This window comes from Streptomyces sp. NPDC051310 (assembly GCF_044455245.1).
Lineage (GTDB): Bacteria > Actinomycetota > Actinomycetes > Streptomycetales > Streptomycetaceae > Streptomyces.
Genome location: NZ_JBITEO010000003.1, coordinates 1 through 57,188, shown reverse-complemented (window position 1 = coordinate 57,188; position 57,188 = coordinate 1). Strand labels below are relative to the sequence as shown.

The 57,188-nt window shown below is 73.0% G+C and carries 47 protein-coding genes, 1 tRNA gene and 2 pseudogenes (1 of these 50 running past the window's edge); 28 read left to right on the top strand and 22 right to left on the bottom strand.

Annotated elements, in window-relative coordinates:
* The 4 genes and pseudogenes from ACIA79_RS05225 to ACIA79_RS05210 form a co-directional block, all read left to right on the top strand.
* Nucleotides 1-525 carry the 3' portion of a ubiquitin-like domain-containing protein gene (locus ACIA79_RS05225; RefSeq protein ID WP_399426790.1) on the top strand. It extends 1,026 nt beyond the left edge of the window, so only the last 525 of its 1,551 coding nucleotides appear in the window; the start codon falls outside the window, past its left edge; the stop codon is at nt 523-525.
* Entirely contained in the window at nt 522-1,385 is an 864-nt protein-coding gene (gene rsmA / locus ACIA79_RS05220; RefSeq protein ID WP_399426789.1) for a 16S rRNA (adenine(1518)-N(6)/adenine(1519)-N(6))-dimethyltransferase RsmA, read from the top strand. Before ACIA79_RS05225 ends, rsmA begins: the two co-directional genes overlap by 4 nt.
* Nucleotides 1,382-2,287 (top strand): 4-(cytidine 5'-diphospho)-2-C-methyl-D-erythritol kinase, encoded by a 906-nt coding sequence (locus ACIA79_RS05215; RefSeq protein WP_399426788.1) that lies wholly within the window; start codon nt 1,382-1,384, stop codon nt 2,285-2,287. The genes rsmA and ACIA79_RS05215 overlap by 4 nt, the downstream gene beginning before the upstream one ends.
* Nucleotides 2,288-2,352: 65 nt before the next feature.
* Nucleotides 2,353-2,508, top strand: a pseudogene (locus tag ACIA79_RS05210) (acyltransferase); the annotation flags it as partial.
* Nucleotides 2,509-2,516: 8 nt separating this feature from the next.
* Here the strand turns inward: ACIA79_RS05210 and ACIA79_RS05205 are convergent.
* Nucleotides 2,517-3,170: a lipoprotein gene (locus tag ACIA79_RS05205; RefSeq protein ID WP_399426787.1), complete on the bottom strand. Its 654-nt coding sequence runs from the start codon at nt 3,168-3,170 to the stop codon at nt 2,517-2,519.
* A gap of 99 nt (nt 3,171-3,269) precedes the next feature.
* Between ACIA79_RS05205 and ACIA79_RS05200 the strand changes: the two genes are divergently transcribed.
* From ACIA79_RS05200 to ACIA79_RS05160, 9 genes are all read left to right on the top strand, one after another.
* Nucleotides 3,270-5,072 (top strand): ABC-F family ATP-binding cassette domain-containing protein, encoded by a 1,803-nt coding sequence (locus ACIA79_RS05200; protein WP_399426786.1) that lies wholly within the window; start codon nt 3,270-3,272, stop codon nt 5,070-5,072.
* A 249-nt stretch (nt 5,073-5,321) separates the two neighbouring features.
* Nucleotides 5,322-7,178, top strand: coding sequence for a PQQ-binding-like beta-propeller repeat protein (locus tag ACIA79_RS05195; RefSeq protein ID WP_399426785.1), 1,857 nt, complete (start codon nt 5,322-5,324; stop codon nt 7,176-7,178).
* Nucleotides 7,175-8,785 (top strand): PQQ-binding-like beta-propeller repeat protein, encoded by a 1,611-nt coding sequence (locus ACIA79_RS05190; RefSeq protein WP_399426784.1) that lies wholly within the window; start codon nt 7,175-7,177, stop codon nt 8,783-8,785. Before ACIA79_RS05195 ends, ACIA79_RS05190 begins: the two co-directional genes overlap by 4 nt.
* Nucleotides 8,782-10,596: a PQQ-binding-like beta-propeller repeat protein gene (locus ACIA79_RS05185; RefSeq protein WP_399426783.1), complete on the top strand. Its 1,815-nt coding sequence runs from the start codon at nt 8,782-8,784 to the stop codon at nt 10,594-10,596. The genes ACIA79_RS05190 and ACIA79_RS05185 overlap by 4 nt, the downstream gene beginning before the upstream one ends.
* A 230-nt stretch (nt 10,597-10,826) precedes the next feature.
* The gene (locus ACIA79_RS05180; RefSeq protein ID WP_399426782.1) at nt 10,827-11,513 is read left to right on the top strand and encodes a LuxR C-terminal-related transcriptional regulator; all 687 of its coding nucleotides are present in this window, start codon (nt 10,827-10,829) and stop codon (nt 11,511-11,513) included.
* Nucleotides 11,514-11,733: 220 nt separating this feature from the next.
* The gene (gene galT / locus ACIA79_RS05175; protein ID WP_399427123.1) at nt 11,734-12,798 is read left to right on the top strand and encodes a galactose-1-phosphate uridylyltransferase; all 1,065 of its coding nucleotides are present in this window, start codon (nt 11,734-11,736) and stop codon (nt 12,796-12,798) included.
* Nucleotides 12,795-13,763, top strand: coding sequence for a UDP-glucose 4-epimerase GalE (gene galE / locus ACIA79_RS05170; protein ID WP_399426781.1), 969 nt, complete (start codon nt 12,795-12,797; stop codon nt 13,761-13,763). The genes galT and galE overlap by 4 nt, the downstream gene beginning before the upstream one ends.
* Complete coding sequence (galK, locus tag ACIA79_RS05165) at nt 13,760-14,908, top strand: galactokinase (protein WP_399426780.1); 1,149 nt, start codon at nt 13,760-13,762, stop codon at nt 14,906-14,908. The genes galE and galK overlap by 4 nt, the downstream gene beginning before the upstream one ends.
* A gap of 278 nt (nt 14,909-15,186) precedes the next feature.
* Entirely contained in the window at nt 15,187-15,954 is a 768-nt protein-coding gene (locus tag ACIA79_RS05160; RefSeq protein WP_399427122.1) for a LuxR C-terminal-related transcriptional regulator, read from the top strand.
* Here ACIA79_RS05160 and tamR read toward each other — a convergent pair.
* A complete protein-coding gene (gene tamR, locus ACIA79_RS05155) occupies nt 15,913-16,410 on the bottom strand; it encodes a MarR family transcriptional regulator TamR (protein ID WP_031068777.1) in 498 nt (165 codons plus the stop codon). The genes ACIA79_RS05160 and tamR overlap by 42 nt on opposite strands.
* A 131-nt stretch (nt 16,411-16,541) precedes the next feature.
* Between tamR and ACIA79_RS05150 the strand changes: the two genes are divergently transcribed.
* Complete coding sequence (locus tag ACIA79_RS05150) at nt 16,542-17,399, top strand: trans-aconitate 2-methyltransferase (RefSeq protein ID WP_399426779.1); 858 nt, start codon at nt 16,542-16,544, stop codon at nt 17,397-17,399.
* An 80-nt stretch (nt 17,400-17,479) separates the two neighbouring features.
* Here the strand turns inward: ACIA79_RS05150 and ACIA79_RS05145 are convergent, their stop codons facing one another.
* Both ACIA79_RS05145 and ACIA79_RS05140 read right to left on the bottom strand, forming a co-directional pair.
* Complete coding sequence (locus ACIA79_RS05145; RefSeq protein ID WP_399427121.1) at nt 17,480-18,154, bottom strand: TetR family transcriptional regulator; 675 nt, start codon at nt 18,152-18,154, stop codon at nt 17,480-17,482.
* On the bottom strand, nt 18,154-19,140 hold the full coding sequence (locus ACIA79_RS05140) for an acyl-CoA desaturase (RefSeq protein WP_399426778.1): 987 nt from the start codon (nt 19,138-19,140) through the stop codon (nt 18,154-18,156). The genes ACIA79_RS05145 and ACIA79_RS05140 overlap by 1 nt, the downstream gene beginning before the upstream one ends.
* Before the next feature lie 220 nt (nt 19,141-19,360).
* Here ACIA79_RS05140 and ppc point away from each other — a divergent pair, with 220 nt between their 5' ends.
* Nucleotides 19,361-22,090: a phosphoenolpyruvate carboxylase gene (gene ppc, locus ACIA79_RS05135; RefSeq protein ID WP_399426777.1), complete on the top strand. Its 2,730-nt coding sequence runs from the start codon at nt 19,361-19,363 to the stop codon at nt 22,088-22,090.
* Nucleotides 22,091-22,175: 85 nt separating this feature from the next.
* Here the strand turns inward: ppc and ACIA79_RS05130 are convergent, their stop codons facing one another.
* From ACIA79_RS05130 to ACIA79_RS05095, 8 genes are all read right to left on the bottom strand, one after another.
* On the bottom strand, nt 22,176-22,892 hold the full coding sequence (locus tag ACIA79_RS05130; protein WP_399426776.1) for a hypothetical protein: 717 nt from the start codon (nt 22,890-22,892) through the stop codon (nt 22,176-22,178).
* 315 nt (nt 22,893-23,207) lie between these two features.
* Nucleotides 23,208-23,675, bottom strand: coding sequence for a hypothetical protein (locus ACIA79_RS05125; protein WP_399426775.1), 468 nt, complete (start codon nt 23,673-23,675; stop codon nt 23,208-23,210).
* Nucleotides 23,676-23,729: 54 nt separating this feature from the next.
* Nucleotides 23,730-24,326 carry an aminoacyl-tRNA hydrolase gene (gene pth / locus ACIA79_RS05120; RefSeq protein ID WP_399426774.1) on the bottom strand — a complete coding sequence of 199 codons (597 nt, stop codon included), beginning with the start codon at nt 24,324-24,326 and terminating at the stop codon, nt 23,730-23,732.
* Nucleotides 24,327-24,421: 95 nt separating this feature from the next.
* Nucleotides 24,422-25,015, bottom strand: coding sequence for a 50S ribosomal protein L25/general stress protein Ctc (locus tag ACIA79_RS05115; RefSeq protein ID WP_399426773.1), 594 nt, complete (start codon nt 25,013-25,015; stop codon nt 24,422-24,424).
* 217 nt (nt 25,016-25,232) lie between these two features.
* Nucleotides 25,233-26,210 carry a ribose-phosphate diphosphokinase gene (locus ACIA79_RS05110; protein ID WP_355361860.1) on the bottom strand — a complete coding sequence of 326 codons (978 nt, stop codon included), beginning with the start codon at nt 26,208-26,210 and terminating at the stop codon, nt 25,233-25,235.
* 109 nt (nt 26,211-26,319) lie between these two features.
* Nucleotides 26,320-27,771 carry a bifunctional UDP-N-acetylglucosamine diphosphorylase/glucosamine-1-phosphate N-acetyltransferase GlmU gene (gene glmU, locus ACIA79_RS05105; protein ID WP_399426772.1) on the bottom strand — a complete coding sequence of 484 codons (1,452 nt, stop codon included), beginning with the start codon at nt 27,769-27,771 and terminating at the stop codon, nt 26,320-26,322.
* 107 nt (nt 27,772-27,878) lie between these two features.
* Nucleotides 27,879-27,949: transfer RNA gene (locus tag ACIA79_RS05100), tRNA-Gln, on the bottom strand.
* An 11-nt stretch (nt 27,950-27,960) separates the two neighbouring features.
* Nucleotides 27,961-28,833, bottom strand: a complete 873-nt coding sequence (locus ACIA79_RS05095; RefSeq protein WP_399426771.1) for a hypothetical protein — start codon at nt 28,831-28,833, stop codon at nt 27,961-27,963.
* A gap of 155 nt (nt 28,834-28,988) precedes the next feature.
* Here ACIA79_RS05095 and ACIA79_RS05090 point away from each other — a divergent pair, with 155 nt between their 5' ends.
* A complete protein-coding gene (locus ACIA79_RS05090; protein WP_399426770.1) occupies nt 28,989-30,356 on the top strand; it encodes a sensor histidine kinase in 1,368 nt (455 codons plus the stop codon).
* 3 nt (nt 30,357-30,359) lie between these two features.
* On the opposite strand, the gene ACIA79_RS05085 is transcribed toward ACIA79_RS05090, so the two are convergent.
* Nucleotides 30,360-30,848, bottom strand: coding sequence for an SUKH-3 domain-containing protein (locus ACIA79_RS05085; RefSeq protein WP_399426769.1), 489 nt, complete (start codon nt 30,846-30,848; stop codon nt 30,360-30,362).
* Nucleotides 30,849-30,858: 10 nt separating this feature from the next.
* Complete coding sequence (locus tag ACIA79_RS05080) at nt 30,859-31,371, bottom strand: YwqJ-related putative deaminase (RefSeq protein WP_399426768.1); 513 nt, start codon at nt 31,369-31,371, stop codon at nt 30,859-30,861.
* A gap of 228 nt (nt 31,372-31,599) precedes the next feature.
* Between ACIA79_RS05080 and ACIA79_RS05075 the strand changes: the two genes are divergently transcribed.
* From ACIA79_RS05075 to ACIA79_RS05065, 3 genes are all read left to right on the top strand, one after another.
* Nucleotides 31,600-32,586, top strand: coding sequence for an SMI1/KNR4 family protein (locus ACIA79_RS05075; protein WP_399426767.1), 987 nt, complete (start codon nt 31,600-31,602; stop codon nt 32,584-32,586).
* A 7-nt stretch (nt 32,587-32,593) separates the two neighbouring features.
* Nucleotides 32,594-35,404 (top strand): SUKH-4 family immunity protein, encoded by a 2,811-nt coding sequence (locus tag ACIA79_RS05070; RefSeq protein ID WP_399426766.1) that lies wholly within the window; start codon nt 32,594-32,596, stop codon nt 35,402-35,404.
* Between the two features lie 83 nt (nt 35,405-35,487).
* Nucleotides 35,488-36,399 carry a cellulose-binding protein gene (locus ACIA79_RS05065; protein WP_399426765.1) on the top strand — a complete coding sequence of 304 codons (912 nt, stop codon included), beginning with the start codon at nt 35,488-35,490 and terminating at the stop codon, nt 36,397-36,399.
* A 417-nt stretch (nt 36,400-36,816) separates the two neighbouring features.
* Here the strand turns inward: ACIA79_RS05065 and ACIA79_RS05060 are convergent, their stop codons facing one another.
* Nucleotides 36,817-38,307, bottom strand: a complete 1,491-nt coding sequence (locus ACIA79_RS05060) for an MFS transporter (RefSeq protein WP_399426764.1) — start codon at nt 38,305-38,307, stop codon at nt 36,817-36,819.
* Between the two features lie 296 nt (nt 38,308-38,603).
* On the opposite strand from ACIA79_RS05060, the gene ACIA79_RS05055 reads away from it, so the two are divergent.
* The 4 genes from ACIA79_RS05055 (at nt 38,604) to ACIA79_RS05040 (ending at nt 44,020) form a co-directional block, all read left to right on the top strand.
* Complete coding sequence (locus ACIA79_RS05055) at nt 38,604-39,392, top strand: ABC transporter ATP-binding protein (RefSeq protein WP_031068907.1); 789 nt, start codon at nt 38,604-38,606, stop codon at nt 39,390-39,392.
* Nucleotides 39,389-41,968: an ABC transporter permease gene (locus tag ACIA79_RS05050; RefSeq protein WP_399426763.1), complete on the top strand. Its 2,580-nt coding sequence runs from the start codon at nt 39,389-39,391 to the stop codon at nt 41,966-41,968. The genes ACIA79_RS05055 and ACIA79_RS05050 overlap by 4 nt, the downstream gene beginning before the upstream one ends.
* Nucleotides 41,969-42,191: 223 nt before the next feature.
* A complete protein-coding gene (locus tag ACIA79_RS05045; protein ID WP_399426762.1) occupies nt 42,192-43,145 on the top strand; it encodes an AraC family transcriptional regulator in 954 nt (317 codons plus the stop codon).
* Between the two features lie 44 nt (nt 43,146-43,189).
* Nucleotides 43,190-44,020: a carbohydrate-binding protein gene (locus tag ACIA79_RS05040; protein WP_399426761.1), complete on the top strand. Its 831-nt coding sequence runs from the start codon at nt 43,190-43,192 to the stop codon at nt 44,018-44,020.
* Between the two features lie 56 nt (nt 44,021-44,076).
* On the opposite strand, the gene ACIA79_RS05035 is transcribed toward ACIA79_RS05040, so the two are convergent.
* The 3 genes from ACIA79_RS05035 to ACIA79_RS05025 all read right to left on the bottom strand — a co-directional run bounded on the left by ACIA79_RS05035 (nt 44,077) and on the right by ACIA79_RS05025 (nt 48,001).
* Entirely contained in the window at nt 44,077-44,448 is a 372-nt protein-coding gene (locus ACIA79_RS05035) for a HEAT repeat domain-containing protein (protein WP_399427120.1), read from the bottom strand.
* 114 nt (nt 44,449-44,562) lie between these two features.
* Nucleotides 44,563-45,798 (bottom strand): fumarylacetoacetase, encoded by a 1,236-nt coding sequence (fahA, locus tag ACIA79_RS05030; protein ID WP_399426760.1) that lies wholly within the window; start codon nt 45,796-45,798, stop codon nt 44,563-44,565.
* A gap of 58 nt (nt 45,799-45,856) precedes the next feature.
* Complete coding sequence (locus tag ACIA79_RS05025) at nt 45,857-48,001, bottom strand: CocE/NonD family hydrolase (protein WP_399426759.1); 2,145 nt, start codon at nt 47,999-48,001, stop codon at nt 45,857-45,859.
* Between the two features lie 184 nt (nt 48,002-48,185).
* On the opposite strand from ACIA79_RS05025, the gene ACIA79_RS05020 reads away from it, so the two are divergent.
* Together ACIA79_RS05020 and ACIA79_RS05015 are read left to right on the top strand one after the other, a co-directional pair.
* Nucleotides 48,186-49,196, top strand: coding sequence for a polyprenyl synthetase family protein (locus tag ACIA79_RS05020; protein ID WP_399426758.1), 1,011 nt, complete (start codon nt 48,186-48,188; stop codon nt 49,194-49,196).
* Nucleotides 49,197-49,528: 332 nt separating this feature from the next.
* Nucleotides 49,529-50,743, top strand: a complete 1,215-nt coding sequence (locus tag ACIA79_RS05015) for an outer membrane lipoprotein carrier protein LolA (protein WP_399426757.1) — start codon at nt 49,529-49,531, stop codon at nt 50,741-50,743.
* Nucleotides 50,744-51,023: 280 nt separating this feature from the next.
* On the opposite strand, the gene ACIA79_RS05010 is transcribed toward ACIA79_RS05015, so the two are convergent.
* Nucleotides 51,024-52,346 carry a M28 family metallopeptidase gene (locus ACIA79_RS05010; protein ID WP_399426756.1) on the bottom strand — a complete coding sequence of 441 codons (1,323 nt, stop codon included), beginning with the start codon at nt 52,344-52,346 and terminating at the stop codon, nt 51,024-51,026.
* Between the two features lie 203 nt (nt 52,347-52,549).
* A complete protein-coding gene (locus tag ACIA79_RS05005) occupies nt 52,550-53,005 on the bottom strand; it encodes a VOC family protein (protein WP_399426755.1) in 456 nt (151 codons plus the stop codon).
* A 204-nt stretch (nt 53,006-53,209) separates the two neighbouring features.
* On the opposite strand from ACIA79_RS05005, the pseudogene ACIA79_RS05000 reads away from it, so the two are divergent.
* Both ACIA79_RS05000 and ACIA79_RS04995 read left to right on the top strand, forming a co-directional pair.
* Nucleotides 53,210-53,782, top strand: a pseudogene (locus ACIA79_RS05000) (CGNR zinc finger domain-containing protein); the annotation flags it as partial.
* A gap of 12 nt (nt 53,783-53,794) precedes the next feature.
* Nucleotides 53,795-54,235, top strand: coding sequence for an SRPBCC domain-containing protein (locus ACIA79_RS04995; protein WP_399427119.1), 441 nt, complete (start codon nt 53,795-53,797; stop codon nt 54,233-54,235).
* A gap of 6 nt (nt 54,236-54,241) precedes the next feature.
* Here ACIA79_RS04995 and rarD read toward each other — a convergent pair whose 3' ends face one another.
* Both rarD and ACIA79_RS04985 read right to left on the bottom strand, forming a co-directional pair.
* Nucleotides 54,242-55,327: an EamA family transporter RarD gene (gene rarD, locus ACIA79_RS04990; protein ID WP_399426754.1), complete on the bottom strand. Its 1,086-nt coding sequence runs from the start codon at nt 55,325-55,327 to the stop codon at nt 54,242-54,244.
* A 190-nt stretch (nt 55,328-55,517) separates the two neighbouring features.
* Nucleotides 55,518-56,381, bottom strand: a complete 864-nt coding sequence (locus tag ACIA79_RS04985) for an SDR family oxidoreductase (RefSeq protein WP_399426753.1) — start codon at nt 56,379-56,381, stop codon at nt 55,518-55,520.
* 94 nt (nt 56,382-56,475) lie between these two features.
* Here ACIA79_RS04985 and ACIA79_RS04980 point away from each other — a divergent pair, with 94 nt between their 5' ends.
* The gene (locus ACIA79_RS04980) at nt 56,476-56,847 is read left to right on the top strand and encodes a winged helix-turn-helix transcriptional regulator (RefSeq protein WP_399426752.1); all 372 of its coding nucleotides are present in this window, start codon (nt 56,476-56,478) and stop codon (nt 56,845-56,847) included.
* The last annotated feature ends 341 nt before the right edge of the window (nt 56,848-57,188 follow it).

The window sequence follows — 57,188 nt, the reverse complement described above, 5'->3', positions numbered from 1 at the left end:
GACGGCCAGACGATCACCGTCCTGCGGATCACCGCCACCCGCGAGGTGCGCGAGGAGCCCATCCCGTACGCCGTGGAACGGGTCCGCGACCCCGGCCTCTTCACCGGCACCGAGGTCGTCGCACGCCAGGGCCGCAGCGGAGCCCGGCGCGTCACCTACGCGCTGCGCACGGTCAACGGCGTGCGCCAGAAGCCCAGGAAGATCGCCGAGGAGGTCGTCCGGGACCCCGTCACCCAGCTGGTGAAGGTCGGCACCAAGCCCATGCCCACCTCCGTCGCCGGCGCCGACGACCTCGACTGGGACGCCCTCGCCCGGTGCGAGTCGGGCGGCCGCCCCGACGCCGTCGACGCGTCCGGCACCTACGGCGGCCTCTACCAGTTCGACGCCGGCACCTGGCAGGCCCTCGGCGGACGCGGCGTCCCCCAGGACGCCCCCGCCGAGGAACAGACATACCGGGCGAAGAAGCTCTACGTGCAACGGGGGTCGAGCCCGTGGCCGCACTGCGGCCGTAGGCTGTATCGGTGAGCACCACTGAGCCCGACGCACTCCTCGGCCCCGCCGACATCCGTGAACTGGCCGCCGCGCTGGGCGTACGCCCCACCAAGCAGCGCGGCCAGAACTTCGTCATCGACGCCAACACGGTCCGCCGGATCGTCCGCACGGCGGAGGTGCGTCCCGAGGACGTCGTCGTCGAGGTCGGCCCCGGCCTCGGCTCGCTGACCCTGGCGCTGCTGGAGGTGGCCGACCGGGTCGTCGCCGTCGAGATCGACGACGTGCTCGCCGCCGCCCTGCCCGCGACGATCGCCGCCCGCATGCCGCGGAGGAAGGACCGCTTCTCGCTCGTCCACTCCGACGCGATGCACGTACAGGACCTGCCCGGCCCGCCGCCGACCGCGCTCGTCGCGAACCTGCCGTACAACGTGGCCGTGCCCGTCCTGCTGCACATGCTCGACCGCTTCCCGACCATCGACCGGACCCTCGTCATGGTCCAGGCGGAGGTCGCCGACCGGCTCGCCGCCCGCCCCGGCAACAAGGTCTACGGCGTGCCGTCGGTCAAGGCCAACTGGTACGCGGAGGTCAAGCGCGCCGGCGCCATCGGCCGCAACGTCTTCTGGCCCGCGCCCAACGTCGACTCCGGCCTGGTGTCCCTGGTCCGCCGCACCGAGCCGGTGAGGACGACGGCCACCAAGGAAGAGGTCTTCGCGGTCGTCGACGCCGCCTTCGCCCAGCGCCGCAAGACCCTGCGGGCCGCGCTCGCCGGATGGGCCGGGTCGCCCGCCGCCGCCGAAGCCGCACTGGTCGCCGCCGGGATCTCCCCGCAGGCCCGCGGCGAGTCCCTCACCGTGGAAGAGTTCGCACGCATCGCGGAGGCCAGGTCAGCGTGACCCACAGCATCACCGTACGAGTACCGGCGAAGGTCAACGTCCAGCTCGCGGTCGGCCCCGCGCGCCCCGACGGCTTCCACGACCTCGCCAACGTCTTCCTCGCCGTGTCCCTCCACGACGAGGTGACCGCCACCCCCGCGGACGAGCTGCGCATCACCTGCTCCGGCCCCGACGCCGGCCAGGTGCCGCTGGACACCACCAACCTCGCCGCCCGCGCGGCCCTCGCCCTCGCCGCCAGCCGGGGCATCACCCCCGGCGTCCACCTCCACATCGCCAAGGACATCCCCGTCGCCGGCGGCATGGCCGGCGGCAGCGCCGACGGCGCGGGCGCCCTGCTCGCCTGCGACGCCCTGTGGGGCACCGGGGCCTCCCGCGAGGAACTCCTCGACATCTGCGCCCGACTCGGCAGCGACGTGCCGTTCTCCCTCGTCGGCGGCGCCGCGCTCGGCACCGGACGCGGCGAGCGGCTGGCGCCGCTGGAGGTCGGCGGCACCTTCCACTGGGTCTTCGCCGTGGCCGACGGCGGCCTGTCCACCCCCGCGGTGTACGCCGAGTTCGACCGGCTCACCGCCGGCACGGACGTCCCCGCCCCGACCGCCTCGCCCGCCCTGCTGGAGGCCCTGCGCACCGGTGACTCCACCGCGCTCGCGGGCGCCCTCGCCAACGACCTCCAGCCCGCCGCGCTCTCACTGCGCCCCTCCCTCGCCGCGACCCTCGCGGCCGGCACCGCGGCCGGCGCCCTGGCGGGACTGGTCTCCGGCTCGGGCCCGACCACCGCGTTCCTGGTGAAGGACGCCGAGGCGGCCACCGCCGTCGCCGACGCCCTGCTCGCCTCGGGCACCTGCCGCACCGCCCGCACGGCGACCTCCCCGGCACCCGGAGCTACTCAGATCCGCACCTGAGTACGAACGCCCTGACGCCGGTGCGGCCCCGCACGGGACCGTACCGGCATGGCACCGACCGCACCTGCCTCTTCGGGGTCCTCGGCCTGTCGACGGCCGGTTTCGGCGGCCTGCTGGAGGGCCGCTCGGCGGTCCTCGTCGCGGTCGGCGTCACCGCCCCGGCGGCCATCGCCATGGCGCTGGGCGGCTGGCTGCCGGTGGAGCGGGCCGGGCGCGGGTAGGGCGCCGGTCAGCCGGCCAGGGCGACGCTCCCCCTGGCCAGCTCGTACGCCGGGAGCATCGCCCGGTGCTCGGCGGAGTCCAGCCCGCCCAGGTGCACGACCACCGGACCGGCCGGCGTCGTCACGGCGAAGGCACGCTCGTCCTTCTGCTCGTCGTCGAGGTCGCTCACCACCATGTACGTGACCTCGGTGGCCGCCAGGGCACCCGCCTTCGTGTCGTGATAGCGCGCCTTGTAGGCGTTCTCCTCGGCGGCCACGAACGCCTCAAGGGCCTCGCGCGCGGTCTTCCCCTTCGCGGCGCCGGTCCACACGCGGAGGAAACCGATGTGCCCCGCCGGCTTGGCGTCGACCTCGCAGACGAGCGTGACCGGGCCCTGCCGGGCGAGCTCGGCCAGCTCCGGGTCCCCGGCGGCGGCCACCTTCTCCGCCGTCCAGTGCCGCGCCGTGTCGAACGAGACGGGCATCGGGCACGGCGACCCCGCGGCCCCGATCCGCTCGCCCCTGGCGGCCGTCCCGGGGGAGGCGGAAGCGGACGGCGCCGCCGGCGCCGACGGCGTCGCGGACGCCGCCTTGCCGGGCGCGCCGGACCCCGCCGAACAGCCCGCGAGCAACAGGCCCGCCGCCACCACCGGAACCAGGCCGCGTACCACGTACCGCCCCATCAAGACCCCACCCCTGCGCTCGATCGACCGGCGCACGCTACCGCACCCCTCGCGGCGACTACCCTGGTAGGTCGGCCCGTCCCCCCGTACAGGAGTGAAATGGCAGTCAACCTCGTCAATGTCGAGGCAGTCAGCAAGGTGTACGGCACCCGTGCCCTGCTCGACGGGGTGTCGCTGGGCGTCTCCGAAGGGGACCGGATCGGTGTCGTCGGGCGCAACGGGGACGGCAAGACCACCCTCATCCGGATGATCGCCAAGCTGGAGGAGGCCGACACCGGGCGCGTCACGCACAGCGGCGGCCTGCGGCTCGGCGTGCTCACGCAGCACGACTCGCTCGACCCCGCCGCCACCGTCCGGCACGAGGTCATCGGCGACCTCGCGGACCATGAGTGGGCCGGGAACGCCAAGATCCGGGACGTGCTCACCGGACTGTTCGGCGGGCTCGACCTGCCCGGCTTCCCGCAGGGGCTCGACACCGTCATCGGACCGCTGTCCGGCGGCGAGCGGCGGCGCATCGCCCTCGCCAAGCTCCTCATCGCCGAGCAGGACCTGATCGTCCTCGACGAGCCGACCAACCACCTCGACGTGGAAGGCATCGCCTGGCTGGCGGAGCACCTGCAGAACCGGCGCTCCGCCCTGGTCTGCGTCACCCACGACCGGTGGTTCCTCGACCAGGTCTGCACCCGGATGTGGGACGTGCAGCGCGGCGCCGTGCACGAATACGAGGGCGGCTACTCCGACTACGTCTTCGCGCGCGCCGAGCGCGAGCGCATCGCCGCCACCGAGGAGGTCAAGCGGCAGAACCTGATGCGCAAGGAGCTCGCCTGGCTGCGGCGCGGCGCCCCGGCCCGCACCTCCAAGCCCCGCTACCGCATCGAGGCCGCCAACGAGCTCATCGCCGACGTGCCGCCGCCGCGCGACACCAGCGAGCTGATGCGGTTCGCCAACGCCCGCCTCGGCAAGACCGTCTTCGACCTGGAGGACGTGACCGTCACCGCCGGGCCCAAGGTGCTCCTCAAGCACCTCACCTGGCAGCTCGGCCCCGGTGACCGCATCGGCCTGGTCGGCGTCAACGGCGCCGGCAAGACCTCCCTCCTGCGCGCCCTCGCCGAGGCCGCCGTCACCCAGGGCGAGAAGCAGCCCGCCGCCGGACGGATCACCGTCGGCAGGACGGTGCGCCTGGCGTACCTCTCGCAGGACGTGGCCGAGCTCCCGCCGTCGCTGCGCGTGCTGGAGGCCGTCCAGCAGGTGCGCGACCGCGTCGACCTGGGCAAGGGCCGGGAGATGACGGCGGGGCAGCTGTGCGAGCAGTTCGGCTTCGGCAAGGAGAAGCAGTGGACGCCCGTCGGCGACCTCTCCGGCGGTGAGCGCCGCCGGCTCCAGCTGCTGCGGCTGCTGATGGACGAGCCGAACGTCCTCTTCCTCGACGAGCCGACCAACGACCTCGACATCGAGACGCTGACGCAGCTGGAGGACCTCCTCGACGGCTGGCCGGGCTCGATGGTCGTCATCTCCCACGACCGGTTCTTCGTCGAGCGGACGACGGACCGGACGTTCGCGCTCCTCGGCGACGCCACGCTGCGCATGCTGCCGCGCGGCATCGACGAGTACCTGGAGCGGCGCCGGCGGATGATCGAGGCGTCGGCCGCCGCCGCGCCGGCGACGCCCGCGCCCGCCAAGGAGAAGTCCGCGGGGGACGCGCGCGCCGCCAAGAAGGAGCTGCAGAAGATCGAGCGGCAGCTCGACAAAATCTCCGAGAAGGAAAGCACCCTTCACACCCGGATCGCCGAAAACGCCACCGATTTCGAGAAGGTGGCGAAACTGGACGCGGAACTCCGGGAACTCGCAACGCAGCGCGAGGACTTGGAGATGCGCTGGCTGGAACTGGCCGAAGACGCCTAGCCGCCCCGTACGTGGGGAAGGCGTGGAGAGCGGGTAACGAGGGCATCACGGGCCGGTCCTCCCTTGGGAACAGGGATGGACCGGCCCCTTTCGTGTCGGACCCGGGTGGTAGAAAGAAACCCCGCTCGACGTACGTATCACTGCGGAATCCATGTCCGATTCGCTCCATTCCGGCGGGCCGTGCGCGCCGGAATCGCGGGGGAGGCCGGTCGGTCACCGGGCCGCACAAAACAGGGGGAGGCGTCGCTGATGACTCAGCCGCCCAGTCAGCAACCGCCGCAGGGGGGCGGCTTCGGGGCTCCGCAGGACCCGCAGCAGGGCTTCCCGCAGCCGCCCGCCCAGCCGCCGGCACCGCCGGCCGGCCCGCCCGCCCAGCCGCCCGCGCAGCCGCAGATGCCGCCCGTGCCGCCGTCGGCGCCCCGGACGCCGCCGCCCGCCGCACCGCAGCCCGGCTACGGCCACCCGCAACAGCCCCCCGGCCAGCCCGGTTACGGCTTCCCGCAGCAGCAGCAGCAGCCCGGCCCGTACGCCCAGCAGCCGGGGCCGTACGCTCAGCAGCCCGGCCCGTACGGACAGCAGCAGCCGGGCCCCTACGGCGGCTACCCGGGCCAGCCGCAGTACCCCGGCGCGCCCGTACCGGGCGCCGGCAACGGCGGCCGCAACCCCTTCAAGGGCAAGCCCGCCGTCCTCATCGGCGCCGCGGTCGCCGCCCTCCTCGTCATCGGCGGCGGCACCTGGTTCGCCCTGAGCGACGACGGAAGCGACCCCGCCAAGCCGGACGCCAAGGGCTCCAGCGCCGCCCCCGCCCCCACCGGCTCCGACGACGTGGACCAGGGCGACGGCAGCGGCGGCGGCCGCGACGCCCAGGACGACCTCAACGCCGGGCGCCAGCCGGGCGAGGCCAAGGTCGAATGGCTCGTCACCAACGACGTCGACCTGCCGCGCAACGGCTCCGACGTGCACGGCCCGTGGATCGTCGGCGACACCATCGTCAAGGCGATGTACAAGAGCGTCACCGGCTACGCCGTGGCCGACGGCAAGAAGAAGTGGGAGGTGCCGTTCACCACCGAGGTGTGCGCCGCCCCCGTCGCACCGGCCACCAACGGCACGATCGTCATCGGCGTCAAGGACGGCACCGGCGACAAGGCCGACTGCCTCCAGCTCCAGCAGATCGACCTCAAGACCGGCAAGGCCGGCTGGAAGCAGACCGTCACCAAGGGCACCGGCTTCAGCTCCCTGTCCGACATCACGCTCGCCATCAGCGGCAACACGGTCACCGCCGCCGGCACCAACAACTCCTACGGCTTCTCCCTCACCGACGGCAAGCAGCTCTTCGGCAAGCCCACCGGCGGCTGCCAGCCGTACGCCTTCGCCGGCGGCCCCAAGCTCATCGCCGCCGCCAGCTGCCCCACCGGCGACTACGAGAAGCAGCAGCACCAGATCAGCGAGGTCGACCCGACGACCGGCAAGCCCAAGTGGTCGTACAAGCTGGCCCCCAACTGGGAGGTCGACAAGGTCTACTCCGTGAACCCGCTCGTCGTCTCCGCGACCCAGCGCAAGGAGAAAAAGTGGACCGTGTTTGCGCTGACGGACACGGGCAAGCTGCGCTCCACGCTCGACGGCGGCAAGGACAAGTTCCAGCCCGACTGCGGCGGCAGCTTCATCATCTTCGGCCAGAACCTGGAGGGATGCGTCGGCGTCGCCGCCGACGCGAACACCTTCTACATGGCCACCGCCCCCACCGCGCTGACCAACGGCACCAATGACGTGGTCGCGTTCAACCTCGACACCGGCAAGCCCAAGTGGCGCGCCGCCGCAGGCCCGCAGCGGACCATGACCCCGCTGCGCATGGAGGGCGGCAACGTCCTGCTCTACATGGAAGGCTCCTGGGACCGGGGCGGCGCGGTCGCCACGCTCGCGCCGACCGGCGGCAGCCCCAAGGTGCTGCTCCAGCACCCGGCGTCCACGGCCAAGATCGAGAGCGACTTCTACTCGCCGCAGTACGCGTACGCCGACGGCCGGTTCTTCATCGCCAGCGGCCGGGTCAGCGCGAGCAACGACGAGCAGGAGAAGCAGACGAAGACGATGATGGCCTTCGGCAAGTGACGAACCCTCCGCCGCACCCCGAACAGGGCCCGTACGGCTCGCTCAACCCGTACGGCGGCGACCGCCTGCGCCCGCCGCAGCAGTCCCCGCCGCCCGGCGACCCGGCGCAGGGCCCCGTGCCCGGCCCGCGCCGGGGGCGGGGGCGGGTCGCGGGCCTGCTCGCCGCGCTCGTCGCCGTGCTGCTCGTCGCCGGTGGCGTGTCCTGGTACGCGCTGGGCGGCGACGACGAAGACCGCGCGCGCCGCGCCGGCGGCGCCGGGAACGGCGCCCCGGCCGGCGGGCGGAGCGCGAGCCCCTCGGCGCCCGCGGGAGCGGCCGGCGACACCGGCCCCGACACCGCCGCCGCCGAGCGCATCAACGCGAGCCGCGCCCCCGGCGACGCCCGGCTCGACTGGACACGGAAGAACGACATCGACGTCCCGGGCCTCGGTGCCGACCAGTTCGGCCCGTGGACCACGGGCGACACGGTCGCCACCGCCCTGTACCGGACCGTCACGGGGTACTCCGTGGCGGACGGCCGGCACAAGTGGAGCCTGCGGCTGGACCGCGAGATCTGCCGGGCCACCCCGCAGGCGTCGGCCGACGGCAGGATCGTCGTCGTCACCCGCGAGGGCACCGGTTCCTCCGGCGAGTGCCGCGTCCTGCGCATGATCGACCTGCGGACCGGCAAGCAGGGCTGGCAGCGGACGGTCGCCAAGGAGGGCCAGTGGGACATCTTCGCCGAACTCTCCACGGTGATCACCGGCAACACGGTCACCGCCGGCCGGGCCGGCTACTCCACCGCCTACCGGCTCGGTGACGGCACCCGCCTCTTCGGCCGCGGCCCCGGCCCCTGCCACCCGTTCGCCTTCGCCGGCGGCCCCAAGCTGATCGCCGCCGCGAGCTGCGACGACGGAACGGCCGACAAGCCGCACGAGCAGATCCAGGAGCTCGACCCCGAGACCGGCAAGGCCCGGTGGACCCACGAGGTCAAGCGCGGCTACCACGTCGACCACGTGTACTCGGTCCAGCCGCTGGTCGTCTCGCTGTACAACCGGGCCGAGAACAAGCGCGGCCTGCTCGCCCTCACCGACAAGGGCACCCGGCGCGCGGCCCTCGTCGGCCCGGACCAGTACGCGCCGGGGTGCGCCGACCGCTCCAGCGCGACCAACGACCTGCAGACGTGCCGGACCGCGGCCGACGCCGGCACCTTCGCCATGGCGACGGTGCCCACGCCCGGGCTGAAGGGCACCAACCGGATCGTCGTGTTCAGCCTCGACACCGGCCGGGTCGTGCGCCGTATCCCCGCTCCGGCCGGGCGGACCATGTTCCCGCTGCGGATGGCCGGAGGCGAGCTGCTGGCCGAGGTGCACCCCACCTTCCAGGGCGGGAGCGGGATGCTCGCCTCCGTGGCCCCGGGAGCGACCACGCCGAAGACGCTGCTCCGGCTCCCCCCGGGCAGCGCGGAGCCGCACCGCGGCATGGACAGCCCCCGCGCCGTCTACGAGGACGGCCGCTACACGATCGTGGCCGGCAGCATCGGCGGCTCCAGTGACGCAGAAGAGAAGAAGCGGGAGACGATCATGTCTTTCTCCGCGGATGAGACCACCGAGGTACCCACACCATGACCCAGCCACCGCCGCCACCGCCGAACCAGCCCCCGACGCCGCCCCAGGGCGGTTTCGGCGCGCCCCAGGAACCCCCGCCGCAGGGCGGTTTCGGCGCGCCGACGCCACCGCCGGCCGGAGGCTTCGGCGCCCCGACGCCGCCGCCGGGCCAGCCGCCCGCGTACGGCTACCCGCAGGCGCCCCAGCCCCCGCAGACCCCGCCGCCCGGCCCGCCGCAGGGCTACGGCTACCCGCAGGCGCCCGGTCAGCCCGGCCCCTACCCGGGCCAGGTGCCCGGACAGCAGCCGTACGGCTACGGATACCCGGGCGCCCCGGTGCAGCAGCCGGCCCCGCCGCAGGGCGGCGGCAAGAAGCTGTCCACCCAGATGCAGATCATCATCGCCGCCGCGGTCGCCGTCGTGCTGATCGTCGCGGGCGGCGTGTGGCTCGCGATGGGTGAGGACGGCGGCAAGGGCACCGACGCCAAGGGCACCACCGGCTCGGCCGGCGGGAGCGGCGGCAAGGGCGACGCAGGCGGCGGCAAGGCCGCGGACGGCCCCGGCAAGGAGAAGGCCCCCGCCAACCCCGCCTCGGAGATCGCCTTCCAGAAGCCCCACCCGAAGGTCACCTACCTCACCAACGTGGTCGGCTCCTGGGTGACCGACAAGGCGTACGTCAAGACGGGCATCAACTCGATCGTCGCGTACGACCTCGACAAGGGCACCGAGCTGTGGACCCTCCCGCTGCCGGGACAGGTCTGCGCGGCGTCGCGCCACACCGAGGGCAACAAGACCGCGATCGCGTTCGAGCCCGCCAAGGCGACTCCGCCGAAGAACTTCCAGCCCTGCAGCGAGGTCGGCGCCATCGACCTGGCCACGGGCAAGCTGCTGTGGAGCAAGTCCGTCACGGGAGGCCAGGGCGGTGACGACAAGGCGCGCTTCAACGAGGTCACCATCGGTGCCGGCACGGTCGCCGCGGGAGGCACGGACGGCGGCGCGGCCTGGGACCTGGCCACCGGCAAGGAGCGCTGGAAGCCCCAGGTCAACGCCGAGCAGTGCTACGACATGGGGTACGGCGGCGGAGCCGGCCTGGTCGCGGCGCGCAAGTGCGGCCCGTACGACCAGCAGTACGTGATCATCCAGAACCTCGACCCGGCCACCGGTGCCCCGGTCTCGCAGTTCAAGATGCCGACCGGCGTCGAGTACGCGAGCGTCGTGTCCACCAAGCCGCTGGTCGTCGCGGCCGACGTCGGCGACAGCGCCGGTGACGGCTCCGGCATCTCCGACTTCTTCTCCATCGACGAGAAGACGGGCAAGCTGAAGGCGAAGATCGCCGTGGACGCCGACCGGTTCGCCGCCGAGTGCGACGTGACCGAGGTCGAGTCCTGCATCAAGGTCGCCGTCGGCAACGGCCGGATCTACCTGCCGACCGAGGACCACGAGGGCTCCGGCGAGTACGGCCAGACCAACGAGATCGTGTCCTTCGAACTCGCCACCGGCAAGCCGACCAGCGACAAGTCCGACGCGGGCGACCGCTACTCGATGTTCCCGCTGCGCATGGACGGCGGCAACATCATCGCCTACAAGGAGCCGCCCTACGACAAGGGCGGCCAGATCGTCAGCATCGACGGCGCCACCATGAAGCAGACCGTGCTGATGGAGAACCCGGGCGTGGAGGCGGTGCGGCGTGCCGAGTCCAGCTTCTCGGTGGGGCACTCGGAGATGCTCTACAGCGGCGGCCGGCTGTTCATCTCGGAGACGATGATCTCCGAGCCGAGCGACAGCGGGGTCGACAACGACCAGTTCTACATGGTCGCGTACCGCACCGACTGACCCGCGCGGCACCGTGGTCCGACGGCCCGGCACATCGGTCACCGATGTGCCGGGCCGTCGGCGTGCGTCAGCATAAAGGGCATCAAGTAGCCCTGATTGACGAAGAATTCGACATTCCGGGGGGCTTCTGACAAGTAGGGGGCGCGCGATGTCGAACAAGCGTGTAGCTTGCCGGGTCAACGGTGCCGGGGACGGCGGGGGGCCGGTCCCGGGGGATGGGGGGATGGTGGATGGGCGTGCGGCTCATGGTGGTCGACGACCACCGACTGCTCGCCGAGGCGCTGGCCTCGGCGCTGAAACTGCGCGGGCACCGGGTCCTGGCGGCGGCCGCACCCGCTGCCGGTGCCGCTGAGCTGGTGGTGAGCCGGGCGCCCGAGGTGTGCCTGCTGGGCACGGCGACCCCGGCCGAGCCGGGCGCCTTCGACCCGATCGTACGGATCAAGAAGGACCGCCCGCAGGTGGCGGTCGTGGTGCTCGGGCCGGTGCCGAACCCGCGCGGCATCGCGGCGGCGTTCGCGGCCGGCGCGTCGGGGTACGTCCGGCACGACGAGCGCATAGAGGGCGTCGAGCGGGCGATGCTCAAGGCCAGGGCGGGCGAGACGGCGGTGGCGCCGCAACTGCTCCAGGGTGCCTTCACCGAGTTGCTGAACCCGGCCGCGCAGCCCGACGACGAGGGCCAGCGGCTGCTGCAGATGCTCACCCCCCGCGAGGTCGAGGTGCTCGTACGGGTCGCCGAGGGCGAGGACACCCGGCTGATCGCGGCGGGCATGCACATCGCCCCGAGCACCGCGCGCACCCATGTGCAGCGCGTACTGATGAAGCTCGGCGTCGGCTCCCGCCTGGAGGCCGCGGCGCTCGCGGCCCGTACCGGCCTGCTGGACCGCGCCGCGCTCCCCAAGGGCCCGGGCCTGATCTGACCCGGCCCGGCGGCCCGGTCCTGCTCCGGCCCAACCCGGGCCCGGTCCGCCGGGTCTCCCGGCCGGCCGTCCTCACCCGGCCGACCGCCTCCTTGCCGCGTTCCTCCGGCGCGGCCCCGTGGTCGCACGTGTCGCGTTCCGTCGTTGACTCGTGTGTTTGTTTGTGGTTCGTTGTGTGTGGTTCTGTTTGATGCGAGGAATCGTCGACGAGGAGTGCGGAGTGAAGAAGACGTCGACCCGGCTGGCCGACGGGCGCGAACTCATCTACTACGACGCCCGGGACGACACCGTGCGCGACGCCGTCGACCTCCGCCCGCTGCCCCCGGTCGCGACCACCTCCGAGATCCGCCACGACCCCCTGCTCGGTGACTCGGTCGCCATCGCCTCGCACCGCCAGGCCCGCACCTACCACCCGCCCGCCGACGAGTGCCCCCTGTGCCCGGCGCGCGACGGCCGGGCGGGCGAGGTCCCGGCCGCCGACTACGACGTCGTCGTCTTCGAGAACCGCTTCCCCTCCCTCGCCGGGGACTCCGGCCGCTGCGAGGTCGTCTGCTTCACCTCCGACCACGACGCCTCGTTCGCCGACCTCACCGACGAGCAGGCCGCCCTGGTCCTGGCGGCATGGACCGACCGCACCGCCGAGCTCGCCGAACTCCCGCAGGTCGAGCAGGTCTTCTGCTTCGAGAACCGGGGCGCCGAGATCGGCGTCACCCTCGGCCATCCGCACGGCCAGATCTACGCGTACCCCTTCACCACCCCCCGCACGGAGCTGATGCTCCGCAACCTGCAGGAGCACCGCACCGCCACCGGACGCAACCTCTTCGACGACGTCCTCGCCCGCGAACGCGCCGCCGAACGGGTGGTCCTGGAGACCGGCGAGTGGCTCGCCTTCGTGCCGTACGCCGCGCACTGGCCGTACGAAGTGCACCTCCACCCCAAGCGGCGCGTGCCCGACCTGCGGGCCCTGGACGACGCGGCGCGCACAGAGTTCCCACAGGTCTACCTGGAACTCTTGAGGCGGTTCGACCGGATCTTCGACGGGCACGGCGGGGGGAAGGGCGGTTCCGGCGGGCCGCCGACGCCGTACGTCGCCGCCTGGCACCAGGCGCCGCTGCGCGACCCGCGACGCGACGACTTCGCCCTGCACCTCGAGCTTTTCACCGTCCGGCGCACGCCCGGCAAGCTGAAGTTCCTGGCGGGCTCGGAGTCGGGCATGAGTGTGTTCATCAACGACGTACCGCCGGAGGCCGCGGCCCGGCGACTGCGAGAGGTGGCGACCACGTGAGCAGCAAGTACCTGGTGACGGGCGGGGCCGGTTACGTCGGCGGCGTGGTGGCCGCGCACCTGCTGGAGGCGGGCCACGACGTCACCGTCCTCGACGACCTCTCCACCGGCTTCGCCGAGGGCGTGCCGCCGGGCGCCCGCTTCATCGAGGGCCGCGTCCAGGACGCCGCGCGCCACCTGGACCCCTCCTACGACGCGGTGCTCCACTTCGCCGCCTTCTCGCAGGTGGGCGAGTCGGTCGTCCACCCCGGGAAGTACTGGGCCAACAACGTCGGCGGCACCATGGCGCTGCTCGACGCCATGCGCGCCGCCGGTGTGCGCCGCCTCGTCTTCTCCTCCACCGCGGCGACGTACGGCGAACCGGTCTCCGCCCTGGTCACCGAGACCGACCCCACCGCCCCCACCAGCCCCTACGGCGCCTCCAAGCTGGCCGTCGACCACATGATCGCGGGCGAGGCCGCCGCGCACGGCCTGGCCGCCGTCTCGCTGCGCTACTTCAACGTGGCGGGCGCGTACGGCGCCTGCGGCGAGCGCCACGACCCCGAGTCGCACCTGATCCCGCTCGTCCTGCAGGTCGCCCTCGGCCTGCGCCCGTCGGTCTCCGTGTACGGCGACGACTACCCGACCCCCGACGGCACCTGCGTCCGCGACTACATCCACGTCGCCGACCTCGCCGAGGCGCACCTGCTCGCCCTCGGCGCGGCGGCCCCCGGCGAGCACCTGATCTGCAACCTGGGCAACGGCAACGGCTTCTCGGTCCGCGAGGTCATCGAGACCGTCCGGGAGGTGACCGGCCGCCCGGTGCCCGAGGTGGCCGCCCCCCGCCGCGCCGGCGACCCGGCGGTCCTGGTCGCCTCGGCCGCCACCGCACGCGCCCGGCTCGGCTGGCGGCCCACCCGCCCCGACCTGGCCGTCATCGTGGCCGACGCCTGGGAGTTCGCGCAGAAGCGGGAGGCCGGCCGGTGACGGACGTCGCGCGGGACTTCCGGCGGCTGTACGGGTACGCCCCCGAGGGCGTGTGGGCCGCGCCCGGCCGGGTCAACCTGATCGGCGAGTACACCGACTTCAACGACGGGCTGGTGATGCCGCTGGCGCTGCCGCACACCGCGGTCGCCGCCGTGGCCCGGCGCACCGACGGCCACCTGCGCCTCCACTCGGCCGACACCGGCCGGGGCGTGGTCCGCCTCGCCCCCGACGACCTGCGGCCGCTGTCCGACGGCGCCGGCTGGGCCGCCTACCCGGCCGGCGTGGTGTGGGCGCTGCGTGCGGCAGGGCACCCGATCACCGGCGCCGACATCCACCTCGCCTCCACGGTCCCCACCGGCGCCGGACTGTCGTCGTCGGCCGCCCTGGAGGTCGTCACCGCGCTCGCGCTGAACGACCTGTACGGACTCGGGCTGGACGGCACGGAGCTGGCCCTGCTCGCACAGCGCGCCGAGAACGCCTTCGTGGGCGTGCCGTGCGGCGTGATGGACCAGATGGCGTCGGCGTGCTGCACACCCGGCCACGCGCTGTACCTCGACACCCGCGACCTGTCGCACCGCCAGGTCCCCTTCGACCCCGCGGCACAGGGGCTCGCGCTGCTGGTCGTCGACACCCGGGTCAAGCACGCGCTCGGGGACGGCGCTTACGCCGAGCGGCGCGCCGGGTGCGAAGCCGGTGCGCGGGCGCTCGGCGTCCGCACCCTGCGCGAGGTCGAGTACGCGCATCTGCCCGACGCACTGCGGCGGCTGAGCGACGCGACGGTCCGCTCGTACGTCCGCCACGTGGTGACCGACAACCACCGCGTCCGGCGGACGATCGCCCTGCTGGACGCGGGCGCGATACGGCGGGTGGGCCCGGTCCTCATCGAGGGGCACGCCTCGCTCCGCGACGACCTGCGCGTGTCCTGCCCGGAGCTCGACCTGGTGGTGGCGGCGGCGACCGGGGCGGGGGCGCTGGGCGCGCGCATGACCGGCGGCGGGTTCGGCGGCTCGGCGATCGTCCTGACCGAGGAGGACACCGTGCCGACCGTGACGAAGGCGATCGGGGCGGCCTTCGCGGAGGCCGGCCATGCGGCCCCGCGCGTCTTCCCCGCGGTGCCGTCCGCGGGCGCGCACCGAGTGTGCTGAAGTCCGTCGATTTCCGTCCCGGTACGACGCTGGGAGCACACTGTCCACACCCCTTTCGGTCAGTTCTGCAAATCACCTTCCCCTCCGCGCGGCCGCCCGTACTCTGATGCACAGCACCGGTGGGGGCCGGTGCTGATCAGGGGGCGAGACAGCCGGGTACGACGCCCGGGGCGGGGTAACAGTCAGTGCATGGCGGCGGCCGTGCGACGGCCCATGGGACCCCTGCTCCGGGCGCCGTACCCGCGGCTGCTCCGCTTCCTCGACGCATGGGGGTGTCAGTGGTCCGTATCCGGGTCCTGGTGGTCGACGACCACCGCATCTTCGCCGAGTCGCTCGCCGCGGCACTCGCGGCGGAACCCGACGTGGACGTGGCAGCCGCCGGCAGCGGCCCCGCCGCGCTGCGCTGCCTGGAGCGGGCGGCCGCCGAAGGCCGCCGGTTCGACGTGGCGCTGGTCGACGCCGACCTCGGCGCGGGCGCCGCACCCGCGGCCGCCCCGCCCCGTGCGGTCCCCGACCACGGCGAGGACGTGGTGGACGGCATCTCGCTCGTCGCGGGCGTCCGCTCCGGGCAGCCCGCGGTGCGGACGGTGGTCCTGGCCGAGAAGGACGACCCGCGCCGCGCCGCGCTCGCCCTCCAGGCCGGCGCCTCCGGCTGGGTCGCCAAGGACTGCTCGCTGCAGCGTCTGCTCACGGTGATACGCGGCGTCCTGCGCGACGAGACCCACCTGCCGCCCGCGCTCCTCACCGGAGTGCTGCGGGAGCTGACCACCGCGCGCCGGCACCGCACCGAGAGCGAACGGCTGGTCGAGTCGCTCACGCCGCGCGAGCGCGAGGTGCTGCGCTGCATGGTGGCGGGCCTGGGCCGCAAGGCGGTCGCCGAGCGCCTCTTCCTGTCCCCGCACACGGTGCGGACGCACATGCAGAACGTGCTGGGCAAGCTGGGCGTGCACTCCACCCTGGCGGCGGTCGCCCTCGCGCGCCGGGCGGGCGTGGGACCCGCCGAGCTAGCCGGGGATGTTGTCGAACGGGGCGGTCAGCTGGCGTAGCAGAGCGGCCAGTTCGGCGCGCTGCGCCCGGGACAGCTCGCCGAGGATGGCCCGCTCCTGGGCCAGCAGCCCCGCCAGGGCCTGATCGGCGCGGTCCCGCCCCTCGGGCGTCAGCCGCACCAGGACGCCGCGCCGGTCGCTGGGGTCGGGCAGCCGCTCGACCAGGCCCTTCTTGGCGAGCCGGTCGATACGGTTGGTCATGGTGCCGGAGGTGACCAGGGTCTGCGTGAGGAGCTGGCCGGGGGAGAGCTGGTACGGTGCCCCGGCACGACGCAGTGAGGTGAGCACGTCGAACTCCCACGGCTCCAGGTTGTGCTCGGAGAACGCGAGCCGTCGCGCGCGGTCGAGGTGGCGGGCCAGCCTGGACACGCGGCTGAGCACCTCGAGCGGTTCCACGTCGAGGTCGGGGCGCTCGCGGCGCCATGCAGCAACCAGTCGGTCGACCTCGTCCTCCATGACGATCAGTGTAGGCGATCTGTCGATGTGAAGTCTCTTGACGTCAAGAAATATTCTGCTGGACCATTGGGCATGACGGGGCCGGGACTCTGTTCCGCTTCGGTACTCCGTTCCAGCAAGGGGGCTCGACCATGCATTCTGCACCAACCTGGGATCCACACCAGTACCTGCGCCACTCCCACCACCGCACCCGCCCGTTCACCGACCTGCTCCACCGCATCCCCGAACTGCCCGCGGCCGCCCTCGGCCGGCCCGCCCGAATCGCCGACATCGGGTGTGGCCCCGGGAACGTCACCGCACTGCTCGCGGACCGCTGGCCGGACGCGCACATCACCGGATTCGACCTGTCGCCCGAGATGCTGGAGCAGGCCGAGAAGCACTACGCCGGCACCACGCCCGGCGGCGGCTGGCTCGACTTCCGCCCCGCCGACGCCGCGCACTGGACCCCCGAGGAGCCGTACGACCTGATCGTCTCCAACGCCGCCCTGCAATGGGTGCCCAACCATCCCGAGTCGCTGCCCCTGTGGGTCGACGGCCTCGCCCCGGGCGGCACGCTCGCCTTCCAGGTCCCCGGCAACTTCACCTCACCCAGCCACGCGCTCCTCGGCGAACTGTGCGAGAGCCCCCGGTGGCGCCACCGCGTCGGCGGCCACGGCCGCCGTTTCGTCCACATCCTCGACCCCGCGGACTACCTCACCCGCCTCACCGACCTCGGCTGCGAGACCGAAGCCTGGGAGACCGTCTACTCCCAGCTGCTCCACGGCGAGGACCCCGTCCTCGACTGGGTCAAGGGCACCGCCCTGCGCCCCGTGCTCACCGCGCTGGAAGGCGACGACGAGGCCATCGCCGAGTTCCTCGACCAGTACCGGGACCTGCTCCGCAAGGCCTACCCACCGGGCCCCCACGGCACGGTCTTCCCGTTCCGGAGGATCTTCGCCGTGGCCCGCAAGCCCGGCGGCCCGCGGATCCCGCACGCCCGGCTGCCGTGACCCGGCGGGCGGTGCGCCGTGCGCCACGACGCAGCGGGGCGCCGCCCGCGCGGCGCCCCGTCACACCCGGCTCACGACCCTCAGCTCTTGCGGTGACCTATCAACCGCGGCTTGGGCTCCAGACCGTCCAGCCCGTGCCACGCCAGGTTCACCAGGTGCGCGGCCACCTCCGCCTTCTTGGGCTTGCGGGCGTCCAGCCACCACTGGCCCGTCAGGGCCACCATCCCCACCAGCGCCTGCGCGTACAGCGGCGCCAGCTTCGGATCGAACCCCCGGGCCTTGAACTCCAGCCCCAGGATGTCCTCCACCTGCGTGGCGATGTCCGAGATCAGCGACGCGAACGTACCCGTCGACTGCGCCACCGGCGAGTCCCGCACCAGGATCCGGAAGCCGTCCGTGTACGTCTCGATGTAGTCCAGCAGCGCGAACGCCGCCTGCTCCAGCAGCTCACGCGGGTGCCCCGCCGTCAGCGCCCCGGTCACCATGTCGAGCAACTGGCGCATCTCGCGGTCCACGACGACCGCGTACAGCCCCTCCTTGCCGCCGAAGTGCTCGTACACCACCGGCTTGGAGACCCCCGCCTTCGCCGCGATCTCCTCCACCGACGTGCCCTCGAACCCCCGCTCGGCGAAGAGAGTGCGACCGATGTCGAGCAGCTGCTGCCGACGCTCGGCGCCCGTCATCCGGACCCGGCGCCCGCGCCTGGGTTTGTCCGTACCGCTCGTGCCACTGCCGTCGATCGCCACACCGTCCATCATGCCGCGTTCGCGGCGCTGTCCTGGCGTCGGGCTTCGATACGGGACGCGCTCGGCCAGCGCACGTCGTACGCCCAGCCCAGCTTCTCGAACCAGCGGATCAACCGCGCGCTGGAGTCGATCTGCCCCCGCATCACACCGTGCCGCGCGGACGTCGGGTCCGCGTGGTGCAGGTTGTGCCACGACTCACCGCACGACAGCACCGCCAGCCACCACACGTTCCCCGAGCGGTCCCGCGACTTGAACGGCCGCTTGCCCACCGCGTGACAGATCGAGTTGATCGACCACGTCACGTGGTGCAGCAGCGCCACCCGCACCAGCGAGCCCCAGAAGAACGCCGTGAACGCCCCCCACCACGACATGGTGACCAGCCCGCCGACCAGCGGCGGAATCGCCAGCGACACGATGGTCCACAGCACGAACTGGCGGGACACCGCCCGGATCGCCGGGTCCTTGATCAGATCGGGCGCGTACTTGTGCTGCGGCGTCTGCTCCTCGTCGAACATCCACCCGATGTGCGCCCACCACAGGCCCTTCATCAGCGCCGGCACGGTCTCACCGAACCGCCACGGCGAATGCGGGTCGCCCTCCGCGTCCGAGAACCGGTGGTGCTTGCGGTGGTCCGCCACCCACCGCACCAGTGGACCCTCCACCGCCAGCGACCCCATGACCGCCAGCGCGATCCGCAGCGGGCGCTTCGCCTTGAAGGAACCGTGCGTGAAGTACCGGTGGAAACCGATGGTGATGCCGTGGCAGCCGATGTAGTACATCGCCACCAGCAGGCCCAGATCCAGCCAGCTCACCCCCCAGCCCCACGCCAGCGGCACCGCCGCGATCAGGGCGAGGAACGGCACGGTGATGAACAGCAGCAGTGTGATCTGCTCGATCGACCGCTTGCTGTCCCCGCCCAGCGTGGCGGAGGGCAGGTCGGAAGGAGTGGCGGCGGCCGGGTTCTCGGTGTCGAGCACGTCGGGGGTTGTCGTCATGGGGTCCCCTGGGGGTGAGGGATACAACGGAAGCCGAGGCCGGTCCCTACGGTCCCGTAACCTACGGCGACGTAAGTATGGCAGCGCAGGGGCACGCGGCAAGAGGGCCGCGGAACGCGCCGCGTCCGGACCCACCTATCCTTGGTGGCGTCGGACAGCGCGGTCCGCCAGCTTCCAGTACCCCTCCAGACGTGCTCAAACACTGCAAGGAGCCGCACCTGTGAGCAGTGCCGACCAGACCCCCACCGCCAGCGCCGAGCTGCGTTCCGACATCCGCCGACTGGGCGACCTGCTGGGCGAGACCCTCGTACGGCAGGAAGGCCCCGAGCTCCTGGAGCTCGTGGAGAAGGTCCGCCGCCTCACCCGCGAGGACGGCGAGGCCGCCGCCGCGCTGCTCGGCGACACCGACCTGGAGACCGCCGCCAAGCTGGTGCGCGCCTTCTCCACCTACTTCCACCTCGCCAACGTCACCGAGCAGGTCCACCGCGGCCGCGAGATGCGCGAGAAGCGTGCCGCCGAGGGCGGCCTCCTCGCCCGCACCGCCGACATGCTCAAGGACGGCGACCCCGAGCACGTGCGCGCCACGGTCCGGAACCTCAACGTCCGGCCCGTCTTCACGGCCCACCCCACCGAGGCCGCGCGCCGCTCCGTGCTCAACAAGCTCCGCCGCGTCGCCGAGCTCCTCGAAACCCCCGTCATCGCCTCCGACCGGCGCCGCCACGACCTGCGCCTGGCCGAATCCATCGACCTCATCTGGCAGACCGACGAACTGCGCGTCGTCCGCCCCGAGCCGACCGACGAGGCCCGCAACGCGATCTACTACCTCGACGAGCTGCACGCGGGCGCCGTCGGCGACGTCCTGGAGGACCTCGCCGCCGAGCTGGAGCGCGTCGGCGTCGAGCTGCCCCCCGGCACCCGCCCGCTCACCTTCGGCACCTGGATCGGCGGCGACCGCGACGGCAACCCCAACGTCACCCCCGCCGTGACCTGGGACGTCCTGATCCTCCAGCACGAGCACGGCATCACCGACGCCATCGAACTCATCGACCAGCTCCGCGGCCAGCTCTCCAACTCCATCCGCTACGCCGGCGCCACCCAGGAGCTCCATGACTCCCTCCGGCGCGACCTGGAGCGGCTCCCCGAGATCAGCCCCCGCTACAAGCGCCTCAACGCGGAGGAGCCCTACCGGCTCAAGGCCACCTGCATCCGCCAGAAGCTCCTCAACACCCGCGAGCGCCTCGCCCACGGCACGCCCCACCAGGAAGGCCGCGACTACCTCGGCACCGCCGAGCTGGTCCAGGACCTCACCCTGATCCAGACGTCCCTGCGCGAGCACCGCGGCGGCCTCTTCGCCGACGGCCGCCTCGACCGCACCATCCGCACCCTGGCGGCCTTCGGCCTCCAGCTCGCCACCATGGACGTGCGCGAGCACGCCGACGCCCACCACCACGCCCTCGGCCAGCTCTTCGACCGGCTCGGCGAGGAGTCGTGGCGCTACGCCGACATGCCCCGCGACTACCGCCAGAAGCTCCTCGCCAAGGAGCTGCGCTCCCGCCGCCCCCTGGCCCCCACCCCGGCCCCGCTCGACGCGGCCGGCGCCAAGACCCTCGGCGTCTTCCTCACCGTCAAGGAAGCCTTCGAGCGCTTCGGCCCCGAGGTCATCGAGTCGTACATCATCTCCATGTGCCAGGGCGCCGACGACGTCTTCGCCGCCGCCGTCCTCGCCCGCGAGGCCGGGCTGATCGACCTCCACGCCGGCTGGGCCAAGATCGGCATCGTGCCGCTGCTGGAGACCACCGACGAGCTCAAGGCCGCCGACGTCATCCTCAACGACATGCTCGCCGACCCCTCCTACCGGCGCCTCGTCGCGCTGCGCGGCGACGTCCAGGAGGTCATGCTCGGCTACTCCGACTCCTCCAAGTTCGGCGGCATCACCACCAGCCAGTGGGAGATCCACCGCGCCCAGCGCCGGCTCAGGGACGTCGCCCACCGCTACGGGGTCCGGCTGCGGCTCTTCCACGGCCGCGGCGGCACCGTCGGCCGCGGCGGCGGCCCCACCCACGAGGCGATCCTCGCCCAGCCCTGGGGCACGCTGGAGGGCGAGATCAAGGTCACCGAGCAGGGCGAGGTCATCTCCGACAAGTACCTCATCCCCTCCCTCGCCCGGGAGAACCTGGAGCTGACGGTCGCCGCCACCCTCCAGGCGTCCGCCCTGCACACCGCGCCCCGCCAGTCCGACGAGGCACTCGCCCGCTGGGACGCGGCCATGGACACCGCCTCCGACGCCGCCCACACCGCGTACCGCAAGCTGGTCGAGGACCCCGACCTGCCCGCGTACTTCTTCGCCTCCACGCCCGTCGACCAGCTCGCCGAGCTCCACCTCGGGTCCCGGCCCTCCCGCCGCCCCGACTCCGGCGCCGGCCTCGACGGACTGCGGGCCATCCCGTGGGTGTTCGGCTGGACCCAGTCCCGGCAGATCGTGCCGGGCTGGTTCGGCGTGGGCTCCGGCCTCAAGGCGCTGCGCGAAGCCGGCCTCGACGCCGTCCTCGACGAGATGTACGAGCGGTGGCACTTCTTCCGCAACTTCATCTCCAACGTCGAGATGACGCTCGCCAAGACCGACCTGCGGATCGCGAGCCACTACGTCGACACCCTCGTCCCGGACGACCTGAAGCACGTCTTCGCCACCATCCAGGCCGAGCACGCCCTCACCGTCAGCGAAGTACTGCGGGTCACCGGCGGCAAGGAGCTCCTCGACTCCCACCCGGTCCTCCAGCAGACCTTCGCCATCCGCGACGCCTACCTGGACCCGATCTCCTACCTCCAGGTGGCCCTGCTCGCCCGCCAGCGGTCCGCCGCCGAGCGCGGCGAGGAGCCCGACCCGCTGCTGGCGCGGGCCCTGCTGCTGACCGTCAACGGCGTGGCCGCCGGACTCCGCAACACCGGCTGACGCCCGTACGGCCGCACCCGCGCCGTACGAAAGACAAAGGGGGCGCCCGGTTCTCACCGGGCGCCCCTTCGTCATGCCACCCGCGTCAGCGCTTCCCGGCCCGGCCCAGACGGGCCACCAGGTAGCCGCCGCCCACGACCAGCGCGGCCGCGACACCGGCCAGGAGGCCGACGGGCGCACCGCTGCCGGTCTCGGCGAGGCCGCCGTCCGCCGAAGCCGGACCGGCGGAGGGGGAGGGAGCCGCCGGCGCATCGGCGGGAGCGGACGGCCGGCCGCCCGGCTCCGCTGCGGGCTCCTCGCCCGGCGTGTCTCCCGGGTTGTCCCCCGGCTTCCCGGCGGGTTCCTCGCCGGGCTCCCCGCCCGGCCCCCCGCCGGGCTCCGGCTCCTGCGGCTGCTCGCCCCCGCAGTCCGTCCAGAAGACCTTGTGCTTGGCGCGGCCGTTCTCGCCGTCGAAGTTCCAGAACAGCTTGTAGTGGCCGTCCGGCAGGGAAAGCTCCCCGGTCCGGGCGTGACCGGAGCCGTCGAGCGCCAGCGAACCGGACTTCACCGTCTCGCCCTTGACGTCGGCGGACGGCGCCCAGGCCTCGATGTGCCAGTCCACCTGCTGACCGCCGTCGAACCCGAAGGCGTCGAGGTAGAAGGTGCAGACGTGCGGCTCGTTCTTCCGGAGTTCCTCACCGGTCGAGGCGTCATGGATCTTGACCGTACCGTTGTCGCCTCCGGTCGCGGAGGCGGGCGGGGCGAACACCAGCGAGCAGGCCGCAGCCGCCGCCAGTACGCCCGGGAAAGCAGAAATGCGCATGGGCAGTCCAACGAGAGAGGGGGACCGTGGGGGGCGGCTCAGCTTCGGGTCGGCTCCGCCACCCCGTCAAGGCACTGCGCGCCGCATCCGCACCAAGCGCTGACGCTTGCCCCAATGGTCCGCGTAACGATTGGGTGAATGACCCATTCCGATTACCGGCCGCGCACGGGATCCGCACCGTTCCCGCACCGGATCCGCGCCTTTACCGCACCGGATCCGCAGCCTTCCCGCACCGGCCGCACCGGCCCCGTGGCTCTCCCACGCCCCACGCCGCACCGGCCCCGTGGCTCTCCCACGCCCCACGCCCCACCGGCGTCACAGCGCGAAGAACGTCCCCACCAGCAGCACACCACCCACCGCCGCCGACGCCCACGCCAGCCTCGGCCACCGCAGCCCGCCGCCTATCACCAGCGCCGCCAGCAGCAACGCACCACCCAACGGCAGCCATGCGTGCAGACCGCCCGCCCACCCCGCACGGACCAGCTCCGACGTATCCGGCTTCACCACCACCGGATACCGCCCACCCCGCTCCACCGCCACCGAATGCGCGATCCGCATGTCCGTCCGCACCCCCGCCGGACCGTCCGGGTCGTACCGGCCCGTACACACCTCCGCCGAACAGCCGGTGACCGTCAGCACACCGTGCTCACGCCCCTTCGGCAACAGGACGTGCTGCGCCGTGCCCCACGACGCCCACACCCCCGCCACCACCAGCAGCAACGCCACCGCCCCCATGGCGGCGTTCCGGGCGTACGGGAGCGCTGAAGTCCGCTTCTTGCTCATGGGGCGCGATCCTCAGGGATATGACCGCGCCCGGTCAATCCCGCTCGCCCCGCGTCACACGTTGTACGCGGACTGCGCCCGCTCCAGCCCCTCGGTCACCAGGCACTCCACCGCGTCCGCCGCCCGGTCCACGAAGTAGTCCAGCTCCTTGCGCTCCGCCGACGAGAAGTCCTTCAGCACGAAGTCCGCCACCTGCATCCGCCCCGGCGGACGCCCGATCCCGAACCGCAGCCGGTGGTAGTCCGGACCCATCGCCTTCGTCATCGACTTCAGACCGTTGTGGCCGTTGTCCCCGCCGCCCAGCTTCAGCCGCAGCGTCCCGTAGTCGATGTCCAGCTCGTCATGCACCGCCACGACATGAGCCGTGGGCACCTTGTAGAAGTCCCGCAACGCCGTCACCGGACCGCCGGACAGATTCATGTACGACATCGGCTTCGCCAGGACCACCCGCCGGTTCGCCGGCCCCGGCGGACCGATACGGCCTTCCACCACCTGCGCCTGCGCCTTCTGCGCACGCTTGAACTTCCCCCCGACCCGCTCCGCGAGGAGATCGGCCACCATGAACCCGACGTTGTGCCGGTTCCCGGCGTACTCCGGCCCCGGATTGCCCAAACCCACGATCAGCCACGGCGCGCTGGCATCCGTCGTCATGCCCTCAGTCTCCTCGAACCCGTCACCCGGAACGAACAGGGAAACGGGGTGGCGGGCCGCAGCCCACCACCCCGTCAAGCGATGCCCGGAAGGGCTCAGGCCTCGGCGGCCTCGTCGCCCGCCTCGGCGTCGGCAGCCGGCTCCTCGGCCTGCGCGGCCAGCACCTGCAGCACGACGGCGTCGCCGTCGACGGTGAGCGTGGTGCCCTTCGGCAGCGGGATGTCCTTCGCCAGGACGGAGGCACCGGCCTCCAGGCCCTCGACGGAGACCGTCACGGACTCGGGGATGTGGGTGGCCTCGGCCTCGACCGGCAGCGCGTTCAGCACGTGCTCGAGCAGGTTGCCGCCCGGGGCCAGCTCACCCTCGGTGTGGACCGGGATGTCGACGCTGACCTTCTCGCCCCGCTGGACGAGCTGGAGGTCGACGTGCTCCAGGAAGCCCTTCAGCGGGTCGCGCTGCACGTCCTTCGGGATCGCCAGCTCGCTGGTCTTGCCGTCGATGTCCAGGGAGATCAGGACGTTCGGCGTACGCAGCGCCAGCAGCAGCTCGTGACCCGGCAGCGTCAGGTGGATGGGGTCGGAGCCGTGGCCGTAGAGAACACCGGGAACCTGGTTCGCGCGGCGGATGCGGCGGGCAGCGCCCTTGCCGAACTCGGTACGGGTCGAAGCGGCGATCTTTACCTCGGACATATGCACTCCTCGTAGTGTCAGACGGATCAACGGTCGTGGGGTCACCCGGCCACGACTGGACTTGGCCTGCTACGAAGAGCGCGTCGATAACGGACCGCCGCACCTCACGGGTGCGGCCTCCCTCGCCGAGCAACTGCACCAGTCTAACCGAACGCGGAAGGCCGCCCCGACCGGTGCGGTCGGGGCGGCCTTCCGGCTATGCGCTCAGCCCTGCTCCTCAGCCCTGCTCCTCGAAGAGGCTCGTCACCGAACCGTCCTCGAACACCTCACGCACCGCACGCGCGATCGTCGGCGCGATCGACAGCACCGTGATCTTGTCCAGCTCCAGCTCACCCGGCGTCGGCAGCGTGTTCGTCAGCACGAACTCGCTCACCTTCGAGTTCTTCAGCCGGTCCGCCGCCGGACCCGACAGGATGCCGTGCGTCGCCGTCACGATCACATCCTCCGCGCCGTGCGCGAACAGCGCCTCCGCGGCCGCACAGATCGTGCCACCCGTGTCGATCATGTCGTCGACCAGCACGCACACCCGGCCCTCGACCTCACCGACCACCTCGTGCACCGTCACCTGATTGGCGACGTCCTTGTCACGGCGCTTGTGCACGATCGCCAGCGGCGCGTCCAGCCGGTCGCACCAGCGGTCCGCCACCCGCACCCGACCCGCGTCCGGGGACACGATCGTCAGCTTGTTCCGGTCGACCTTCGCACCCACGTAGTCCGCCAGCACCGGCAGCGCCGTCAGGTGGTCCACCGGACCGTCGAAGAAGCCCTGGATCTGGTCCGTGTGCAGATCCACCGTGAGGATGCGGTCCGCACCCGAGCACTTCAGGAGATCCGCGATCAGACGGGCCGAGATCGGCTCACGCCCACGGTGCTTCTTGTCCTGCCGGGCATAGCCGTACGACGGGATGATCACGGTGATGCTCCGGGCCGAAGCCCGCTTCAGAGCATCGATCATGATCAGCTGCTCCATGATCCACTTATTGATCGGCGCCGTGTGGCTCTGGATCAGGAAGCAGTCCGCGCCACGCGCCGACTCCTGGAAGCGGACGTAGATCTCACCATTGGCGAAGTCGAAAGCCTTGGTCGGCACCAGACCGACACCCAGCTGATGTGCGACCTCCTCGGCCAGCTCGGGGTGGGCGCGGCCGGAGAAGAGCATCAGCTTCTTCTCGCCGGTCGTCTTGATCCCGGTCACAGCACTGTCTCCTCAGACGTGTTCTCTGGCCGCGAGCCACAATCGCGCGAACCAGCCGAATTTGTGTGCACGTATCACGGTACGCCGAGTTCGGCGTACCTGTTTCCGGTCAGTCCTCGCGATGAGCCTGCTCGGAGGCCGCCGCAGCAGCCTGCGCCGCAGCGCTGCCGGGCCGCTTACGCGCCACCCAACCCTCGATATTCCGCTGCTGGCCGCGGGCGACAGCCAGCGAACCCGGCGGCACGTCCTTGGTGATCACGGAGCCCGCAGCCGTGTAGGACCCGTCCCCGACCGTGACGGGAGCCACAAACATGTTGTCCGACCCGGTCCGGCAGTGCGACCCGATCGTCGTGTGGTGCTTGCTCTCACCGTCGTAGTTCACGAACACACTCGCGGCACCGATGTTCGAGTACTCGCCGATCGTCGCGTCGCCCACGTACGACAGATGCGGCACTTTCGAACCCTCACCGACCCGCGCGTTCTTCATCTCCACATACGTGCCGGCCTTCGCCTTCGCGCCCAGCACCGTCCCCGGCCGCAGATAGGCGTACGGACCCACCGACGCGCCCTCCCCGACCTCGGCGCCGTCCGCCACGGTGTTGTCCACCCGGGCACCCCGCTCCACCCGCGTGTCCTTCAGCCGGGTGTTCGGACCCACCTCGGCGTCCTCCGCCAGATGGGTCGACCCCAGCAGGATCGTGTTCGGGTACACCACCGCGTCCCGCTCGAACGTCACCGTCACGTCCACGAAGACGGACGCCGGGTCGACGATCGTCACGCCCTCCGTCATGGCCCGCTCCAGCAGCCGGCCGTTCAGCAGCCGGCGCGCCTCCGCCAGCTGCACGCGGTTGTTGATCCCGAGGATCTCCCGGTGGTCACCCGCCACCGACGCCCCCACCCGGTGCCCCGCCTCACGCAGGATCCCCAGCACGTCGGTGAGGTACTCCTCGCCCTGGCTGTTGTCGGTGCGCACCTTGCCCAGCGCATCAGCCAGCAGCTTCCCGTCGAACGCGAACACCCCGGAGTTGATCTCCCGGATCGCGCGCTGCGCGTCCGAGGCGTCCTTGTGCTCCACGATCGCGGTGACCGCACCCGTCCCCGGGTCGCGCACGATCCGCCCGTACCCGGTGGAGTCCGGGACCTCGGCGGTCAGCACCGTCACGGCGTTGCCGTCCGCGGCGTGCGTGTCCGCGAGCGCGCGCAGCGTCTCGCCGGAGAGCAGGGGGGTGTCGCCGCACACCACCACGACCGTGCCGTTCAGCGACTCCGCGCCGAGCTCCTCCAGCGCCATGCGCACGGCGTGCCCGGTGCCGTTCTGCTCGTACTGCACGGCGGTACGCGTGCCGGCGTAGTGCTCGTCCAGATGCGCGGTGACCTGCTCACGGGCGTGCCCCACGACGACGCACAGGTGCTCGGGGCTCAGCTCGCGCGCCGCGGAGACGACGTGTCCGACGAGCGAGCGCCCGCAGATTTCATGCAGGACCTTGGGGGTCTTCGACTTCATGCGGGTGCCCTCACCCGCTGCGAGGACGACGACGGCTGCCGGGCGGTTGGCGCTCACGGGAATGCCCTTCGGCTTCGGGTGGTGGACACCCGCAGGATACCGGGGGGTTTCAGGGGCGAAACGAGTGCGGGTCCTGACCGTGAGGTCAGGACCCGCACTCAAGGCTCCCGGAGAAGGACTCGAACCCTCATTCAACGGACCAAAACCGTTTGTCCTACCTTTAGACGATCCGGGATGGTCTGCCCCTTATGCCCGATTCTCTCGTCCGGCCGCAGGGGCAGCCCCTACTATGCCGTACCAAGACCCTTCGATGCGACGGTACAAGTCGGCGCTCTTCAGGACTTTGACCATGAGGCAGCCGCGGTAATCCGCACCCACGTTCTTGCGCACGGTCCTGGGGTTGTGCTTCTTGATCGACGTCTTGTTGAACGCTTCGGGTGCCGCTCCGACGAGGTCCGCCCAGTACTTCTCCGCCCGCGGCACGTCGGCGCTCTCGTGGATCATCACGCAGTACCGGAGGCGCCCCCCGTCCACATGGAGCAGGTCCAGCCAGGCGAGGAACACGAGAATCATGCTGGGGTCGCTGTTGACGAAGGTGACGAGCTCGCGGCGGTCGTACGGCTTGTCCTTGGTCCCCTCCGCCCAGTAGAGGGCCACTCCGGCGATGAACAGTTCGCGCGCCGTCATGCGGCCGATGGCCTCCTGCGCCGTGCGCTTCGTGCGCTGGCGGTCCGCGTCGCGGATCGCGTTCTCGTGCTCCCAGCGCTTCCGTGAAGCGAGCTTCGCCTGCTCGGCGGGAGGCCTCCGCTCCGGCTTCGGCAAATCCCTCACCCACAACGAGATGGAGCTCTTCGAGCAGCCCAGCTCCACCTGGATCTGGTCGTAGGTCATGCCCTGGAGTCGCAGTTCGCGGGCCTTCGCGCGGAGGTCGTCCTTGGCGTTGGGGCGCTTCGTCCACTCGGGAGGAGGCTCGCCCTCCAGGAGGCGGTTGAGGAGGTCGTTGTTGTCGATCCGCAGCCGGTCGCGGATCCCGCGGCGGCTGAGTCCCTCGCGGCGCAGCTCCACGGCCTGTGCGCGCAGGCTCTCGAAGTCGGCGTATCTGCCGAAGGCGGTGGTCATGCGAACAGAATCGTCCGGAATGAGGCCGTCCGGGTCGAATGGGCGGGCGATTCACGTGTTCGAAGGATCTTTGTGTGTTCCGGGTGCGGATCGTCCCGGTTCGTGCTGCCGGGCTCCCCGGAAAATGGGTGGCAGCCGCCCGTAGGCTGGGGAGCATGACCACGACGGGGGCGCACCAGGACGCCGCGGGCACCGGTGCCCGCGGCTGGTGGTGGTGGGGACGGCGGCGCAGTGCCGTGCTGGATGTGGTGCTGGCCTTGGTGTCGGCGCTGGAGTGCGGGGCCGAGGGGGTCGGCTTCGCGGACGGTGTCGGGGTGCCGGCACCGGTGGGGGCGCTGTTCGGGCTTGCCGCGGGGGCCGTGCTGGTGCTGCGGCGGCGGTGGCCGATCGTCGTGGTGCTGGTGTCGATCGCGGTGACGCCGGCCGAGATGGGTTACCTGATGAGCGTCGTCGGGCTGTACACGCTCGCCGCCTCGGAGGTGCCCCGGCGGATCACGGCGGTGCTGGCCGGGATGTCGCTGGCGGCGGTGTTCATCGTGACGTTCGTCCGGGTGCGGCAGGACCTCGCCGCGGCCGATTTCGGCACGCCGTCGTGGTACGTGCCGCTGATGTCGGCGATCCTGTCGCTGGGGCTGACCGCTCCGCCGGTGCTGTTCGGGTTGTACATAGGGGCGCGGCGGCGGCTGATGGAGTCGTTGCGGGAGCGCGCGGACAGCCTGGAGCAGGAGCTGTCGCTGCTGGCGGACCGGGCGGAGCAGCGGGCGCAGATGGCGCGGGTGGAGGAGCGGACGCGGATCGCGCGCGAGATGCATGACGTGGTGGCGCACCGGGTGAGCCTGATGGTGGTGCACGCGGCGGCGTTGCAGGCGGTGGCGCTCAAGGATCCGCAGAAGGCGGTGCGGAACGCGGCGCTGGTGGGGGACATGGGGCGGCAGGCGCTGACGGAGCTGCGCGAGATGCTGGGGGTGTTGCGGTCCGCCGAGCCGGCGCCGCCGGTACCGGCGTCCGCGTCCGCGGCGGCCTCCGCGTCTGCGGCCGAGCGGCTGTCGGCGGCCGAGCGGCCGCTGGCTGCGGTGGGCCGGGCGGCGGCCGCCGCCGCTGCCGCGGCGGAGGTCGTGGAGGACGGGCCGAGCCTGGATGCCGTGGAGGAGCTCGTGGAGCAGTCCCGGCAGGCGGGGATGGTCGTGGAGCTGCGGGTGATGGGTGAGGCGCGTGCGTACGCGCCGGACGTCGAGCAGACCGCGTACCGGGTGGTGCAGGAGGCGCTGACGAACGTGCACAAGCATGCGGCGGGCGCCGAGGTGGTGGTGCGGTTGGCGCACCGGGGCGACGAGGTCGCCATGCAGGTGGAGAACGGCCCCTCGGACGGTGCGGTGGCGGATGCGGGGCTGCCGAGCGGCGGCAACGGTCTGCTGGGGATGCGGGAGCGGGTGACGGCGCTCGGCGGGGTGTTCGTGTCGGGGCCGACGGACGAGGGCGGGTTCAAGGTGTCGGCGGTGCTGCCGGTGGCGCCGGCGGCCTGACCGTCAGGGAGAGGTCAGGCGGGTCGGCAGGGTGCCGGTGACGAGGGTGCCGAGGGCGTGGTCGATGTCGGGGCCGAGGTACCAGTCGCCCGAGTGGTCGAGGCTGTAGACGCGGCCTTCGGTGTCGATGGCGAGGACGGCCTGGTGGCCGGCTTCCTCACCGAGGGGGGCGAGCTCGGTTTCGAGTGCGCGGCCGAGGTCGGCGAGGCTGCGGGCGAGGTGGAGGCCGGCGAGGGGATCGAAGCGCACGGGAGCGGGGGCGATCTGGCGGCCGGGGCCCGGCCCGGTGATGTGGAGGCCGCCGAATTCGGCCCACGCCTCGACGGCGGCGGGGAAGACGCTGTGGCGGTGCCCGGCGGGGGAGACGTGGGCCCGGAGGATGTCGGCCCACTGTTCCGCCTGCTTGATGTCCCAGCGGCCGGGGCGCCAGCCCGCCTCCCGCAGGGCGGCGTCGACGGCGACGGGGAAGCGGGTGGTGTTCAGGTCGGGCATGGTGGTGCGGTCAGCCGTTCCGGTCGGTGGTGGGGTCGACGGCGCGTACGCCGAAGTGGGCGAGGAGCGCCGCGCAGGAGCGGCAGGGTGCGGCGTAGCTGCCGTGGAGCGGGTCGCCGTCCTCGCGGATGCGGCGGGTGGTGAGCTTGGCGTGTTTGAGGGAGCGGCGGGCCTCGCCGTGGGTGAGCGGTTTGCGCTGGGCGCGTTTGGAGCGGTTGTTCTCGGTCGCGGTGAGGTGGCGGGAGAGCAGGATCGCCTCGGGGCAGCGGCCGGTGAAGCGTTCGCGCTGGCCGCTGGTGAGGGTGTCCAGGAAGTCCTGGACGAGGGGGTGCAGGGCGGGCGGCCGGTTGGCGCGTCCGGCGGTGCAGGTGAGCGTTTCGCCGCGTACGGAGAGGGCCGCGCCGACGGTGGGGAGGATGCCGTCGCGGCGGTGTCGCAGTAAGGGGGTGCGGTCGGAGGTGGTGCTGCTCCAGCTGAGGCGTGGGTCGCCTGCGGGTGTGGTGCCTGGTTGCGCTGTGTGCATGGTGCGTGTCGTCCCCTCTGCAATCCCCCGAGTTGCGGGAAACAGCCTGCCAAATGCGGGAGCTCATGGGGAAGCGGGGGCACTGAAACGTGTGATCGGTGTGCCGTGTGATCGTCGGTGGGTCACCTGGGAGTGACCCTTGGTCACCGAAGCGGAGGGCCGGTTCCCCGTGTTGCCCCACCGCATAGGCTGTGCGGAACCAGCCAGCAGCAGCAGGGGGCAACCGCCATGACGACAGGTCGGCTCGGGCAGCATCATGCCGCGCCACCGAACGCGGCCTACGCCGGGCAGGTCGTGCACTTCCCGGACCCGGTCCGTGCCGCCCGGCATCCCAGAGGGGTGCGGGTGGGCGGGGACGGTCACCCGGACTTCTCGCCGTACGCGCGTGCGGCCGCCGAGATCGCCGATCCCCCGGCGGGGTTCGGTGTCGACGAGCTGCGGCTGACGGACTACGTGTCGGCGAACGCCGCGTTGGCGGCTGCGGGGCACGAGCTGTGGGACACGATTCCGGCGGTGGCCACACCGCACGGCTGGACGTGGCACCACGTGGCGGGTACGCGCCGCATGGAGCTGGTGCCGGTCGAGGTGAAGGCGCTGCTGCGGCACCACGGTGGGCTGGCGACGGCCGCGGTGGACCACGGCAAGCGGGGGACGCGGCCTCTGCAGGAGACGCGGCCGGCGCACTTCGGGCTGCCGAAGGGTGCGCTGTCGGTGTCCGAGGCGCAGTTGCAGGGCGTCGAGGAGGACCTGGGGTACCGGTTGCCGGGCGCGTACCGGTCCTTCCTGAAGGCGGCGGGCGGTTGCGCGCCGGTCGGTGCGGCGCTCGACGCGGAGCTGGGGCTGCTGGTCGACCAGCCGTTCTTCACGGTGCGCGACGAGGCCGCGGTCAATGACCTGGTGTACGTGAACAAGTGCCTGCGGGACCATCTGACGAAGGATTACCTGGGGGTCGGTTTCGTCCAGGGCGGCATCCTCGCTGTCAAGGTGCGGGGTGCGGGTGTGGGGTCGGTGTGGTTCTGCGCGTACGACGACGCGCGGGACCAGGACGGCTGGACGGTGCAGGAGCGGGTGGAGCGGTTGCTGCTGCCGTGCGGGGCCGATTTCGACGAGTTCCTCCAGCGGCTGGCGGGCAATCCGCCGGAGCTGGAGACGGTGGCTGACCTGATGGTGGACGGCGGCTTCGCGCGGGCCGTCCCGGTTGCGGACGAGGGGTGACGGTCCGGTGGTGACCTTCGCGCAGGCGCAGGAGCGCGCGGAAGAGTGGGTCAACGGCGACGTGCCCGCGTACCAGCACCGTGAGGTGCGGGTCCGTGAGTTCGAGCTGGGGTTCGTGGTGTGGGCGGAGGACCGTGAGGACGGTCCGACGTCGGACGGCGGGCGGCAGCGGATGGTGATCGCCCGGGACAGTGGTGAGGCGACGCTGTGGCCGGGGCTGCCGGTGGGTGAGGTGATCCGCCGGTACGAGGAGGAGTACGGGGCGCCGCCGGCGGATGTGCCGGCCGCGGCCGCGCCGCCGCCGGAGCGGATCGATCTGAATCAGACGTCGTTCCTGCTGACGCCGCCGGAGTGGCTGCAGGACGCGGCGGACCGGCGGGGCGTCCCGGACCGCCGGGCGGACGCCACGCCCGCGGACGCGGTGCCCGCGGACGTGGTGGAGCCGGGGGTGACTTCGGAGGCGGCGTCCGTGCCGGGGCCGCCCTCCGAGGGCTCGGGCCTGCCGGGCGCGGCTTCGGCGGGTGCGGTTTCGGCGGATGCGGCCCCGACGGGTGCGGCTGCGGGTGACGGGACGCCGGCGCCCATGCCGTCCCCCGCGCCCACGCCCATGCCGTCGCCGCAGTCGGCGCCGTCCCAGGGGGCGGACGTGTGGGCCGCTCCGGGGCAGGACGCTTCCAGGGGCGGTACCACGTGGCCGACGGCCGGGGGCGCGGGCGACTACGAGCCGACGGCGTCCGACGGGGTGCCCGCGGCGTCGCCGTGGACCGACACCGGTGTGCCGGCGGGCGCCGCGGACGACGGGTCCGTACCGCTGCCCGCCACCGTGTTCGCACCGCCGCTGTCGGGCGCGGACGACGACGACACGCCGCCGCCGGCGGTGGGGGCCGACGCGCCGACGGCGCTGATCCAGGGCGGCAGCCGGCTGCCGCGTACGGCGATCGCGCCCGCGCTGGACCCGCAGTACGCGCCGGGCGGTCCGGCGACGCCGAACACGCCGGACGCGCCGAGTACGCCGAGTGCGCCGGGGACTCCCGCCGCCGGAACCGGAACCGGCGCTGGGCAGGCCGTGCCCGGTCCGTCGGCCGGGGACATCGCGGACGCCGCGACCAGCAAGGCCACGCTGCCGCCGCGCGGCGTGCGCCCCCCGCGGGTCGGCGGCCCGACGACTCCGCCGCCCCCGGGTGCGCCGGGGACCCCCGGGGCCCGGCCGCCCGCGTCGGGCCCGGGTGCTCCGGGGGCGCCGGCCGGGGGGTACGTACCGACGCAGCTCGTGGCGCAGCTGGGGCCGGACGGGCCGTTGCCGCCCGGTCCTCCCGCGCCGCCGGCGCCTCCGGGATCGACGCCGCCTCCGGGTGCCACGCCGCCCCCGGGCGGGGGTGTGCACCATGCCGCGACGATGCTGGCGCAGCCGGGTCCGGGTGGTCACGGTGGTCCGGGTACTCCGCCGCCGCCGGCGCCTCCCGGGCGACCCGGCGGGGACGCGCACCACGCGGCGACGATGCTGGCGCAGCCGGGGCCCGGCGGGCCCGGCACGCCGCCGCCCCCGGGGCCGCCCGGGCCGCCCGCACCCCCGCCGCCCCCGGGTGCCACGCCGCCCGCCGGCGGCGGTGTGCACCATGCCGCGACGATGCTGGCGCAGCCCGGTCCTGGCGGCCCCGGTGCGCCGCAGCCGCCCGGTCCTCCGGGGGCTCCGACCCCTCCCGGACCGCCGTCCGGGGGCGGTGGCGTGCACCATGCGGCGACGATGCTGGCCCAGCCCGGCCCCGGTGGTCCGGGTGCGCCCGTACCGCCGCCCGGGTTCCCGCAGCCCCCGGCCCAGCCGCAGCCGCAGGGGCCGACCGGTCAGCCGACCGTCGGGCCCGGCTACCAGGCGGTGTTGCGCTACCGCGCGCCCGACGGTTCCGAGCAGCAGCTCATCCGGCGTTCGGCGCCCGGCACGCCGCACCCGGAGTGGCAGATCTTCCATGAGCTGCGGTCCATGAACATCCCGCCGGACCAGGTGCTGGAGCTGCACACCGAGCTGGAGTCGTGCGACCTGCCCGGCGGTTACTGCGCCCGGATGATCCGGGAGACCTGGCCGCAGGCGCGGATCACGTCGATCGCCCCGTACGGGCGCGATCACGCGAGCCGGCAGCAGGGCATGCAGCAACTGATCGCGCATCAGGGCGAGTTGCACCAGGTCGCGGACGGTCCGGCGCGTCCGGCTCCGCTGCGCACCCCGCTGCCGCCGGTGCAGCCGGCGCCGCCGGTCCCGCCGGAGGGCATTGCGCAGGAGCTGGCGGGGGCGTTCGGGCCGCAGGGCATCTGCCGGTTCGACCAGCGGGCCGTGTCGCGGCAGGGCGTGCCGGAGCTGGTGGCGCGCACGCTCGTGTGGGCGGGGCTGCCGGCGGACTTCGGGCCGTTCTTCTGGGCGCAGCCCGCGCAGCCGGTCGTACCGACGCTGGCGGAGCTGGCGGCGCAGCGGCAGGTGCAGCCGGCTTCGGACGCGGGCTCGTACCTGGTGCTCGGTTCGGACTTCGGACGGGCGATCTGTGTCCAGTACGGGACGGCGCACATCGTCGCCGTACCGGTGGAGGGCGGTCCGGGCGGTCAGCCGGTGGCGCCGCAGTTCGTGAACACCGGACTGCCGGAGTTCACGCGGTGCCTGGCGTTGCTGGGGCGGATGTGGCGGCTGCGGTTCGGGCTGAACCCGGAGCAGGCGGGCCGCTGGACCGTGGACTTCCAGGTGCAGCTGGCCATGCTGGACCCGGCGGCGCTGGCGTCGCCGGAGAGCTGGTGGTCGGTCCTGCTGGAGCAGATGTGGGACGGGCTGCTGTGAGGTGACGAGGCGGGGTGACCGGCCTGCCGCGAGCAGGCCGGTCATTACGTCCCTTTTTGTGATGATTGTCGCATCCTGGGCGTATGAGTCCTGACACTGCATCATCATCACCGCATGGGTTCGAGGCCGTCGCCAAGGGCCGGGGCTACCGGCCCAAGGACGTCGACGGCTATGTGAGCGGGCTGTCCGCCGACCGCGACGGCGCGTGGGAGCGCGCGGCGCGGCTGACCGTGCTCGCCAAGGAGATGGACAAGGAAGCCGCCCGCCTGCGCGAGGCCGTCGCCGGGCTGAAGCCGCAGCGGTACGAGTCGCTCGGGCCGCAGGCGCAGCAGCTCCTCGTGATGGCGGAGGAGGAGGCCGGCTCGGTACGCGAGGCGGCGGCGGCCCACGCGCAGGCCCTGGCCGACGCGGCCGAGGAGGCGGGGCGGCAGGCGCGGGACGCGGCGCGCGAGGCGGCGGAGGCGCTGCGGGCCGCGGCGGAGGAGGAGGCCGCGCTAGTCCTGCTCGCGGCGCGCGAGAAGGCCCAGGAGCTGCGGGCGGAGGCGCGCGGGGAGGCCGACCGTACGAGGGGTGAGGCGCAGTCGGAGCTCCGGCAGGTGCGGGAGCGCACGGAGGCGCTGCTGGCCGCCCAGGAGAAGGTGCACGCCGAACAGCGCGAGGCGGCCGAGCAGGAGCTGACGGAACGACGGGCGGAGGCCAAGGAGCGGTTCGCCGCGATGATCGCGGAGGCGGAGACCCAGTTGGCCGAGGCCGAACGGGTGTACGCGGAGGCGGAGGAGGCGGCGCGCCGGCGGCAGCAGGAGGCGGACGCGCGGGCGGCGGAGCTGGTGGCGTCGGCGCGGGTGGAGGAACAGCGCATCGAGGAGGAGACGGAGCAGGTGCTGCGGGAGCACGCGGAGGCGCGCGAGGGGCTGCGGGAGCACATGTCGCACGTCCGCGAGAGCCTGGCGGCGCTCACGGGCCGCGCTCCGGACCCGGACCCGGACGCGGCATGACCTGACCGCTTCCGGCTCCGTTCGGCCGGGCCTGCTCGCCCAAGCCCGCTCGCCCAAGCCCGCTCGCCCAAGCCCGCTCGCCCGGGCCCGTTCGGCCGGGCCTGCTCCGCCGGGCCCGTTCGGCAGGCTCTGTGCAACCGGGCTCGCTCGCCAGGGCCCGTGCGGCCGGCCCCGGCTCCCGCGACGAGGGCTCCGCCCTCGGGGGTTCCGGGGCCGCGTCCGTTGCGGGGCCGCGTCCGCTCCGGGCTCGCGTCCCCTCCGATGGCGGGCGGGCGGGCCGGCGCGGAGCCACCGCCGGTACAGGCCGTGCCGGTACGTTCCGGGCCGCGCGGGTACGGTTCGGGCCGCGCCGGCACAGTCCCGGGCGCGTCATTACGGTTCGGCCGCGCAGGACTCCGAAGCAGCGGGTCCGGCGGCTCAGTCCTCCGCCCGCAGGACCGGGAAGCGGCGCGGAGCCACCGTCAGGAGGACCACCAGCGCGATCGCCGCCGCGGCCGCGGCGCCGACGTAGACGTGGTCGACGGCCGCGTCCACCGCCGCCGGGGTGAGCGTGGCCGGGTCGTCGAGGTCGCCGGAGGGGAGGCGGGCGGTGAGGACGGCGTTGGCGAGGGCTCCGAAGAGGGCCGCGCCGAGGCTCTGGCCGACCTGGCGGCAGAAGAGGACGGACGCCGTGGTGGTGCCGCGCTCGGACCACGGCACCGTGGACTGCACGCCCACGATCAGCGGCAGCTGGACCAGCCCCAGCGCCGCGCCGAGCATGAGCATCATCAGCGCCGGCTGCCACGGCTCGCCGGGATACGGCAGGAACGGCATCGCCAGCAGGACCAGCATCGCGAGGGTGGTGCCGGCGGCCGCGGTGAGCCGGAAGCCGATGCGGGTGTAGAGGCGGTTGGAGAACGCCGCGCTGACGGGCCAGGACAGGGTCATCGCGGAGAGGACGAAGCCCGCGGCGATCGGCCCGAGACCGAGGACGGTCTGGGCGTAGGTGGGGACGAACACCGTGGGCGCGACCATCAGCAGGCCCAGCGCGCCCAGGGCCAGGTTGACCGCCGCGATGGTGCGACGCCGCCAGACCCAGCCCGGGATGACCGGCTCGGCCGCCCGCCGTTCGATCGCCACCGTCAGCAGCGCCAGGACCGCGGCCCCCGCGAAGAGCCCCAGGGACGGGGCGGAGAGCCAGGGCCACGCCACGCCGCCCTGCACGAGCGCGGTGAGCAGCAGGGCGCCGGTGGCGAACACACCCAGGGCGCCCGCCCAGTCGACCCGTACGGGGGCCGTACGGGGACGGGGCGGCTCGGTCAGATGGCGGGTGATCAGCCAGAGGGCGAGGGCGCCGACGGGCAGGTTGATCAGGAAGATCCAGCGCCAGTCGGCGTACCCGGCGAGCAGCCCGCCGAGGGCCGGGCCGGCGACGGACGAGGTCGCCCAGACGGAGGAGAGGCGCGCCTGGATCCTGGGGCGTTCCGCCAGCGGGTACAGGTCGGCGGCGATGGTCTGGACGGTGCCCTGGAGGGCGCCGCCGCCCAGCCCCTGCACGACGCGGAAGGCGATCAGCGCGGCCATGTTCCAGGCGGCGGCGCACAGCAGGGAGCCGGCGAGGAAGAGGATGACACCGCTGATCAGGACGGGTTTGCGGCCGAAGGTGTCGGACAGCTTGCCGTAGACGGGGAGCGTGACGGTGACGGCGAGCAGATAGCCGGAGAAGAGCCAGGAGAAGACGGACAGTCCGCCGAGGTCGCCGACGATCTGCGGTACGGCGGTGGCGATGACCGTGCCGTCGAGGGCGGCCAGGGCCATGGCGAGCATCAGCGCCGCGACGACCGGTCCGCGCCTGCTCGTCGTGGCGCTGCCCGCCGGTGTGGCGGCCCCGGTCAGCGAGTCCGTCACCGAAGTCCTTTCCCCCTGCATGTATTTCGTCGGGTCAGCTTCTCACTCCCTCCCCGGTCGGAGAACCCCTAGGGGCTCCTCCTCACGTCAGGCCAGGGGCTGTTCGTCCCGCCGGAGGACGAGAGGCGGGGGCCGGCTGCCTAGCGTGGGTGGGGAAAACCCCAGGGGGAAGAGTGCGCCACGCACCAGTGCGCGCGGGTCCGCCGGGACGGAAAACTCTGGACGTGTAGCCCAGGACTCGCTGCTGCCGCCTCCCCGCTCGTGCCTCGTCGCGCCGGGGTGCGGTCCGCGAGCCGATCCGACATAGGAGACGTACCGTGACAACGGCTGTGACCATCCCCAGGCACGGGGGTACTGGAGGGCGTACGGCCGTCGCGGCGCGGGCGCGGCAGGTCGTCAAGGCGTACGGCGCGGGGGAGACCCGGGTCGTCGCGCTCGACCACGTCGACGTGGACATCGCCCGGGGCGAGTTCACCGCGATCATGGGCCCGTCCGGGTCCGGCAAGTCGACGCTGATGCACTGCCTGGCCGGGCTGGACACCGTGACCAGCGGGGAGATCTTCCTCGACGACACCGAGATCACCCGGCTGAAGGACAAGAAGCTGACGCAGTTGCGGCGCGACCGCATCGGCTTCATCTTCCAGGCGTTCAACCTGCTGCCGACGCTCAACGCGCTGGAGAACATCACGCTGCCGATGGACATAGCGGGCCGCCGGCCCGACGCCGCCTGGCTGGACCGGGTGGTGGAGACGGTGGGCCTGGCGGGCCGGCTGAAGCACCGGCCGAACCAGTTGTCCGGTGGTCAGCAGCAGCGGGTCGCGGTGGCCCGGGCGCTGGCCGCCCGGCCCGAGATCATCTTCGGTGACGAGCCGACCGGGAACCTGGACTCGCGCGCCGGGGCCGAGGTGCTGGGCTTCCTGCGCCGGTCCGTCGACGAGCTGGGGCAGACCATCGTGATGGTCACGCACGACCCGGTGGCGGCGAGTTACGCGGACCGGGTGCTGTACCTGGCGGACGGGCGGATCGTGGACGAGATGTCCCGGCCCACCGCCGAGGCCGTCCTGGACCGGATGAAGGACTTCGACGCGCGGGGGCGGACGTCGTGACCGTGCTCAAGACCTCCCTGCGCAACTTCTACGCGCACAAGGGGCGCATGGCGCTCTCGGCGGTGGCGGTGCTGCTGTCGGTGGCGTTCGTGAGCGGGACGCTGGTGTTCACCGACACCATGAACACCACCTTCGACAAGCTCTTCGCCGCGTCGGCTGCCGACGTCACCGTCAGCCCCAAGGGGGCGGCGGCCGCCGACGAGACGCCGCAGACGGGGAAGCCCGAGACGCTGCCCGCGTCCCTGGTGCGGCGCGTCGAGGGCGCCACGGGCGTCAAGGCGGCCGAGGGAGCCGTCGTCTCGATGAGCGTCACCGTCGTCGACGCCGACAACGAGAACGTGGGACCCACCAGCGGCGCCCCGACCATCGCCGGCAACTGGACGCGCAACGACCTGCGGTCGATGGAGATCACGTCGGGGCACGCGCCGCGCGGACCGACCGAGGTGATGATCGACGCCGACACCGCCGCCAAGCACCGCCTGAAGCTGGGTGACGAGCTGCGCACCATCGCCGTCACCGGGGACTTCACGGCGAGGATCTCCGGCATCGCCTCCTTCAAGGTCACCAACCCCGGTGCCGCCGTCGTCTACTTCGACACCGCGACCGCGCAGCGCCACCTGCTGGGCGGGCAGGACCTGTTCACCCACATCGCGGTGGAGGCGGCCGACGGGGTCAACCACGAGCAGCTGAAGCGCAGTGTGGCCGCGGCCGTCGACGGCGCGGTGTACAAGCTGCAGACGCAGAAGGAGGCGGCGGACGCCGGACGCGAGGACGTCGGCGGGTTCCTCGACGTCATGAAGTACGCCCTGCTCGGCTTCGCCGGGATCGCCTTCCTCGTCGGCATCTTCCTCATCGTCAACACCTTCTCGATGCTGGTCGCGCAGCGCACCCGCGAGATAGGCCTGATGCGCGCCATCGGGTCGAGCCGCAAGCAGGTCAACCGGTCCGTACTGGTCGAGGCCGTGCTGCTGGGGGTCGTCGGCTCGGTGCTCGGAGTGGGCGCGGGCGTGGGCCTGGCGGTCGGGCTGATGGAGCTCATGTCGTCCATGGGCATGGAGTTGTCCACCCAGGACCTCACCGTCAAGTGGACGACGCCGGCCGTCGGTCTGGTCCTCGGCATCGTCGTGACCGTCCTCGCCGCGTACGTCCCGGCCCGCCGGGCCGGCAAGGTCTCCCCGATGGCCGCGCTGCGCGACGCCGGCACCCCGGCCGACGGCAAGGCCGGTGCCGTACGCGCCGTCACCGGACTGGTGCTGACGGGCGCGGGCGCCGCGGCGCTGTACGCGGCGGCGCGGGCGGACGCTGCGGGCGAGGGGTCGCTGTACCTCGCGGCCGGTGTCGTGCTGTCCCTGCTCGGCTTCGTGGTCGTCGGCCCGGTCCTCGCCGGCGGTGTGGTCCGGGTCCTGGGGGCCCTGATCCTGCGGGTGTTCGGACCGGTGGGGCGGATGGCCGAGCGCAACGCGCTGCGCAACCCGCGCCGTACCGGTGCGACGGGCGCGGCGCTCATGATCGGTCTGGCGCTGGTGGCGTGCCTGTCGGTGGTCGGCTCGTCGATGGTCGCGTCGGCGACCGAGGAGCTGGACCGCTCGGTCGGCGCGGACTTCATCATCCAGAGCGCCAACGGCCAGCCGATCGTGCCGCAGGCGCAGACGGCGCTCGAAAAGGCGCCGGGCATCGCCCATGTCACCGAGTACAAGCTGGTGAAGGCCCGGCTCACCTCACCGGATGGCCGGACGGAGGACGAGGGCATCGTCGCCGCCGATCCGACGTACGCCTCCGACCTGCGCCGCGAGACCGTGGCGGGCGAGCTGTCGGCCGCGTACGGCAAGGACGCGATGTCCGTGGGCAGCGAGTACGCGCAGCGGCACGGCGTGAAGGTCGGCGACACCCTCACGGTGGCGTTCGAGCACGGCGAGCGCACCGCGCGGCTGAAGGTCGCGGCGATCACCTCGGACGACACGAACGTCGACAAGGGCGCGACGTACACGAACATCGAGACGGCGCAGCAGTACGTGCCCGCGGGGAAGATGCCGAAGAACATCATCCTGTTCGCCACGGCGCAGGAGGGCGAGGAGACGGCGGCGTACGCCGCGCTGAAGAAGTCGCTGGTGCCGTACCCGCAGTACAAGGTGCAGAACCAGACCGACTTCAAGCAGGACCTGAAGGACCAGGTCGGGCAGTTGCTGAACATCGTCTACGGGCTGCTGGCACTGGCGATCATCGTGGCGGTGCTCGGTGTGGTGAACACCCTGGCCCTGTCCGTGGTCGAACGGACCCGGGAGATAGGCCTGATGCGGGCGATCGGCCTGTCGCGGCGTCAGCTGCGCCGCATGATCCGCCTGGAGTCGGTGGTCATCGCCCTGTTCGGTGCCCTGCTGGGCCTGGGGCTGGGCATGGGCTGGGGCACGGCGGCGCAGAAGCTGCTGGCGCTGGAGGGGCTGGGGGTCCTGGAGATCCCGTGGCCGACGATCCTGACGGTGTTCGTCGGGTCGGCGTTCGTGGGCCTGTTCGCCGCGCTGGTCCCGGCGTTCCGGGCGGGTCGGATGAACGTGCTGAACGCGATCGCGACCGACTGACGGCACGGTCACGGTGGGGGCCGCGGGGGGGGGGGGGGGGGGGGGGCCGGCCCCCCCCCCCCCCCCCCCCCCCCCCCCCCCTCCGGCGTGTTCCGCCGCGGGCGCGGCCGTGGCATCGTGGGGCCGAGTCGAATTGGTCTGGACCAAGAGGGTCCGCGTCGTGGCGTCGTCCGCCCGCAGGGAGGACGGGACCCGGCCGACACGACCTCCAGGAGGGCGGACGATGCGCGGAACCACGGTGCCACCCGGCACGAAGAGCCTCCCCCCGGCCCCGGGAGCCGTGCCCATGCACCGCCTCGAAGTGCCGATGCCCAATGTGATGCCGTTCGCCATCGGCACCTTCGACACCATCGGCCCGATGTCCCGCGCCTCGTTCCCGCACCGGCACACCTTCTACGAGATCGTCCACGTCACCGCCGGCACGGGCGCGCACGTCGTCGACCTCGCCCGCTGGGAGCTGCGCCCGCCGCACCTGTGCGTCATCGCGCCGGGCCAGGTGCACCACTGGCAGGACGTGTCCGGCCTCGACGGTTCCGTCCTGCTCTTCACCGACCACTTCCTCGTCGACCACCCGGACGACCGCGACCTGCTGCGGTACCTGAGCGAACGGCCCTGGCTGACGCTGGACGCCCACGCCGACGCCGGAACGAGACGGCTCATCGCCGACCTCGACGAGGAGTACCGCCGCGGCGCCGACGGCTTCGCCTCCGTCCTGCGGGCGCTCCTGCACGTCCTCGTCGTCCGGGCGGCCCGGCTCGCCGGGCGGGCGGCCGGCCCCGACCGGGAGGAGCCCGCTCCCGCCCGCGCCAACGCGGTGGCCGATGAGTTCACGCGGCTCATCGCGGGCGCCGATCCGGAACTGTGGTCGGTGCATGCCTGCGCCCGCCGGATCGGTGTGACGTCCGGGTACCTGGCGGAGGCGGTCAAGGCGGCCACCGGCCGCACGCCCGGCCAGCTCATCCGGGAAGCCCGCACGCACGAGGCCAAACGGCTGCTGGCGCGCACCGATCTGACCGTCCGCCAGGTGGCGCACTCCATAGGCATCGCGGACCCGGCCTACTTCTCCCGCTTCTTCCGGCGCGAGACGGGGGTGAGCCCGGGCGACTTCCGGCGCGGTGCGGATATTCACCACGACCACCGGATCGAGTCCATCGCCCCTTCCGGACCGCCCGCCTAGGTTCGTTGCCGACCCCCGACGACCGCCCCTCACAAGGAGCAGGCATGGACGGCGACCGCACCACCCCCGCGAGCCTCCCCGGCCACCCGAGCCGCAAGGCGGTGCTCCGCGCCGCCCTGGCGGCCGGGGTCGCCACGCCCGTCGCCCTGATGGGAGTACCGCAACTGGCCCGGGCCGGCACGGCCACCGGTGCCGCGGCCCCCGAACCGACCCCCGCGTGCGACGACGGCGACGACCCCACCCCGCCGCAGATGGAGGGCCCCTACTTCAAGCCGAACTCCCCGCGCCGCACCTCGCTCGTGGAGGCCGGCACCCCCGGCGTACGCCTCACCGTCAGCGGCTGGGTCTTCGGCCTCGCCTGCCGCCCGCTCAGCGGCGTGCTGCTCGACTTCTGGCAGGCCGACGTCAACGGCGCGTACGACAACACCGGCTTCCGGTTCCGCGGCCACCAGTTCACGGATGCCCAGGGCGCGTTCCGGCTCAGCACCATCGTGCCGGGGCTCTACCCGGGCCGCACCCGGCACCTGCACGTCAAGGTGCAGGCGCCCGGACGGCCCGTGCTCACCACGCAGCTGTACTTCCCCGGCGAGCCGCGCAACAACACCGACGCGCTGTTCGACCCGCGGCTGCTGATGACGGTGCGCGACACCGGCGGTACGAGGGAAGCCGCCTTCGACTTCGTCCTCGACGTACCGCAGACCCCCGGGCCGGGGCCGTCACCGACCGACCCCGGCGGCACCTGGGCCGCCGGCACCACCTACGGGGCGGGCGCCCGGGTCACCTACGCCGGCCGCGCCTACGTCTGCCTGCAGCCCCACACCGCGCAGGCCGGCTGGGAGCCGCCCGCCGCGCCCGCGCTGTGGCGGGCCGGGTGACCCCGGGCGCCTCGGCTCCGGACGTCTCGGCCCCGGGCGCCTCGGCCCCGGACGTCTCAGCCGTGGGAGGCGTGCGCGCGGGTGGTGTGCACACCGGAGGCGTACGCCCGTACGCCGGCGTCCGGGTCCTCGGTCGCCGGCGCCAGGGCGGCACGGGCGTCCGTGTGCTCCACGTGCTCCACGTGCCGGAGCAGGGCGAGCACCGCGGCCTTGCGGACGCCGGCGTTCGCGTCACCCGGTGAGGGGCGCAGGGCCGGCACGGCGTCGCCGGGGGCGGCGGCGCCGAGCGGGGCCGCGGCGCCCGCGCGTACCTGCCAGGCGGGGTCGGCCGGCGCGCCGACAGCGGCGGCGGCCTGCCGTGTGGGACAGCCGGCCGTCGCCGGCGCCTGGAAGGAGGCGGCCCGGACCGGGGCATGCCCGTCACGCAGCGGACCGTCGCGCGTGACGAGGACGGCATCGCCGTGGTCCGGGACCGCTGCCGAATCCCTCGCCGTCGCGACGCGGACCTGCGGTGTCGCGACGCCGAGGGGGCGGATCGGCGACTACCGGGCGGGCGTGATGCGGCCCGTCACCTCGCCCAGCGCCACCTTCACGCCGTCGGGGCCCGGTGCCCACGCGGTGAGCGTCACCTCGTCGCCGTCCTCCAGGAACGTCCGCTTGCCGTCGGACAGTTCCAGCGGCTCCTGGCCGTTCCAGGTCAGCTCCAGCAGCGAGCCGCGCTGGTGGACCTCCGGGCCACTGACGGTGCCGGAGCCGTACAGGTCGCCCGTGCGCAGCGAGGCGCCGTTGACGGTCATGTGCGCCAGCTGCTGAGCGGCGGTCCAGTACATCGTGGAGAACGGCGGCTCGGCGACGACCTCGCCGTTGATGCGGATCGTGATGCGCAGGTCGAAGCCGCCGGGCTCCTCCTCGGCGCTGTCGTCCAGGTACGGCAGGAGCGGGAAGTCGCGGGCGGGCGGGTCGACACGGGCGGCGTCCAGCGCCTCCAGCGGCGTCACCCAGGCCGATACGGACGTGGCGAAGGACTTGCCGAGGAACGGGCCCAGCGGCACGTACTCCCACGCCTGGATGTCCCGGGCCGACCAGTCGTTGAGCAGCGTGAGACCGAAGACGTGGTCGCGGAAGTCGGCCAGCCCGACCGGCCGGCCCATCTCCGACGGGGTACCGACGAGGAAGCCCACCTCCGCCTCGATGTCCAGCTTCACGGACGGCCCGAAGACGGGCGTCGCGTCGGCGGGGGTCTTGCGCTGCCCGGCGGGGCGCACGATCTCCGTACCGGAGACCACGACCGTGCCGGAGCGGCCGTGGTAACCGATCGGCAGGTGCTTCCAGTTGGGCGTCAGCGGCTCGCCGTCCGGGCGGAAGATCCGTCCGACGTTGGTGGCGTGGTGCTCGGACGCGTAGAAGTCGACGTAGTCCGCCACCTCGTACGGCAGGTGCAGGGTGACGTCGGCGAGCGGGTGCAGCAGCGGCTCGATGTCGGCGCGGTGCGCCGGCACGGTGACCCACGCGGTCAGGGCCCGGCGGACATCGCGCCACGCCGTGCGGCCCGCCGCGAGGAGGGCGTTCAGGCTGGGCTGGGCGAGCAGCGCCGCGTACGGCGAGCCGAGGGTGTGGGCCGCCGCGCCCGCGTCGAGGACGTGGTCGCCGATGCGGACGCCCAGCCGGCGACGGCCGGGTTCGTCGGCGGTGCTGAAGACGCCGTACGGGAGGTTGTGCGGACCGAAGGGGTCGCCTTCGGCCAGGTCGAGCGGGCTGTGCTCGGACTGCTCGGGCATCGGTGCTTGCCTCGCTTTCCACGTGTGTGGGGGACACGTTACGACGGCGCCGCGATGATCATCCGGCGGTACGGGGAATGCGGTCCTGCCAGGTCCGGTGGAAGAGGATCTCGCCGCCCGCCGCGCAGATCACCTCGTCGGTGGTGAGGAAGTGGCCGGCCTCGCAGGCGATCTCGGAGCGGGTGTCGACGGTGACGTTCCAGAACAGGTCCGGGCGGTGCAGGCGGATGTGCCACTCGGAGCGGGCGCGGGCGGAGAGCGGATCGGGCTCGGTGACGGTGTACGTCTCCACGGCGTCCTCGGTGACTTCGAGGCCGTCGGGGTGGATGCGGAGGCCGCCGCCCGGGACGCCGGCCTCCAGCCGCCACTCGCCCCGGGCGACGTCGCGGACGAGGAGCAGCGCGGGCCGCTGGGCCTCGTCGAGGGTGGCGGGGTGGTTGACCCCGAGCGGGCCGGCCTGCTCCGGGGGCTCGAAGCGGACGGCGCCGTCGCGGTCGCGGCCGCCGGGCGCGGGCGCGCGCAGGGGGAGGACGAGGGAGCTGCCGGCCGGGTCGAGGGTGAAGCCCGGGGCGTCCGGGAGGGGCCAGAGCCAGGGCCAGTACGCGGACGAGACGGCGAGCCGCACGCGGTGGCCGGGCGCGAAGGCGTGGCCGGTGGTGTTCAGCTCGACGGTGTGGACCGTAGGGCCGGGGGGCAGGGCGAGGGCGCCGCGGGTGACGAGGGTGGAGGCGCCACCGGGCGCGACGTCGCAGATCCGGACGACGACCTGCCCGGCGACCTCCCCGGCGACCTGCCCGGCGGGCGCGGTGCCGGTGCCGGCGTCGGTGGGCGGGGCGGGTGCGACGGATGCGACGGATGCGGTGCCTGTGCCTGTGCCTGTGCCTGTGTCGGCGTCGGTGGGCGGGGCGGGTGCGGTCGGTGCGGGGGCCGGGGAGCCGGGCATGGCGAGGGGGCGCAGGGCGAGGGTGACCCGCGGGCGGCCGAGGACTTCGAGCGGGGCGCCCTCCTCGGGGACGGGGAAGTCGAAGCAGACCGCGTGCGCGTCCTCCGCGCGCTGGTCGGGCGGCAGGTCGCCGTCGTGCCCGGACGGGACCACCCGGCCCGCGTCGAGGCCGCTGCGCAGCGGGGAGCGGACCGGGACGGGCGGCCCCTGCAGGGCGTACGCGACGGGCGTGACGTGCGGGGACGGCCAGGTCTCCTCGGCGGCCCAGCGTCCCGGCAGCTCCCGGTACGCCGTCGCGGGGACGCGCGAGGCGCCGATCCAGGAGCGCAGCAGCGGCTCGTCCATGACCCCGTTGTCGACGCCTCTGAGGTGGTGGTCCCACCAGCGCAGGGTCTCCTGGAGGAAGCCGATCGCAGGGCCGGGCGGCCGGTCCTGGTCCGGGTACCGGTGCGACCAGGGCCCGATGATCCCGCGCACCCGTTCCCGCGGCAGCCGCTCGACCAGCCGCAGCACGGCGTCGCGGTACGGGTCGTGCAGGCCGCCCACCGCGAGGACCGCGGCGCGGACCGCCCCCAGGTCCACCGGTCCGCAGGCACCCCGTCGGCCGGCGTCCCCGGTGGGCCGGGCCAGCCACGTACGGGCCGGCGGGTCCAGGGCCTCCAGCCGCGCCAGCCACATCTCGCGCCACAGCTCGCCCGCGTGCACCGGGTCCGGCGGACGCGCGGCACCGGCGAGCCCCGCCGCCGACGCGGCGTGCAGGCCCGCGGCCATGACGGCTCCGCCCAGGTGGTGGACCCCGGTCCCGTACGGGTCGTCCGTCGCGCACACCGCCACCACGGCCCGCAGCGGTTCGGGGGCGAGGGCCGCGACCCGCAGCGCGGCGGAGCCGCCCGCGCCGATGCCGAACATCCCGACCCGGCCGGTGCACCAAGGCCGGCGGGCCAGCCAGTCCACCACCGCCGTGGCGTCCGCGGGGTCCGCCGCGTCGAGGACGGGCCCCGGCACGCCCTCGCTGTTGCCGTGGCCGCGCGCGTCCACCCGTACCGAGGCGTAGCCGTGGCCGGCGTACCAGGGGTGGCGCTGGGCGTCGCGCGGGGCGGTCGCGTCGGTCAGCCGGCCCGGCCCGTACTCCAGGAGGGCGGGCACCGGCTCGTCGGTCAGCGGCCGCCAGACCCGTGCGTACAGACGAGTGCTGTCGGGCAGGGTGACGCGGACGTCCTCGTGCGTCGTCCCGTACGGGAAGGAGGAACGCAGGCGCATGGGGGACCTCACCAGGGTTCCGGATGTATGCCCCTTTTTCCGGGCGTACCGGCTGATCCTGAACATACCGGGGGTGGCGGGAAGGCGCCCACGGTGATCGAAAGGCGACCGGATACGCTGACTTGAGTGAATCCAGCGACACATCGACAATCCGTGTGATCGTCAGCAGACAGGAGATCCCCTCGTGACCGCAGTCGGGCCGTTCGGGCTGAGCGTGCGGGACCAGGCTCTGGAAGCCGATGTCCAGAACGGATTGGCGGCTGTCGAGGCAGGGCTCCTCGATGCCTGCAAAAGCGACGTGCCGTTCATCAGTGAGGCCGCCCAGCACCTGGTGCGGGCGGGGGGCAAGCGCTTCCGTCCGCTGCTGGTGATGCTGGCCTCGCAGTTCGGCGACCCGCACGCGCCCGGAATCGTGCCCTCGGCCGTGGTCGTCGAGCTCACCCACCTGGCGACGCTCTACCACGACGACGTCATGGACGAGGCCGACGTGCGGCGCGGTGTGCCCAGCGCCAACGCGCGCTGGGGCAACTCGGTGGCCGTCCTCACGGGTGACTTCCTGTTCGCGCGGGCTTCACACATCCTGGCGGATCTCGGCCCCGAAGCCGTACGCATCCAGGCCGAGGCGTTCGAGCGCCTCGTCACCGGGCAGATCCTGGAGACCGCGGGCCCGCGCGACGGGCGCGACCCGGTCGAGCACTACCTGGACGTCATCGCCGGCAAGACCGGCTCGCTGATCGCGGTCTCCGGGCGCTTCGGCGCGATGATGTCCGGCGCCGACGAGCAGGTCGTGGACATCCTCACGCAGTACGGCGAGCGCCTGGGCGTCGCCTTCCAGCTCGCCGACGACCTGCTGGACATCGCCTCCGACTCGCACGAGTCCGGCAAGACCCCGGGTACGGACCTGCGGGAGGGCATCGCGACGCTCCCGGTGCTCCACCTGCGGGCGCAGGCGGCGGTGTCCGGGACCGCGGAGGACCAGGAACTGGTCGCGCTGCTGGACGGCGACCTGTCGGACGACGACCGGCACGCCGAGGCGCTGCGGCGGCTGCGCGTCCACCCGGCGCTGGAGCTGGCGCGCCGCGACACCGTGCGGTACGCCCAGGACGCGCGGGCCACACTGGCGCCGCTGCCGGAGTGCTACGCGAAGGCCGCGCTCGAGGAGCTGTGCGACCTCGTGGTGCACCGCGCGGGTTAGGCCGTGTCCGCGCAGTCCCGTCTGCCCGGCAACGCCCGGTACGCATGCTCGCTGCGTCGTCGTCGGTCACCGATGGCCCCCGTTGCCCTTCGGGCACGGGAGGTGCCCCCACCGCAGTGGCTCCCTCCTCCGCCTTGCGATCGCACGCACCGGACGCCGCCGGCCCCGCCCTGCGGGCGGACGACGCCACTTCGCGGACCCTCCCTGGGGATCTCGGGGTCGGTGTCATCCCTGAGCAGTACGGAAGTCCAGCCCGCGGGCTGACGCCTCCGGGGGTGCCGCCTTGGTCAGATGGATACCGGAAGGATCGCTGACCACGGAGGTAGGCACACATGGCACCGAACGACAGCGCGGGGCGCCGGAGGACGGCGCGGTACGCGGTCCCGGTCGCGGTGGCGGGGGTGGCGGCGGCGACGATCGGGCTGGTCCCGGCGCTCGCGGCCTCCGGTGACCCCGAACTGCCGCAGATCACGGCGGAGCAGCTGGTGGAGAAGATCGCCGCGTCGGACGTGCAGCAGCTGTCCGGCACGGTGAAGGTGACGACGGACCTGGGGCTGCCGTCGTTCGCCGGCCTGGAGGACCTCGTCGGTGCGGCCGGCGCGGGCGGTGCCGGCGCGGAGGACCCGGGCGTGGGCAAGCTGATGGAGCTGGCCTCCGGCACGCACACCCTGCGGGTGGCCGCCGACGGGTCCGGCAAGCAGCGCCTGGACTTCGTGGACGACGCCGCCGAGTACAGCCTGATCCGCAACGGCGAGGACGTGTGGGCGTACGACGGCGCGTCCCGGGAAGCGGTCCACTCCACCGAGAAGGACGCGGGCGGCGAGGGCGCGGACGGCAAGGCGGGCGGCAAGGACTCGGGCACCGGCCGCGAGCCGGAGCTCCCGGCCACTCCCCAGGACCTCGCGCAGGAGGCGCTGAAGGCCGTCGACGACACGACGTCGGTCACGGTCGACGGCACGGCGCGGATCGCCGGGCGCGACGCGTACCAGCTGCTGATCAAGCCCAAGCAGAGCGGCTCCACGATCGGTTCGATCAAGGTTGCGGTGGACGCGGAGAAGGGCGTTCCGCTGAAGTTCACGCTCATGCCGAGCGGTGGTGGCAAGGCCGCGATCGACGCGGGCTTCACGAAGGTCGACTTCGGGGCGCCGGCCGCCTCCACGTTCGCCCCGCCCCGGGACGCGAAGGTGACGCAGGAGCCGCAGGCGCCGGAGGGGGCCGCGGAGGGCCTTCCGGAGGGACTCGCGAAGGACCTGCCGAAGGACCTTTCGAAGGACCTGCCGGAGGACTTCGCGGGCCCGAACGTCATCGGTGAGGGCTGGACGGCCGTGGCGCAGCTGAGCGCCCCGGGCGGCGGGGCCGGCGAGGGCGTCCCCGCGGAGGCCGACCGGTTCCTGGACGTCCTCGGCGACAAGGTCACCGGAAAGTTCGGCTCGGGCACGGTCTTCAAGACCCGCCTGGTCAACGCCCTGCTGACGGACGACGGCAAGCTGTACGCGGGCGCGGTGACCCCGGAGCGGCTCGTCGAGGTCGCCGGCGGCGCGAAGTGACGGACACGGCGGCTGCCCGCCTGCGCTAGCCCACAGGCGGTAGCCCACGGGTGGACGCCCACTGGCGGGTGAAGGCCGGTGGACCGAGGCCGGTGGGTGTCGAGGCCGGTGGGCGACCGCCCGTGGTGGACAGCGGCCGGTGGACGACGTCCACCGGCCGCTGTCATCCGCCGGGAGCGTGCCGCCGGGTGAATGCCGGCGGGTTACAGGTGGGTGATCACCGGTGGCCGTACGCGGGACGTCCCGGGCGTACGGCCACCGGCCGCTGGGTGTGCCGCGCTCAGAAGGTGAGGCGGAACGCGTTGATGTAGCCCGTGTCCTGCGCCGCCACGTCCTGGACGCGCAGCTTCCACGCCCCGTTCGCCGCCTCGCTCGACGCGTCGACCGTGTACGTCGTCTGGACGTTGTCCGCAGAATCGTTGCTGCTGGAGTTCTTGAGGCGGTACGCCGTGCCGTCCGGGGCCACCAGGTCGACGACCAGGTCGCCCCGCCACGTGTGGATGACGTCCACGCCCACCTTGAGGGCGGCCGGGGCGTTGCCGGTACGGCCCGAGACGGTGACCGTCGACGTCACGGCGGCACCGTTGTCGGGGATGGCCACGTCCGCGGTGTTCTCGTACGTGTCGCCGGTCGGCGGCTCCGTCGTACCGGCGGACAGCGTCCAGATGGCGTGCGCGACCGCGTCGCTGTTCCGGTCGAGCGCCGTGTCGTTGATGTTCGACGTGGAGTCGCACGAGGAGTGGTAGCAGCGGTCGAAGGCCTGGCCGGCCGTACCGCCCCACTTCTGCGCCTGCGCGCTGGTCTTCGTACGGCTGGCGCCCGTGAACAGGCCGCCGACCGGGATGCCGACGTTCTTGAACGAGGCGTGGTCGGAGCGGCCGTCGCCCTCGGTCTCGATCTCCGTCGGGACGCCGAGACCGGCGAAGTAGTCCTTGAAGGTCTTCTCGATCGTCGGGTCGTCGTCGTAGACGAAGTAGCCGGGGTTCGGCGACCCGATCATGTCGAAGTTGAGGTAGCCCGCGACCTTGGCGCGCTCGGTCGCCGGCAGGTTGTTGACGTAGTACTTCGAGCCGACCAGGCCCAGCTCCTCCGCGCCCCACCAGGCGAAGCGCAGGTGCTTGGCGGGCTTGAACTGGGCGCGGGAGACGGCGAGCGCGGTCTCCAGGACCGCGGCGGAGCCGGAGCCGTTGTCGTTGATGCCGGCGCCGGAGGAGACCGAGTCGAGGTGCGCTCCCGCCATCAGGACCTGGTTGGCGTCACCGCCGGGCCAGTCGGCGACGAGGTTGTAGCCGGTGGTGCCGTTGTACGTGAACTGCTGGACGGTGGTGGTGAATCCGGCGGCGTCCAGCTTGCCCTTCACCCAGTCGATCGACGCCTTGTAGCCGGAGCGGCCGTGGGCGCGGTTGCCGCCGTTGGCGCCGGCTATGGACTGGAACTGCGAGAGGTGCGCCTTGACGTTCGCTATGGGTATGTCGGGCGCGGCGGCGGCGTCGGCCGCGGCCGGCGCCGCGACGGGGGCCGATACGGACGGGGACGCCGTGGCGAGCAGCCCTGCGACGGCGAGAGCCGCGGCAGCCGCGGCGGTTCCTCTGGAGAGGTTCATGTGGGGGCTCCGGGGATTCCGTACGGGGATGGGAACGGAACGTGCGAGACGCCCCGCGCCGTGCGGGCGCGGGGCGTTGGAGCTGAAGCTTCTGGTGCGGTGTGCGTGCTGAATGTTCAGCGAGATTTTGACGTGTCGTCAAGGTGCGGTTCCGGACACGCGCGTTCGCTCACCGGACGGTCTGTTCATCTGTCGGTTACATGTCACTGCACGCAGTATTCGTTGCCCTCCGGATCGGCCATCACGGTCCACGCGCCCCCGGGCTCCTCCACCCGGCGCAGGACGGTCGCCCCCAGCCCCTCCAGCCGGGCAACCTCGGCGTCCCGCTGCCCGGGGTCGGCGTGCAGGTCGAGGTGGAGGCGGTTCTTGACGGTCTTCGCCTCCGGCACCCGCTGGAACAGCAGCCGCCGGCCGTGCCCGATGCCGGTCGCTTCGTCGTACGGATCGTCCGGATGCCGGACGGCGACCAGATCCCGCCAGGCCCGCCGGCCGTGCGCCTCGACGGTGTCCCGCTCCTCCGAGACGTGGCCCAGGGTGATGAGCCGGGCGATCTGGGCGGAGTTGTCCTCGACGAGATAGCCCAGGGCCTGGGCCCAGAACTCGGCTTGGGCATGCGGGTCGGAGGCGTCGATCACGAGTTTCCAGTGGAGCGTCGTCATGTAACCACTTATATTGGTTACGTGAGGGAGATGGCAACGAACGCGACGAACGTGACGGACGTTTCGTACGCGGCCGACGCGGCCGACGCGGCCGACGCGGCAGCTGGCGCTGGCGCTGGCGCGGTCACGGGCGCGGCGGGTGAGCTGGCGGACGGCGGTGGGGCGGGCGCGGCTGGCGCGGAGCGGGTCGCCGGAGGTCCCGGCCTGGTCCTGCGCACGCCGGAGGGCCGCCCGTACCGCTTCGATCCGGGCGCGCTGTGCCTGGAGCTGCTGACCACGGGCGGTCCCGGCCCGCTCGCGCGCTACGAGGTGCTGGACACCCCGGCCGGGCTGCGGGACTGGGTGGCGGCCTCGCGGCTCGATCCGGGGCTCCGGCTCGACGTCCGCGACGGGGATCTGGCCGCTGCGCGGGAGGTCCGGGACGCCCTGCACGGCCTCGCCTCGCGCCGCGCCCACGGGCGCGCTCCCGACCCGGCGGACGTCGCGGTGCTCAACGCGTGCGCCGCCGGCCCGCCGCTCACCGTCCGCATGACCGCCGACGGCACCCGGGAGTGGGCGCCGGGCACCGGGACGGTGGCCGAGCTGCTGTCGACGGTGGCCCGTGACGCGATCGACCTGTTCACCGGCCCGTACGCGCGACGTATCCGCGAGTGCGGCGCGCACGACTGCTACCTGCTCTTCGTCGACACCTCCCGCCCCGGCCGCCGCCGCTGGTGCGCGATGGAACGGTGCGGCAACCGCCACAAGGTGCGGGCCCATCGCGCCCGTACCGGACCGGAAGGAGACGCGATGACACCCCCTGCACCCCCGAGGCCCGCCACCGGCAGGGCCGGTACCAGCGGTACGACCGGACTGACGAAGGACGCCGGCTGGGAGATCGGCGTGTCGAAGACCCTGCCCCTGCCGGCCGGCGCCGTGTGGGACTTCATCGCGAGCCCCGACGGCGTCGCGCTGTGGCTCGGGGCGGTGGACGGACTGCCCACGGAGAAGGGCGCGCGGTACGAGACGGCCGACGGCGTCACCGGTGAGGTGCGCAGCCACCGGCCGGGCGACCGGATCCGCGTCACCCACGGCGACACGACCATCCAGGTCGCGGTCACCGCGGCGGGGCCCGGGAAGTCGGTGCTCCGCTTCCATCAGGAGCACCTGGCGGGCGCCGAGGAGCGCGAGCGGCGCCGTGCGCACTGGAAGGCGGTCATGGAGCGGGTCGCCGGGGAACTGCCCGCCTGAGGAGCGTCAGAGGCGCGGCGGCTGCCCGGACGGGTCGGGTACGGCGGGAGTCGCCGCCGGAGCGGGAGCCGGAGCCGTAGCCGCGGGAGGCGCAGGTGCCGCCGAGGCCGCGGGTGCCGCTGTCGGCGAGGCGGCGGCGGGGGGCGCGGGCCGGGGCGCCCGAGCCGCCGCGGCCAGCCGTGCCGCCTCCGCCCGCGTACGCCGCGACGTGCGCAGCGCGTCCCACGTCAGCACGGACAGCGCCAGCCACACCAGGGAGAAGCCCGCCCACCGCTCCGGGGGCATCGCCTCGTGGAAGTAGACGATGCCCAGCCCGAACTGGAACATCGGCGCCAGGTACTGCAACAACCCGAGCGTCGACAGCGGCACCCGTATCGCCGCGGCGCCGAAGCACACCAGCGGCGTGGCGGTGACCACGCCCGTCGCGGCGAGCAGCGCCGCGTGTCCCAGGCCCTGCGTACCGAAGGTGGCCGCGCCCTGGGAGCCCAGCCACAGCAGGTAGCCGAGGGCGGGCAGGAACTGGATCGCGGTCTCGGCGGCCAGCGACTCGAGGCCGCCCAGATTGACCTTCTTCTTCACCAGGCCGTACACGGCGAAGGAGCAGGCGAGTGTGAGCGAGATCCACGGCGGACGCCCGTAGCCGAAGGTCAGCACCACCACCGCGATGAAACCGGTCGCCACCGCCGCCCACTGGGCGGGTCGCAGCCGTTCCTTGAGGAGCAGGACGCCCAGGGCGATGGTCACCAGCGGGTTGATGAAGTAGCCCAGGGACGACTCCACCACGTGGCCCGTGTTGACGGACCAGATGTACAGCCCCCAGTTGACGGTGATCACGGCCGCGGCGACCGTGATCAGGGCAAGCTTGCGCGGCTGCCGCAGCAGTTCGCGTATCCATCCCCAGCGGCGCAGCGCGAGGAGCGCGATACCGACGACGGCCAGCGACCACACCATCCGGTGGGCCAGGATCTCGACGGCGCCCGCGGGCTTGAGCAGGGGCCAGAAGAGGGGGACCAGGCCCCACATGCCGTAGGCCCCGATCCCGTACAGAAGTCCCGCCCGCTGGTCGCCGCCGCCATTCTTCGCCGCCGCCATCGACCGCCTCCTGTCCCGTCGTGCTCCACCGCCTGCTGTCCGGACCCCTCCGCAGGGCCCGGGCCTCCCGGAGACGGTAGCGCCGGACGGGTCAGGCTGTCATGTCCGTACCGCGATACGGTCATGACGCGTCCCAAGGGGCGTCAGGGGAGGCGGAGACGTCCGGGGGAACCGGGGCCTCAGCGACGGATCACAGCTCCCGGAGCGCCTCGGCGACGGTGTCGGCGAGCGGCGTCGTGGGGCGCCCGATCAGCCGCGCGAGGTCGCCGCTGGTGCCGGCGAGCCGCCCGCGCCGGATCGCCTCGTCGACGTCGACGAGGATCGCGGCGAACGGCTCCGGGACGCCCGCGCCGGTGAGCACCGCGAGGTGCGCCTCGGCAGGGACGTCGTTGTGGACCACCGGCTTGCTGGACTGGCGGGTGATCTCGGCCGCGTACTCGTCCATCGACCACGCCACGTCGCCGCTCAGCTCGTACGCCGCGCCCAGGTGGCCCCCGGTGGTCAGGACGGCGGCGGCCGCGGCCGCGTAGTCGGCCCGGGCGGCGGAGGCGACGCGGCCCTCGCCGGTGTTGGACACGACGGCGCCGTGCTCCAGGACCGTGGCGAGCCGGGCGGTGTAGTTCTCGGTGTACCAGCCGTTGCGCAGGAGCGTGTACGGCAGGCCGGAGTCGAGGATCAGCTGCTCCGTGGCCCGGTGCTCGGCGGCCAGCTCGAAGTCGGCGTCGGGGCCGCCGAGGACTCCGGTGTACGCGAGCTGCACCACGCCCGCCGCCTTGGCCGCGCTGATCACGGCGGCGTGCTGCGGCACGCGCCGTCCGACCTCGCTGCCGGAGACCAGCAGCACGCGGTCACCGGCCTCGAACGCGCCCGCCAGGCTCTCGGGGCGGTCGTAGTCGGCGATCCGCAGCTCGATGCCGCGCTCCGCCAGGTCGGCGGCCTTCTGCTTGTCGCGTACGACGGCGGCGATACCGGCCGCCGGGACGCCCCGCTCCAGCAGAGCGGCGATGACGAGGCGGCCGAGCTGTCCGGTGGCTCCGGTGATGACGATGCTCATGGATGGTCTCCGTTGCTGTTCCTGTCGCTTCGCCATCGACCATAGGAAAAGTGCTAACTATTCGAAAGTACCCACTTTGAAGTAAGGTACTGGTATGAGCGTAAGTACGCCGAACGTCAACGAGCGCATGTGCCCCTCCCGGCTCGTCCTGGAACACGTCACCAGTCGCTGGGGCGTGCTCGTCCTCGCCGCCCTGCTGGAGCGGTCGTACCGGTTCAGCGAGCTGCGCCGCACCATCGGCGGGGTGAGCGAGAAGATGCTCGCCCAGACGCTCCAGACCCTGGAACGGGACGGCTTCGTCCACCGCGACGCCCAGCCCGTCATCCCGCCGCGGGTCGACTACTCGCTCACTCAGCTCGGCAAGGAGGCGGCCGAGCAGGTCTGGGGCCTGGCGCGCTGGACCGAGCGACGGCTGGGCGACGTCGTGGAGGCGCGCGTGGCGTACGACAGGGCCAAGCAGCAGTAGACCGACCGGTGGCCAGGCCACGGCACCGGCTCACGCCGGCCGTCCCGGTCAGGCGCGCGGTGCCGGTCAGGCGCGCGGTGCCGGTCAGGCGTGCGGTGCCGCGGTGAGGCGGGCGGCGCCGGTCAGGCGGGCCGTGCGGCATGCGGGCCGTGCCGGGGCGTGACCGGGAACACGATCAAGGGGCGCCCTCCAAGGAGGACGCCCCTCATTCGCTGGTCGAGCGGTTCTGCCTTCGCGCTATCCGACGACGGTCCAGGTGTCGCTGCCTGTGAGGAGTGCGGCGAGGTCGCCCTTGCCGTGTTGTTCGATGGCGGTGTCGAGCTGGTCGGCCATGAGGGTGT

What these genes read in the sequence shown, in the direction of transcription:
- ACIA79_RS05205 (WP_399426787.1), bottom strand. Translation starts at nt 3,170, where the DNA reads ATGGGGCGGTACGTGGTACGCGGCCTGGTTCCGGTGGTGGCGGCGGGC.
- ACIA79_RS05200 (WP_399426786.1), top strand. Translation starts at nt 3,270, where the DNA reads ATGGCAGTCAACCTCGTCAATGTCGAGGCAGTCAGCAAGGTGTACGGC.
- ACIA79_RS05195 (WP_399426785.1), top strand. Translation starts at nt 5,322, where the DNA reads ATGACTCAGCCGCCCAGTCAGCAACCGCCGCAGGGGGGCGGCTTCGGG.
- ACIA79_RS05185 (WP_399426783.1), top strand. Translation starts at nt 8,782, where the DNA reads ATGACCCAGCCACCGCCGCCACCGCCGAACCAGCCCCCGACGCCGCCC.
- ACIA79_RS05180 (WP_399426782.1), top strand. Translation starts at nt 10,827, where the DNA reads ATGGGCGTGCGGCTCATGGTGGTCGACGACCACCGACTGCTCGCCGAG.
- tamR (WP_031068777.1), bottom strand. Translation starts at nt 16,410, where the DNA reads ATGGAGGACGAGGTCGACCGACTGGTTGCTGCATGGCGCCGCGAGCGC.
- ACIA79_RS05150 (WP_399426779.1), top strand. Translation starts at nt 16,542, where the DNA reads ATGCATTCTGCACCAACCTGGGATCCACACCAGTACCTGCGCCACTCC.
- ACIA79_RS05145 (WP_399427121.1), bottom strand. Translation starts at nt 18,154, where the DNA reads ATGGACGGTGTGGCGATCGACGGCAGTGGCACGAGCGGTACGGACAAA.
- ACIA79_RS05140 (WP_399426778.1), bottom strand. Translation starts at nt 19,140, where the DNA reads ATGACGACAACCCCCGACGTGCTCGACACCGAGAACCCGGCCGCCGCC.
- ACIA79_RS05130 (WP_399426776.1), bottom strand. Translation starts at nt 22,892, where the DNA reads ATGCGCATTTCTGCTTTCCCGGGCGTACTGGCGGCGGCTGCGGCCTGC.
- ACIA79_RS05125 (WP_399426775.1), bottom strand. Translation starts at nt 23,675, where the DNA reads ATGAGCAAGAAGCGGACTTCAGCGCTCCCGTACGCCCGGAACGCCGCC.
- pth (WP_399426774.1), bottom strand. Translation starts at nt 24,326, where the DNA reads ATGACGACGGATGCCAGCGCGCCGTGGCTGATCGTGGGTTTGGGCAAT.
- ACIA79_RS05115 (WP_399426773.1), bottom strand. Translation starts at nt 25,015, where the DNA reads ATGTCCGAGGTAAAGATCGCCGCTTCGACCCGTACCGAGTTCGGCAAG.
- ACIA79_RS05095 (WP_399426771.1), bottom strand. Translation starts at nt 28,833, where the DNA reads ATGACCACCGCCTTCGGCAGATACGCCGACTTCGAGAGCCTGCGCGCA.
- ACIA79_RS05090 (WP_399426770.1), top strand. Translation starts at nt 28,989, where the DNA reads ATGACCACGACGGGGGCGCACCAGGACGCCGCGGGCACCGGTGCCCGC.
- ACIA79_RS05085 (WP_399426769.1), bottom strand. Translation starts at nt 30,848, where the DNA reads ATGCCCGACCTGAACACCACCCGCTTCCCCGTCGCCGTCGACGCCGCC.
- ACIA79_RS05080 (WP_399426768.1), bottom strand. Translation starts at nt 31,371, where the DNA reads ATGCACACAGCGCAACCAGGCACCACACCCGCAGGCGACCCACGCCTC.
- ACIA79_RS05075 (WP_399426767.1), top strand. Translation starts at nt 31,600, where the DNA reads ATGACGACAGGTCGGCTCGGGCAGCATCATGCCGCGCCACCGAACGCG.
- ACIA79_RS05065 (WP_399426765.1), top strand. Translation starts at nt 35,488, where the DNA reads ATGAGTCCTGACACTGCATCATCATCACCGCATGGGTTCGAGGCCGTC.
- ACIA79_RS05060 (WP_399426764.1), bottom strand. Translation starts at nt 38,307, where the DNA reads ATGCAGGGGGAAAGGACTTCGGTGACGGACTCGCTGACCGGGGCCGCC.
- ACIA79_RS05045 (WP_399426762.1), top strand. Translation starts at nt 42,192, where the DNA reads ATGCGCGGAACCACGGTGCCACCCGGCACGAAGAGCCTCCCCCCGGCC.
- ACIA79_RS05040 (WP_399426761.1), top strand. Translation starts at nt 43,190, where the DNA reads ATGGACGGCGACCGCACCACCCCCGCGAGCCTCCCCGGCCACCCGAGC.
- fahA (WP_399426760.1), bottom strand. Translation starts at nt 45,798, where the DNA reads ATGCCCGAGCAGTCCGAGCACAGCCCGCTCGACCTGGCCGAAGGCGAC.
- ACIA79_RS05025 (WP_399426759.1), bottom strand. Translation starts at nt 48,001, where the DNA reads ATGCGCCTGCGTTCCTCCTTCCCGTACGGGACGACGCACGAGGACGTC.
- ACIA79_RS05015 (WP_399426757.1), top strand. Translation starts at nt 49,529, where the DNA reads ATGGCACCGAACGACAGCGCGGGGCGCCGGAGGACGGCGCGGTACGCG.
- ACIA79_RS05010 (WP_399426756.1), bottom strand. Translation starts at nt 52,346, where the DNA reads ATGAACCTCTCCAGAGGAACCGCCGCGGCTGCCGCGGCTCTCGCCGTC.
- ACIA79_RS05005 (WP_399426755.1), bottom strand. Translation starts at nt 53,005, where the DNA reads ATGACGACGCTCCACTGGAAACTCGTGATCGACGCCTCCGACCCGCAT.
- ACIA79_RS04995 (WP_399427119.1), top strand. Translation starts at nt 53,795, where the DNA reads ATGACACCCCCTGCACCCCCGAGGCCCGCCACCGGCAGGGCCGGTACC.
- rarD (WP_399426754.1), bottom strand. Translation starts at nt 55,327, where the DNA reads ATGGCGGCGGCGAAGAATGGCGGCGGCGACCAGCGGGCGGGACTTCTG.
- ACIA79_RS04985 (WP_399426753.1), bottom strand. Translation starts at nt 56,381, where the DNA reads ATGAGCATCGTCATCACCGGAGCCACCGGACAGCTCGGCCGCCTCGTC.
- ACIA79_RS04980 (WP_399426752.1), top strand. Translation starts at nt 56,476, where the DNA reads ATGAGCGTAAGTACGCCGAACGTCAACGAGCGCATGTGCCCCTCCCGG.